The following is a 55,328-nucleotide window of genomic DNA, read 5'->3' as shown; positions in this document are numbered from 1 at the left end:
CCTAGTCAACGGCAAATATGCTGCTGCAACCAGCTGTTTTAGTCTTGCACTGAGCAAAGCACAAAAGGCTTCGGAACTTCGGTTTTGAAGCCTTTTTACTTGGCTATGTCACTGTTAAATGTGGAAATTTTCCCAAGGCCATCGCCAAGACCGCTTGCCCAGAGTCGCCATGGTGGCTGTCCAGGGCGCGAAACCAGCCGAGGTAGTTGTCCAGATAGCCCGTGGCAACGCCGTGAAAGCGGTGCAGCCACTGTTTGAGACGGCCGTGATAGGCGTTGACATTCTGGACATGGATGGCGCCGTTGACGCGCACGCCTGCGTTCAGATTGACCGCCTCGTGCGCCAGGTGCGCGTCGTGCGCAAAGCCGCAGTAGGTCCGGTTGCCATCGCTCACCAGCAGCGCATCCTTGGCCAGCACGGGCTGCAGTGCGCCGGCCAGTGCGGCTTTTGTCATCTGCCCGCGTCCCATCACCCAGTCCAGCGTCTGTCCGGCACGGTCCCGAGCCACCAAAACGCAGACCAGTTCACCGGACAAGCCCGCTTTGCTCGCCTTGCTGCCGCGACGGCGAGGCGGGCGGTCCAGCTTGCGACAGCCCTTGCGCGACTCCAGGATATAGGTCTCGTCGGCCTCGGTAATACCTTGCAGCGTTGTCGCGCGGTCTGCCTTGAGGCCGCTGAGAAAGCGATGGCGCCAGCGCAGCGCCGTGTTTCGGTGAACCTGCAGGGCAGTAGCGGCCCGGCGAAGGGTGAGGGACGCGGCCAAGGCTTCACTAAAACCGAACCACTTGCCCTTCTTGCGCAGCCGCGCCAGCGCGGTGCCCGTCAGGGCATTGAACGTGCGGTGGCATGTCCGGCAGCGGTAACGCTGCAACCCACTGACGTGGCCATGCCGGTAAAGCTCGCTGCCTTGGCAGTGTGGGCAGCAGCGCGGCTCAGTCGCGCTGGACGACTCAATGACGGCCAGCCCTTTTTGCTGCTCATCGAGTTCATCCAGACGCTTTTTGAGCAGTTCACGCTGGCGCAGCGTGAGCCGGGGCACCTGTTGGTTCATCAACGCATTGAAAGTCTCGGCGTTCATGGCTAACCTCCTTCACGGTTCGCTATGAACTCTACGCCTCTGGAAAAAAAATTCCACATCTAACAGTGACAGAGCCATGAAAATTGCTTTTTCAACAACGCCAACGCCGGCAACAGCGACCCAACCTGTCGCGTTCTTGTGAAAGGGCCAAACTCCGGTTTACGCTTTTGCTGTTTGCCTGAAACTGCAACGCAATTTCAGCCGTTTTGCCCTCTTGTGCCTAGCTTCACAGTTTTCATCTAGCAAGCCGGCTTGGCGATATGAATGAAAGGCGGCCCGATTCCGGCCGCTTTTTTTACTCTGTGGCTGCGCTGCTGGACGCTGCAGCGTCATCATTGCGGATGAGGAAATCCTCTCGGGCTTTTCCCTGGGCCAGCAGGTCCTTGAGCCACTTGGGCGCCATTCCATGGCCGGTCCAGCCTTGGCCTTCGGGTCCGCGGTATTTCACAGGCGAAGGCACTACCGGCTTTTTGCTTTTGGCAGCACTCGCCGGCTTGACCAGTGGCGCCCTGGGCTTGGCGGCTTTGGCAGCGGGCCGGCTCAGCTCTTCGGCCGTGATGCCGTAGGCAGCCATCTGCTCGCGTAGTTCGGCAAGGACGGTGGGCCGGTTCTTTTTTTGCAACTCGGCGGCTTGCTTTTCCATCTCGGCGATTTGCTGGCGGAGTTTGACGAGTTCATTCATGCTGTTTTTTTTCGAGAGTTTCACCAACGCGCATCTTACTGCGCCTGGGAATGAGCTTTGCCGAGTTATGTCGATAGGCAATTTGCCTATTGATGGGGTTAGGCATCTGGAGCAGTTTCCATCAGTTTTATCCGCGCGACAGGAATAACGACGAAACCGCTCCTGCTTAACATGACGAGAAAATGGTCCGACGCAGTGAGGATCACACCCACGCGTTGGTCTTCTTGTTGCTCCGTCTTCGCGAAAACAATTCTGTTTCGAAGGGGCACAGAGTCACACTGCTTACGGCTCAGACAGATGGTAGCCAACTCAATCTTCTTGTTCATCTGAGCATAGGAGCCGATCATCACGTGAATACTCACACCAAGATAAACGGCTCCGAGTATCCAAAAGATCCTTTGCGGAGAAGTCCGGAAGAGATAAAAAGAAGTTAGTACGAGAAGGATGCCGACGGAGAAAGTTATCCACGCCAACCAGCCAACTCCTTCCGGCCCGAGCGAAACCACTGGTAGTAGCACAAGAAGTACTAAAAATCCTTCTCCACCGTATGCAACGGTATTCCAAACATCCCTTTGCAAAAGAGACCGAGGAAGGCCTAGCGCAGCTGCTTCACCCTCGGCATTAAGCAGGCCGAGGAAGTAAAAAGCCGCAGATAGGAGAGCGAGCACGAAGGCCGAGTCAAGAACCTTAGAAGCAAGAGTAACCATCTTGGTCTCTCCTGATGATTAACCAATGAAATCAACGGTTGCCGAAGGCTAGCCAGCTGGAATTTTCGGTGGACTCCCCCACTTTATAGCCCCGCATTGGCTCACTGAATTTCATCGGCATGAGAATTAGATTTTCGAAACGTAAGGAGTTCAAGATAGATGCTACTACTGTTGCCGTAAATCTAGCAAATTCTGTTTTCTACTTGTATTGACTGACGGGTTTGACCTGTTCAAAGTGTAGTCATGCCGTCGCCATAAAACGCAAATTGCAATTTACAAATTCTGAGCTGCGCCAACGAATGGGGGAGGTGAGGTATGAGCAACGATTCAGGGCAGCAGGTCATATCGGCCTTCGTCGAGCATGTGCGCACGGTGCACTTTGCGTTGCTCGCCACCTGCTTAGCTCTCTTTGGGGCATCGCTCCCGGAACCGGCTGAAGACCTTCGTATCGCAAAGCGCGACCTTGAACGCATCCAGACTGCCGCAAAGTCCAACGCACTTGAGAAACTAACCAATCGAGGATTTCTTCTCGCTGCGCGTGGACCTGGCCCGTGGAAGGCGAAGCCTGCGGGTACATATGGGCTGCGGATCTCCTACAAAGCGAAGGATGTGCGTTTCAGCGTCGTCGCCACGCCAGCATGGAACACGACGCTCACACTTGAAGAGCAAGCCGTCCCCGGAATCAGCGCAGAACACGGATTGGTTGGCAGCTGCGGGAACGTTGTTGTCGCAAACACGGATATCGGGGAGTTCCGCGTCGGTATTTCGGAGCGCAGTTCGCTGGCGGAATTCACTGCATTCTGGGACTGCCTGCCACAGATTCGAGCGATCAGTTTCGGACAGATCCACTATGACAAATCCGTCCCCGTTAGCCTTGGGAAGGACATGGCCGCGATGTTCCAGAACAACCTAATCGAGGTGGCTCCGTTGATGGCGGACGGTACGAAGTCTTTCAAAACGATTGCACCCGCGCCGTTTTCAGCGCTGTTTCTGACACTTGTGAAGGGCCAGTTGGTTTTAGAGTTCGATCCAAACCAGCACCTCCTTGTAAATCCGACCGAGTTCGGCGCGACTCCGGTCAAGCATGCCGTCGGCCTTGCACCGCAGTCGCCGGCCAGCGGCGCCCCTGAGACCATCTTTACGATGCCCTTCAGTATCGCGGCAGATATGCGCGCAGTGACAACCAAGGCGCAGCAACTGCTCATAGACGAGTACTTCCCGGGAACTGCAACTGGTCCCTTCGAACGGCGGTTCCCACAATTGTCATCATGGGCCCGCGGCAGGGAAGCCCGTACGCCAAAAATTCTCCTAGAGGATCTCCAAACTGCACGCGTGGCTGAACTTGGAGCGCCAACGCGTGCCCGAGGGCGGGGCCACGGCCAAAGCGATTGACTACAGCCTGAACCGCTGGGTGGCGCTGACAACTTACCTGGCTGACGGCAACGTCCAGATTGATAACAACCATCTTGAGAATCTGATTCGGCCATGGGCAATGGGGCGCCGGGCATGGTTGTTCGCGGGCAGCGAGCTGGCCGGCCAGCGGGCCGCCATCATCATGAGCCTGGTGCAGTCGGCCAAGCTGCATGGCCATGACCCGTGGGCTTATCTGCGGGACGTGCTGACAAGACTGCCAACGCATATGAACAGCCGCATCGAGGAACTGCTGCCTCACCGCTGGCATCCGCAATCCTGAATCGGCCGCACGGTCAAGGTGCCGTGCCCAGTTGCTTACGCAAGAAGTTCCGGAGATCCAAAAGCATTTACTGCTGTTTGCGCCCAAGCCACAAGCAATGTAATCTACCAACAACCCCTTACCCCACCCAGACACTCCCCGCGCCCGCCCCGCTTCAGGGGGCTTGAGGGGAGGTTGAGCAGGGCTGGGGTGGGTTTTGCGCGGGTGGCTTGGGTTGTAAATGTACTTTTACTGCACAATACAGGGTTAGAAGGCGCTTTTCATTCATGATTCATGATTCATGATTCCTGTTTCTGCCGCATTGCCCCTTCCCTTGGCTCCAGCACCTAGCGGCTTAGCCTTTTTTGCCGCCTGGAAGGCCGCCCGGCTGGCCGACACGCACCGCAAGCCCATGGGCGCGTCTGGCCTGGCGCAGGCCGAGTTCGTCTGGGGCAAGTGGCTGGCCTTTTGCGCGCTTCGCGGTATTGCCTGGGACGCGGCCGGCCCTGCGGATGTGCAGGCCTTTGCCGGCGCCGTTTCCCCGCGCAAGCTCACCACGTCGGCCCAGGTCTCGCCTATCACGCTCAGGCGCTACTGGCGCATTCTTAATGATCTCTATGCCTATGCGATGCTCAGCCGCACCTTGGCGGACAACCCATGTGTTGAGGTGATGCCAGCCATCAGCGAGAAAACCGCCTCGCTCGCGCTCCCCCCGCATCTGTGGGCGCTGCTCCAAAGTAACCTGCCCGGCGGCCAGTCGTTCCAGGCACGGCGAAACCGCCTGGTGCTGCTCTTGATGATGCGAAGCGCACTGACTGTCACCGAACTCCTCGGCTTGACCCTGGGGTGCGTCCAGGCTCATGAAGGAACGCCCGGGCAGGTGGCCCGGCGCCTGGGGCTGGCGAGCCTTGGCTCGTTCGAGCCCGAGAGTGCTTTTCTGGCCCCAACGGCCGCGCACCCGGCGGGGCTGACCTACACCTTGGCGCTGTCGGGCTCGCGTGCCGTGCAAACGCGCTGCCTGGTGCTCGACGCCCGCACTAGCGCGGCTCTGCATGACTGGCTGGAGGTCAGAGCCATGGGCCACGCGGGTGCGGGTGAGCGGCTGCTAGTCGGCGCGGCGAAGAGCTCGGCGCTGAGCAGCAAGGGCCTGTACAAGATCTGCCGGGCGCACATGGCCAGAAGCTTGCCCGGCATCGAGATCGACCAGATGGGCCCTAACACGCTGCGCAACACCTGCATTGCGATGTGGCTCAACGCCGGCCTGCCGTTGCCAGAAGTCCAGCGGCGCTGCGGCCTGAAGGACGCCAGCGTGATCATCCGATTGGGCGCGCACCTGCAAACGCGCCATACGCTCTGATTGGCCATGATGATGCATTCACCAGGAACTCATCGGGGCGATGCCGCGGCGCTGGAGCAGCTCAAGCAGCTGTGGCGCCAGGTGGGCGCCTCGCGCGGCACGCCCGCGCCCCATCCAGAGCAGCTCGCCGACTTCATTCACCGGCTGGGCACGCCCGAGCGGGACCAGCTCGAAAGCGTGTTGGCTCTGGCCGCGCGGGGGCGGGAGCTGCCAGGCGACCTCAGCGTGGTCAGCTGGGCCGCTGCCTACACGCGCCCGGCACTGCTCGCGCAACTGGCTGCCCACGGCCTGGCGTTCACTGGCGCCCACCTTTTTGCCTGCGGCTTGGGGCTCAAGAACCAGGGCAGGCCGAAATGGGCAAGCACAGCCTCTTTAGCCGGAACTGCTTCATCACCTGAGTCACGTTCGGGAGGGCGGCGGATGATCGGCTCGAGCTGGGTCGGGTAGATATGCATGCTGCCAGAAGGCGGCACCCAGTCAGGTGGAACATAAGCGACCAGTCGGGCAAGGCGCTCACGGGCTTTTTGACCAACGTAATGACTGCACATCGGTCAATAGTGGTGTGACTCATGCCGCTTTAAAACTGTACATTCGGCCTATCCTCATCAGTCGCGCTGAAAGCTGTATGCTTATCCAGTGGTTTGCGATGTCTACGTTTTGTGGGATAGCCTGGGTAATTTTGACCCGGTAGACGTGCTTCGTGCCGGCCCCAGCCGTGCGGAATTACTGATTAAACGTGATTTTTAAACTCGCCCAATAAAACCCTGTCCGCAGAACTCTTCGAGCTGGAAACTGGCAAAGAACTGCTGACGGCCCTGGAAAACGTCTCCCTCGTAGGCACGGACGTAAAGGGCATGGTGATTGAAGTCACGCAGACCGCCTACGCCAGGACCACGTAGAAGGCCAAGAAAGAGCACTTCAAGCAGCACTGGCTCTGCAAGCTTCCGGGGTTACCTGTGGTGCTGGACGCCGAGAAGCTGCTGAAAAGGAGCGCTGCGCGGCTAAATGCTCATCTGGCCAGCAGATTTGATCCGGCTGATGATGACCTAAGAGCTTGACCTTGGGTAGCGTAGAGACGCTAGCTTGAATGCGCTAATTGCATGATTACAGTCACAAAGACGGTATGCTTGAGCTTCGCGCGATCGCAAGCTACGCTGGCAACCGCACAACACACCTGTCCCGTTGTCAAATACTAACAAATGGTCATTTTTCGGCCACATTCGACCCATAGGCCGAAAACTGGCAGCTTGACAAACTTATCACAGTGATAAATAATGCAGTTCCTCTCCCTAGGCTGTGGCTCCGATTTCCACCGGCCTGCCCCTTACTACTGGAAGATGACGACAGGGAAATCGAAGGCGGGATGTTGTTAGATTTAGCAGCTATACAGGAGTGCATCACTAATGATGAGATCACGCCGAACGATTTATGGGTCGCTACTGACAGCGCAGATGATGACCTCTATCAAATGCAGTGGGATGAACAATCCATCTGTGAGTTCATCAAAATACTTGAGCCTCAAGACTATAAAAAGTCAGAGTGGGCAAAATCGGCCTCTAACTCAAGGCATGCGTGCGATGTATATGTTGTTCGCTTTGATGATGAAGCGTGGGAACGAGACCCTAATGCACTGAAATACTACATTAAATTTTCGGCGGATGCTAATGGCGCTCTAAAGATATGCCTCATATCCTGTCACCCAAGTAGGTATCAAAATTAAGATGCAAAACTGCCCAGCTTGTCGCAACGGTGAATTAATCTCGTTCAGCGAAATTCGTACTTTCAATCCTCCACCGGCGCATAAGCCGGTGGAGGTCGCATTAGCTTCATCTATTTGCAATCACTGTCACACAAAAGTCACTACTCGGGACCAACGAGCTTGCAATTTGGTAGCATTAGCCGGGCGGAAAACTCATTACGGCGAATGGCTCATGGGTGAAGAAGTATTAAAACTTCGGAAACGCTACGGTATCACTCAGCAGCAAGCTTCGTTAATTTTTGGAAAAAGCGCGATCGCATTTTCCAGATACGAAACGGAAAACTCATATCCTGACCTAACTATGTCTAGGATGATGGCACTTGCATTGGCCGATGCTAACTTTATGAAGCAACTTTCCGCTAAAGCGGGGATGGTTCTTCCTTTAATTGAGAAACGGCTGACTGCAGGGTTCTTGCAGGCCCTCGCTAAAAAGGACAAGTTTACCAAGAAGGTCGAAACATCTAGCGACACAACCGCCTCAGCACAGTTAGCCCTAGGGAAGTGTTCCGCATTTTTCAATAAGCTTCTCGAATTTACGAAGCACTCAATGACTCCTAGTGGAGTTCATTTTGACGACAGCAATGTCAGCGCGGCGAACGATGAACGATTTGCGCTAGCAGCATGAGTGAAGATAAGCCTCACCCGATAACACTGGACTCGCTCATCTTTACGAAATGTTTAGTTGAGTCTGTTCCGGACTATGAGCCAAATGGACCAATTTCGCCCAGTCACCCAGTCAACGATATAACAGTCAATAAGGTGCCTGGAGAGGTTGGAGGATGGGTCGCATCGATGACGTCCGTTTGCAATGCGAACAGAGGAAGCGATGCTCCCTATCACTTCGACATGCAATGCATGGGAATCTTCCATACAGATGACACTCTTACTGATGAAGAGGCAATTCGAGGAGTAACCATTACCGCCCACAGTGTGATGTATGGAGCAATACGCGAAACTGTTGCTTGGCTAACTGGTCGACAAGTCTATGGGTCTATGGTACTTGGACTATCCGTCCTTCGCGGCAGCAAAGAAGCGAGCAAGAAGAGCGAGCAAGTCGAGTGACGCCACTCGCGAATCTTAAATTTTTAATCGTTATCAGCCCCTAGACCTTTGCGCAAATCAAAGTCAAAACGCGTAACCGCACCCGCATGCCCCGCAAGAGCAAAGAATCCAGCCACATGAACTGCATTCCATGTTAATTGAATTGTCCAGCGGGGATTTGCAGGCGTAGCATTTCGCGACTCGATTGAATCTGCCTTTCCTGACTGGTCGCACTCCCATATATTGTTTTCCGGATTCGACGACCTTCAATCGGTGTCGTTCTTGAATCAGCTCATCGCGGTCGACTGGGGTTGCAGCCTGATGTAACTGATTTGTGCATAGAGATTTTTTTGAGTAAGCCCTCGTAGCCATTAATGCAGCACTGCCAGAGTGAGTGAAGTAATCCCCCCAACCAGTAAAAATATCTTCCCCATATTCAGATTCGCCTCCAGAGTCATACTGGATAACAATGTAATTTTTGGGACTGGCTTCGCGCACTCGGACCACGATTCCGGTGCCCAGCGTGCGATGCGTTACCTTAAATCCAATGAGTTCGATTTCAGCCGGCACCTGTGCTGGTGTAGGTGATAGTGCGGATGGAACTGATACTGGCTTCTCTGTGGGCGCCACCATATCTGGGGAGGGGGACTTTTCGTACTCCTGTGGGGCCGTGGTTTTCTCGATAAACTGCTTCGTCATGGAGCAGCTTGGAAAAGTGCTGCAACCGTAGAACTGACCGAATTCCCCTTTCCGTTTAACAAAAAAGCCATTCCCACAGGAACATCGTTCACTTGAAAAGTTTGAGCCGTCAAGATTTCCAATGGGTATCTGGTAGTCACCCGCCAATTCGTGCACGAATGGTGACTCTTTGTTCGCGAGGGTGACGATGGTGACCGATTGTTTGGCCCTTGTCAGCGCTACATAAAACAGTCTGCGTTCTTCCCCGTATTCATACCCATCACCTTCAGGCATGGCGAGCTGAAGTACAGGGTCATCAGTGACCCGGCTGGGAAAGCCGAGCACGCCAGATGTGAGTCGCGGAAGGATGACATGGTCTGCCTCAAGTCCTTTGCTAGAGTGCACGGTCATGAATTCGATGCTTAGGTCACGCGCACTGGTATTGGGTGGGCTAAAAACAGAATCCTTTTGGTATCGACCGAGTACATAGATGGATGTGAACGTTTTACCGCTTGCCAGGCTTTGAGCTGCAATCTCGGCAATGCGCCCTCGAATTGCTGCTTGAATTGCGCCTTCATCATCCACCCGAACAATCCGGATTGGCTCATCGACATCATGATTTACAGCGGAGACAGTCTTGGTAAGTTGTTTGGGATTCTTCTGGATGAACTCGCTGCTAACGTTGCAAAGTGACTGTGGGCACCTGAAAGTCGATTCCAGTTTCATCACTTTCGATTTACCATAACGACTCTCAAAGTCGGTCATGACATTGATGTCGGCACCCGCGAATCTGTTAATACTCTGCCAATCGTCCCCAACGGCAAACAGGCAACGACCAGGCTTCGCTACCAATGCCGCGGCTATCCGCGCTCGGGCTTGGCTGGAATCTTGGAACTCGTCCACCATGACCACTTTATAGGCCCCAGTCCATGTTCCATTTTCAATATGGTCGGCGGCCTGATTGAGCATGTCTTCAAAGTCGATGCAATCTTCGACGCTGAGACGGGCTTCCCATGCTGCGTAAATTCGCTCAAAAAGCTTAATGAAAAGCATGTGCCGAAATTTGAAGGGGCCAGATACTTGAAGGCTTAACCGCTTGTTGAGCTGCTCGGTCATCAGCCGGTTGCTTTTTACGTGGGTGAGAAATGAACGGAATGTTCTCGCCAATCGATGGTTGTCGATAGGTTTACGGCCTGGAACGGGGCGTTCGGGGTCAGGCTGGAGTTCAATGCCACGTTTTGTGAGCTCTCGCTCTAGGTAATCAAATGCCGCTCCTGACCAGAGCCCTGCGACTGTGGTTTCCAAAAGTGTGGTGCCGTTGGCTTCATGCAACTGCTTTTTCCATTTCATCCCGTCCAAATAGCCATGAAACGATTTGGGTGGATTTCCATGTTCATCAAGTGCCCAGTGCTCTAAATAGGCATCGATGTCCGGAAGATAAAAGTCTGGCTGATATTGGCGGTGAGTTGGGTCAACAGTTTGAACCTTGTATTTCGCTTCGTATTTGTATCGCACACCGTTATAGAACAGCCAGTTCGCGATGAGCTGCTCACCTCGGCTTTTTACAATCTCATTGTTAAGAGTCAGGAAGCCCGAAGACCTTGTTTGGGCATCCCATGAGTCGGGGTTTTCGGCTTCTTTGCCAAACGCTGGCAAGTCCTGCCCCAATACGAATCGGAACAGCCCCCATGTGGCGCGAAAGCCGGGGTCCTCGACTTTCAGCTTCTCAATCGACTCCACCAGTGCTCTCAAATCGTCACCGTTTTCAAGCCAGGGGGCAAGGCTCGGTTTCTTTCCAGTAGCGGCTCCAATGACTTCCAGCCCGAAGGCATGGAAAGTCCTGACGACAATCTTGTCATAAGGTAAGGCCAGCTTCGAGAGGCGTGCTTTGACGCGTTCCCGCAATTCAGCGGCACCAACATTGTTGAAGGTCAGAATCAGCATCTGCTCGGGCTGAACGTAACCCTTCATCAGGGCATATCCGGCTTTGGCCACAATTGTTGAGGTCTTGCCGGAACCCGCTGATGCCACTAGCAGAATCCTGTTGTCAAAACAGATGACAGCGCGAGCTTGCTCTTGCGTCAGCGGAGATTTCTCAACCGCGTCAAAAAAGCTTTTGCTGTCGACCAGTTCTTTGGAGATGAGTCGTTCATTGATGGCACTGGTGAACTCACTGGTTTCACGTGTCCAAATTCGAATTGCTGACTGAAAAATTTCCGGCTGATTGATAAGATATTCAACAACTTCTGGCTCCTGCATCGCCTCCAAATGCTTCGACGGCTTGCTCTTTTCCAGTGCCGAACTGAATTCGGTGGTGAGCCAACCGTGACTTTTTAACTGTGATTTACAAGATGTGGTTGCGTCGTCAGCCCACTGGACCGCAGGCTGCAAGGATGTCGTTAAGTTCTTTAAAAACTTTTGGACTTGTGCCTTTCGTTTGAATTCAACACAAGCATTGGACAGGACGGACAGCATCCACGTGGCTTCTTCATTGGGGATACCGTCAAGATTTATGACTTTTCCTGGGCCATACGGAAACTGCACGCAGGACCAGACTACGCCAGGCTTTATCTCGATTTCCTCACTTCTCAGGAGATTTGCGGTGACGCTCTTGAGTCCGGCGATATTTAGCGTGAAGCTGTCGCCATCGAACGTGAGTGACCACTGCGGGGTTGTTGTGAACAGCTTGCCCGCCCCACTTGGTCCCCAGCTATATGCCATGGTGCTGATGCCCGTCAGGCTTGTTCAGCTACGCGAGTGCCTTTGCATGCAGGGTATTTGGCGCATCCCCAAAATGCCTTGCCGACGTTAGTTCCTCGCTTTGCTCCGCGACGCACCATTTCGTTGGAACAAAGTGGGCAGCTGGGTGAATTGAAACTGCGGAAGTTTGCCGGGGCAGGCTTGGACGTAGTGTTAACTTTTTGGAGGAAAATTGGTTTGCTACGACCAAACCATGAAAGGATTGCCGCCGCTAGAAACAGAATCGGCATGACATATTGGCCTGCAGTTGCCAAGCCCTTTAGGACAGCTGGAATCATGGCGTTTGCAATTTGGCCTGGCACAACAACAATGTTGGTCGGTTGGGTCGCGTATGCATGCAGCAAGAAGTAGCTGATTACGGCCAGAAAAAGTGCCGCCCAATAAGGTAACTTCGATGCAATTTGGATGAAATCCTCTGCTGGACTGGATTTCCCTTTGCGTCCCATTTCAACTCCCTTTGATAATTTTGATTATCGTTAATCATAAGGGTGCAATTGACTTTGAAAAAAGCAGGGTGCGAATCAGGCCAAATGGCTTGGCGTAAAAAGCTACCCGAAGTGTCGCTTGGTCTAAAAGAGTGCTTCAAATGAACGATTGCGCCTTCCCTTCTGGCCCTTAGCTTTGGGATTAAGCACCGGTTTTTCCGTGCGACTGGAGCCAGTGCGTTCAATTGCACGCCTACTTTGGTCCATGAGGTACTTTTTTAAGCCAGGGACAGGCAGTTTTTTAGGCAAATGAACGTTAAAAAACTCCCGTCAACGTTCATTTGCCTAAAAGTGTTATCCGGCCTCTGGCGTAAGGCATTGATTCACTTGATTTTCAAGAAATCCGGTATCAAAATTAGGCCAAATTCCTTGGCCTAAAAACGTACTTGACATGTCACTTGGCCTAAAAGTGTTCTCGAAATGAATGAACGTGCAAAGGGCACGCAGTGAGCGATACCTGCTGCCAGATGGTTTTGGCCGGAAGTCTGCACCAGCGGTTGGTCTGGAACTTTTTTAGGCCAAAGATAGCAACACTTTTAGGCAAACGTTCATTTTCATAAAACTGTACCCAGCCTGTGCACGCAAGGTGTTGATTTCCTTGAAATTCGAAAAATATGGGCTCAAAATCATGAAAAGATATTTTTCACGAAAACGTACCCCACGTGGAATTTTTCATAAAAGCGTACCGTAGCTGAGCGAAATTATGGTGGGATGAAGGCCATCTGACAGCCCTCGTTGTCTATGCAGGCACAGATTCATGAAAAACCTGGGTACAGATTTATGAAAATGAACGGCCCCGAAGCTCATCAATAAGCCCACTACCCTAAGATAAGTGTCATTATCTCAGGGTAAAATAACGCCGCCAAAACCCGGTTTGGCACGACAATGGGACTTACTCCTGTCACCGCCACTGTTACCGCCTGCCCCTCTGCCCACCCGCCTTCCCATGACATCAACCCCCTCCTCCCCGGCGCCTGGCGCGCGCTTTGTGCGCCGCCTGGGCCCGCACCACTTTGCGCACCTGCGCGCTTGTGCCGAAGGCCTCGACCTGGCCGACTGCGCCCGGCGCTATCTCGGCATTGAGCACGGCCATGAAGCGAAAACGGCGCACCAGGAAGCCGTTGACGCGGTGCGTGCGGTGGCCCGGCGCCGGGGCGAGTCCGCCTGGCGCCTGGTGGGCCTCACGATCCGTACTTCAGAAGGCGCGCCCCGTCCGTCGCTGGATTCGTTTGTAGAGCAGCACGGCCTGGACGGTTTCAGCGAAAGCGAGGTGGTCAAGCTCTACGCTGAAGCCTTTCCGCTGGAGCGAAAAACCGCGCGCGGCCAGCGCCTGCGGGAGCGCCAGTTGACGCTGCTGCGCCGCCTTGAGGGCCTGGCCGCCGAAACCCCGCAGCCCTCGGACTTGGTTGCGGGCTGGTTCGACGAGGCCTTGGCGGCAAAATTAGTCACTGCGGGCCTGCTCACGCTGGGGGCGCTGAACGCCCGCATCTCGGCGGGTGGGCGCTGGTTTGCCGCACTGCCTGCGGTCGGCATCGCCAAGGCCCGGCGCCTCGAGCGCCACCTGGCCACGCTCCTGCCGAGGGACGTGCAGCCCGCCAGGGCGCTGTTTGCGCTGTCGGCCACCCCGGCGCTCTGGGGCGCGCCCTCGCGTGCGCACATTTCTCGCGCCTCTGCCGCGCAACCCGAGAGGGTCTCAGGGGACCTGGTCCTGGAGGAAGTCAAGCCAATGGCGTTGGCGCGTCCGCTGCTGGATGTGGATTCGGACCTGCAGGCGGTCCAAAGCTGGATCCAGGCACGGGCCGGCTCGCTGGCCACCGTGCGGGTCTACCAGCGCGAAGCCCACCGCCTGCTGCTGTGGCTGCAGTATGAACGCGCAGGTAGCGCGCTCGCGCAGATGAGCGTGGCCGACTGCGGCGCGTTCATGGTCTTCCTGCAAAACATCCCACCGCGCTGGATCTCCCGGGCCCGCGCCGCGCCCGGCCAGCCCGGCTGGGCGCCGTTTCGCGGTCCCCTGTCGCACGCCAGCTGCCGGCAGGCCATCGCCATCATCGCGTCGCTCTTTGCTTGGCTGCAGTCCGCCCAGTACTTGAATGCCAACCCCTGGGTGCTGGTCAACCAGGCCACGGGCGACGACCCGGGCCAGAAAATGCTCGACACCAAGGCGCTCAGCGAAGCGGCGATGCTGGAAGTCCTTCGCTTTGTGGACGGCCAAGCGCCCTCCCCGTCGCGCGCCCGGATCCGCTTCACGCTGCTGTTTGTCGAGGCCGTGGGCCTGCGCTCGGCCGAGCTGCTGTCAGCTACGCTGGGTGACCTGCGCATGGAGCCCGAGGGTTGGGTCATGCAGGTCCGCGGCAAGGGCTCGAAAAACCGGGTTGCGGCCGTGCCGGGGCAGGCGCTAGCGGCGCTGCAAGACTACTTGGCCGTGCGCGGCCTGGGATCAGTCCAGGAAGCACCACCTACCGCACCCCTGCTGGCGAGCAGCCTGGACCCCATGGCGTCGGTGGGCTACCAGGCGCTCTACGAGCACGTCAAGGGCTGGCTGGCCAAGGCGGTGCGGGCCTCAAACCTGCCGGCCAATGAGCGCGATCGCCTGGCCGGGGCGACGACGCACTGGCTGCGCCACACCTTCGGCACTCGGGCCATTGCGCGGGCCGTGCCGCTCGACGTGATCCAGGCGCAGATGGGGCATGCCTCGATCCAGACCACCACGGCGATCTATGGCCGCGCGCCCATCCGGCGCCGGGTGGACGAGCTGGGCAAGGCGTTCGGGTAACTGATCGCAGTGAAAACTGCCCTTATCTCAGGATGATATTTGGCGGTCAAAACCTTGCACTGGCGGCACAGCGGACCCGGCCGATAGCCTGCACAATCCAACACCTCAAGAGCAATCACCACATAGCTATTCTGTAAAGACTTTACATTCTTTCTTTACTGTAAAGACGGTAAAGAAAGTAAAGTTAAAACATATTGTAAAGCCTGCATGGTACTTGCCTGTTGGTAGCCCACCATTGTCAGGATGCAATTCATTAAAAACCTTTACTGTAATTTCAGTAAAGACGGTAAAGGCTAGATATACTGTAAAGGCTTTACTTGCCGGAAAGCCTGTAAAGAACGGCTTAACTTTACCGATTGGACCGACATGCTTATCTTGATCGCGAACGAGAAGGGCGGGGTGGGCAAGACCACCATTGCCGTGAACCTGGCGGCGATGTGCCGGCTGGCTGGAAAGGATGTGCTGCTGGTGGACACAGACCGGCAGGAGTCGGCCAATACCTGGGCGGCGATGCGCCATGAAAACGAGGTCAAGCCGTCCATCACCTGCGTCAGCAAAACCGGCAAGGTCGGGTATGACCTGGTGAACCTGGCTGGCAAGTATGACGTGGTGATCGTCGATGCTGGCGGGCGTGACTCGCTGGAAATGCGCCAGTCGCTGGCAATATGCGACACCTGCATCATTCCGATCAAGCCGGCCCAGTTCGACGTGTGGAGCTTGTCTCGCATGGCCGGGCTGATCCGCGAGGTGGCTGAGCGCACCGAGCGGCCCGTCAACGCGATGGCATTCATCAACGGTGCCAGCCCAAACCCGAGCGTGCGCGAAACGCAGGAGGTCAAGGAAGCGCTGAAGGATTATGCCGACCTGTTTCCCACCATGGAATCGGTCGTGACAGAGCGGATTGCCTTTCGCAAGGCATCGCGTGATGGCCTGGGCGTGACCGAACTGCATCCTTCGCTGGCCGATGCCAAAGCCAACCTCGAAATGATTTCACTCTACCAGGAGATTTTCCATGAAAAGTGGACCACAAAATAAGATCCGCTCGGCGCCGCCCATGCGCAGCCCAGCCGAGGCGCTTGCCGGCTTGGACAAGGTGCGGGAGTGGACCGAACAGCCCGCCAAGGACGCTGCCAGCGCGATTACGCCTGTGGCTGAGGTCATTGCACCGGTCGAGCCGCCCAAAGCGCCAGAAGCCCGCTTTCCATGGGATGAAGCGGCCATGGGTGCGCCCGAGGCGGTCAAGCTGGTGAACTTCAAGATTCCCATGCGGCTGTACCTCAAGCTGAAGTATTTGGGCGACACCACCTACGATTCGAGCATGACCAAGATCGTCGTATCCACGCTGGAAAAGGAAACGGACCGGCTGCTCAAGGCGCGCCAGGCATGACCACGCCGAGCGAGTCGCGGGCACTGCAGATAGAGCAGGGCGACTTATGGGACGGCCTGAAAGTTAACGGCACATGGTTTCATGTGCTGCGCTCGTTTAGCCACGACAAGGAAATTGCCAAGATCGGCACCATGGCGCTGGCGGTGTACATCGTCATCAAGGGGCACACCGACTTTCACACCGGAAGCGCCTTTCCTTCGATCCCGGTCATTGCCGAGCAGATCGGCGTGACCGACGACACGATCCGCCTGGCGCTCAAGCAGCTGGTCAAGCACGGCTGGCTGACGGTCGGGAAAAAAGGGCGGTCGAATCTCTACTCGGTGGTCGAGAAGGTGCACATCGACGGCCAGGATGGCCAGCGCTGGGCCACGGCCGAGCGCAAGTATGTCGGCAAGGAGTTTCAGGGGTTTGTTGAAGAGCTGCAGCGCCTAGCCAAAACTGGCAATTTACCGACGGATCGAGCCATCACGGTGAACCTGACGGTGAACATCCAGAACAACACTTTTAATGGCGACCACAACACGCCGACGATGAATGTGCAGAACGTTGCTGGTGACTCGGACGATGAGCGCATCAAGGCGCTTCGCAAAGTGTGACTTGCCGATAGACGGTTTTCGCATGCTCAAAAAATAGGCGCAGGCCGTTTGGCGAGTTATCCATTCTTCTCTTTAAATCTCTTCTTATTAGGCCCTTATGGGTAAGTGGGGTTCGCCATCGAACACCCTTATGGGTAAGGGCTATTTATCCACATTACCCTTATCAGTAAGGGCTATTGAAAGTTATTCACAGACCCGGAATTGTGGATAACTTACAGCTATCGAACGATGGCAGGGCTGTCAAAATTGGGCATACTGAACAGCATGACCTATTGGATCACCCTGCAAGACTTCCCTGAGATTCCAGACGATACCCGCGCGAAAGCCGAGGAGCAGTACCGCCGCGCCCTGGAAAAGGCACTGGGCGGGCCGGAGGAGGTCGTGCTCGCCTACCGCGCCTGGCTCAGCGTCAGCGAAAGCGGCAACGACCAGGTTGGCAAGGAGGAGGTGGCCCAGGCCACCCAATGGCAAAAAGCCTCGGACCTGGCCCGGCAGGCCGGCTTTCGCTTGCTGGGCGAATCGGACGAGGCCTACTTCGAGTTCAAGCTGAGCCGCTGACCCGATAGCGCCTGCCACACACCCCGCCTGGCCCCTTTGGGTTTGCCGGCAGGGGCCGGCTTGGACTTCCTTTCCTACTCCAAGTCTTGGTTTGCCGACATCCGGGATTGCACCGTGCATGTCCCTGAAAGCGCCAGGGTTACAATACTGTATATATGTACAGATCTTTGCCGCTAACCGCCACGCGCTTTGAATCGAGCGGTCCTTTGCCGCTGCCGATGGTCGAGGGCACGGTCTGGGCGGGCTTTCCCTCGCCGGCAGCGGACTTTGCGGTTAAGCGCTGCGACCTCAACGACCTGATGGTCACGCACCCGGCGGCCACGTTCTTTTGGCACGTGCGCGGCACCTCGATGGTGGACGCGGGCATCTGCGACGGCGACTTGCTGGTGGTCAACCGGGCGCTTGCGCCCCAGCACATGGACGTGGTGGTCGCCGAGGTCGATGGCGAGTTCACGGTCAAGCATTTTTGCGCCAAGGGCGGCTCGGTCTCGCTGCGTGCAGCCAACCCGACGTTTCCGCCCCTCCTGCTCAAGGAAGGACAGACCCTGACGATTTGCGGCGTGGTCACGTACACGATCCGCAAGATGCGCCCGTAGCAAACTCCCCGAACGTACCGGCACAAGGGGGGTACAAGGGCGGCACGACCGCGTTCCAACCATAAAACCACCCAAGGAGCACTGCCATGGCCCTGTTCGCGCTGGTCGACGGCAACAACTTTTATGTCTCCTGCGAGCGCGTCTTTCGGCCAAGCCTGAAGCACTGGCCGGTGGTAGTGCTCAGCAATAACGATGGCTGCTGCATCGCCCGCAGCAACGAGGCCAAGGCGCTCAACATTGCCATGGGCGCGCCCTGGTTCGAGGTCAAGCACTTGAACGACAGCGACGGGCTGGTGGGCCTGTCGGCCAACTTCACGCTCTATGGCGACATGTCGGAACGCATGATGTCGATTGCCGCGGGCCTGGGGCCTGGACAGGAAATCTACAGCATCGACGAGAGCTTCATTGACCTCACAGGGGTGCGCGGGGACCTCACCGCCCGGGCTAAAACCGTGCGCGAGCGCATCTTGCAGTGGACCGGCATCCCGACCGGGATCGGCATTGGTTCGACGAAGACCCTGGCCAAGCTGGCCAACTATATTGCCAAGACCGCCGAGCGAAAGCCCGGCAGCTACCCGGCCGAGTTCGCCCAGGTGTGCAACTTGGCGTCCCTGCCGGCAAGCGACCTGGACGCGGTGTTTGCCGCGACAAAGGTCGGCGAAGTCTGGGGCGTGGGCCGGCGCATTGCGGGGCAGCTGGAGGAGGGCGGAATTGGCACCGTGCTGGACTTGGTGCGCATGGACCCGGCTACCGTGCGCCGACGCTGGAGCGTGGTGCTTGAGCGCACCGTGCGCGAGCTTCAGGGCCTGTCCTGCATTGCCCTGGACGAGCAGCCCACGCCAAAGAAAGAGATTGCCTGCACCCGCAGCTTTGGCCGGCCGGTGACGGACCTCGGGCCGCTCATTGAGGCGGTGAGCGAGTTTGCGACGCGCGCGGCTGAAAAGCTGCGCCTCCAGGCCAGCGTGGCCAGTGAAGTCTTGGTGTTTGCCCACACCTCGCCGCACCGCCCGGGGCCGCGCTTTTCGCAAAGCGCCAATGTTCCACTGCGCCGGCCGACGGCGGACACCGCTTGCCTCGTGCAGGCCGCCGTGCTGGGTCTGCGCTCGATCTACAAGCCCGGCTTTGAGCTGATCAAGGCGGGCGTCATGCTGCTCGACCTGGTGCCCGGCAGCCTGTACCAAGGCGAATTGGACCTGGAGCCTGAGACCATTGGGGAGCGAGTCAAGCTAATGGCCACGATCGATGCGTTGAACGAAAAATACGGCAAGGGCATGGTGCGCCTGGCCAGCAGCGGGATCGATGACCGAACCCGGCTCTGGGGCATGCGCCAGGAACGCTTGACGCCGGGCTATACGACCGCGTGGGTGGACATGCCGATTGCCAAGGCTGTTTGAGAGACTGCCTTGGCTTACAAGCTGGTAACGGTTTTTATCGTTAGTTGATGAGGTTGTAGGCTAGCGGCTACCAGCGCCTCGGGCGGGCTTGGCAAGGGGCCAGTCTGGAAGTGGCGTGAATCACGCCGGAACAGCGTAACCGGGTATTCGCGACCGGCAGTTTTCTGGCAGTCCAACGCATTGCTCGCCAGAAGCCGCTCGTGAAATTAGGGTCAGTGCCCAAAGCGAACCTTCGCAGACTCTTGACTCAGCCAACTTGACATGGACCGTTTTGGCACCACCAGAATGGTCCGCCAGTCAATCGGCGTTCGGCGGGCATGGTCAGCTTTCATGGTACGGTAATAGCTCATGCTCAATACCATGCCCAACATCGACATCATCGCCGCGTGTCTTTTCGCACTCGCGTTAATTCATACGTTTTCGACAAAGTTCTTCGAGCGACTCGCCCATACCTACCCAAAGCATGAAGGGCTGTTTCACCTGCTGGGGGAAGTGGAGGTGGTTTTCGGCTTTTGAGCGGTTGTGCTCGTCACGGCCATGGCCTTAACGGTGGGTGGTTCCCAAGCCATCGAGTACGCCGAGTCCAGACACTACACCGAGCCTTTGTTCGTGTTCGTCATCATGGTGGTCGCCGCGTCGCGCCCCGTGGTGGAGGCCATCCAGGCCTTGGTTGCCTATCTTGCCCGGCTTGCGCCGGCTCGCTTCATCATCGCCCAGGTCTGGCTGTGCCTGGCGCTGGTGCCCTTGATTGGTTCCTTGATCACCGAGCCTGCTGCTATGACGCTGACCGCGTTGATGCTGGCGCCGCTGGTGTTTCGTCCTGGCATTCCAGAGTGGCTGAAATATGCCGCGCTCGGTGTGCTGTTCGTCAATATTTCAGTCGGCGGCACCTTGACCTCCTTTGCGGCGCCCCCGGTTCTGATGGTGGCCGCCACCTGGAACTGGGACAGCGCCTTCATGGTGGCCAACTTCGGTTGGAAGGCCGTCATCGCGGTCCTTATCAACGCGACGGTCGTCATGCTGGTGCTGCGCCCGCACCTTGCCGATGTGGAGCCTGCCGCCAAAAAAGAAAGCAGCAGCCGCATTCCGGCCCTCGTCAGCGTGATTCACCTGGCCTTTTTGGCCGCTGTCGTGGCGTTCGCGCACCACCCGGTCATTTTCCTGGGCTTGTTCCTGTTCTTCCTGGGCTTCACGCAAGCCTATGCCCGCTACCAAACGCCCCTCATCTTGAAGGAGGCACTGCTGGTGGGCTTTTTCCTAGCCGGTCTGGTCGTGCTCGGAGGCATGCAGCAATGGTGGCTGCAGCCCATCGTTTCAAGTTTGGAGCCGACTGCCTTGTTCTTCGGCGCCCTGGGACTGACTGCCATCACGGACAACGCTGCGCTTACCTATCTGGGCTCTTTGATTGAAGGCATCAGTGATACGGCTAAGTACATGCTGGTTGCCGGCGCTGTGGCGGGCGGGGGTCTGACCGTGATTGCCAATGCGCCAAACCCGGCCGGCGTTGCCTTGCTCAAGCAGGGCTTTAATGACGAGTCCATAGGCGCCGTGGGGCTGCTTCTCGGCGCTGCCTTGCCGACGATGGTCGCTGCAGCGATGTTCCTGCTGTAGCCAATGCTGACGGACGGCGCGTGGTTGGTTGGCGGTGCTGCGGTCATCGAAATCGTCGCACATTGCTGACAGCCTAGTGGCTTATCCCAATGTTGACAATGGAGCAAACAGTTCTGCAGGTCGGCTCGCTCTTGCCAGTCTGTTGCTGACCGAACCAGGTGAAATCTTTTCGTTGAAATCGTGTTCGTGAAACAGTGGTTCATGGCTGCTTCGTAAATACGCGACGATCATTTTTTTATCAATGGTTTAAGCGCTAGAAAAAAATGCAGCTGGCGGCGATGGCCTAGGTCCCCAACAAGCTTTCAGCCATCGAACTGATACTCGTCCCATCATTGCCTCTTGTATAATTTTTTCATGCGTGCTGCAAGCCTGATGCTCTTCCCAGCCGAGGTGTCTTACCCCGGATGCGGCCTGCCGCGCGGCTACTTTTGCTCCGTCACGCCGCCTTGATCAAGTCCTGAGCCGGCGCGCAATGCGCCCTGATGACCGGGCTTGCCAGACGCCTAACTGCGCGCTTGGCTCGACACCTCCATTTTTCTTTGCCTTTGGGCTTTTCAGCAACCTTGCCTGATGCTGCGCGCTTGTCAAAGTGCGTCGTTCCTGGCTGTGCCGATGCCATGAATTTCAAAAATAATCGCAGGGAGCGCCTCCTATGGCCTTGACCCATTACCGCGGTGATATTGACGGGCTGCGCGCCGTCGCCGTGCTCGCTGTCGTGCTCAACCACCTTTCCTCTGGGCTGCTTCCTGGTGGCTTCGTCGGAGTCGATGTCTTTTTCGTGATTTCCGGCTACTTGATTACCCGCATCATCAGCGATGAGATCGAGCAAGGGTGCTTTACCTTTGCCCGGTTCTATGAACGGCGCGCTCGGCGCATCTTTCCCGCCTTGATTGCCATGCTTGCGGTCACGCTCGCGGCAGGGTATGCCGTGCTGCTGCCCAGCGACTACATCGGCACGCTGCGCGCTGCCTTGGCAACACTGCTGTTCGCCTCCAACGTGCTGCTTTGGCACCAGCAGTCTGGCTACTTCGACGCCACCGAAAGCAAGCTCGACCCCATGCTGCACACCTGGTCACTGGCGGTGGAGGAGCAGTTTTACCTGCTGTTCCCGGTTTTCTTGCTGCTGTGTTACCGATACTGGCGCAAGCGCGTGGTCTGGATCGTGCTGGCTTGCGCGCTGGTCTCGCTCGCTGGTGCTGTGATGGTGGTCAAGGGCAACCGGAGTGCTGTATTTTTTCTCTCGCCTTTTCGTGCCTGGGAGCTGCTGGCCGGCTCATTGCTCGCCTATCGCGTGCTGCCTTGCATCGGCTCACGCCTGCTGCGAGAAGCCTTGGCCGCCAGCGGCTTGATGGCGATCATGCTGGCTTGCTTTTTTTACCGAGATGCAACTGTCTTTCCCGGCCTAACGGCCTTGGCGCCGGTGCTCGGCGCTGCAGCTGTCATCCATGCGGGCAGCAGCGGCCCGACGCTTGCCGGGCGGCTGCTGCAATGGCGGCCCGTGGTCTATGTCGGCCTGATTTCGTACTCCCTGTATTTATGGCACTGGCCGCTGATCGTACTGGCGCAGTACGCCAATGGCATGGAGCCGCTGTCGCGCTTTTGGCCGCTTTTGTTGCTGGTCTCCTTGCTGCTGGCCAGCGCGTCTTACCATTTCGTCGAGCAACCGTTTCGGCGCAGCGCCGGTGGCCTGGCGCGCCTGGCCCTGCCGTCCGGGGCGGCGCTGGTGCTCGCGCTTGGCTTGTTTTGCGCAGCCGGGGTGGTGATGAGCGGGTTTCCAGGCCGGTTCACGCCTGCCGTGGTCAGTCTGGACAAGGCCCGCTCGCCGTTAATTCCGTATGAGCACTGCAGCGATTTGGCGCCTCAGGCCGCTTGCCTGCTGGGAGGCGGCCAGGGTGAGCCGCAGATGCTGCTGTGGGGTGACAGCCACCTGGTGTCGCTTGCGCCGGCGCTGCACGAGGTGCTGCGCCAGCAGGGCAAGCGGGCTGTGTTGCTGCCCTATCTGGGCTGCGCGCCCGTGTTCGAGGCAGGCAGCGCGATCCGGGCCGCGTGTCCTGCGCTGCAGGCCAAGGTGAAGGCGTACTTGGTGGCGCACCCGCACATCAAGACGGTGGTCATGACCGCTTTTTGGAGCACTTATTTTCGTGAAGGCGGCCCCATTCAAATGGCGTCCTCCGCTGGTCAGGCTATGGACGGTCAAGCGGCAGCCCAAGCCGGGTTGCGCGCAACGCTGAAGTGGCTCCAGCAGGGCCAGCGCACCGTGATCCTGATCGGACCGGTGCCGGCTTACAACAAGAGCGTTCCGGCCGCCTTGGCGTTGGAAGTTGCCAGCGGCCGCCAGCGCGCGCGTTCGTCCAGCAGCGAAGAAAAGTTGACCAATGCGCCGTTCTTGGCAGTGGTCGGCGAATTCGAGCCAGACGTGCAGTTTCAGTATGTGGATCCGGTGCCCTGGCTCTGCGCACCGGAGTGCAGGCTGATCGAGGGGGGCGTGCCCCTTTACCGGGATGCGCATCACCTCAGTGTGGCCGGGGCCATGGCGCTCAAAGACCAGCTGAGTCAAACGTTTGCATGGGCGGCTGAGCCGCCTCAGACCGTCTCATTGCCATCACTTCCAGCAGCGGCTGACACCATGCTGAACACTGAAAAATGACCGCACTTCATTCATCCGAGCAGAAAAAGATGCTGTGACTTCTTTGGCATTTCGTTAAAGAAAGCAGGCCAAAAGCAAGCCAAATCGACGGTTTTGCTTGTGCGTAAAACCACTGCAGCTAAAATCATTTGATGCAGCATACAGGCCAAAATGTTCCTGGAAGACCGGAGTCCTATCCGGTCAGCATGCTGCCGCGCGGCTACTTCTGCTCCGTCACGCCGCCTTAAGCGCAAATTCAGCCCTGCTCCTTGCGAGCACCACGAGGCGCTTCCCCCGCCACCCGCTTTTTCCTGATCCAGCTCCGCCCTGCGCGGGCGCTGGCCGTCTTCGCTATTGACTCATGCAATTCAAAAACACTTTACGCCAGGATTGGTTGTCCAACGTCCGCGGCGATCTGCTTGCCGGAACCGTTGTCGCGCTGGCCTTGATTCCCGAGGCCATCGCTTTTTCCATCATCGCCGGGGTGGACCCCAAGGTCGGGCTGTACGCATCATTCTGCATCGCGGTCGTCATTGCCTTCACGGGCGGTCGTCCCGGCATGATTTCAGCGGCCACCGGCGCCATGGCGCTGGTGATGGTCACGCTGGTCAAGGACCATGGACTGCAGTACCTGCTGGCGGCGACCCTGCTCACGGGCGTGCTGCAAATCGTGGCGGGCGGGCTGCGGCTTGGCGTGCTGATGCGCTTTGTCTCGCGCTCCGTCGTCACCGGCTTCGTCAATGCGCTGGCCATCCTGATCTTCATGGCGCAACTGCCCGAACTGATGGGCGCGCCCTGGCCTGTTTACGCCATGGTGGCCGCAGGCCTGGGCATCATTTACCTCTTTCCGCTGCTGACGAAAGCGGTGCCCTCGCCCCTGGTGTGCATCGTCGTGCTGACCGGCGTAGCCATGGTGCTCGGACTGAACATTCGCACCGTAGGCGACATGGGTCAACTCCCTGACAGCCTGCCTGTCTTTTTGCTGCCCGATGTGCCACTGAACCTGCACACGCTGCAAATCATCTTTCCCTACGCCCTGACCCTGGCCGTCGTGGGCCTGCTGGAGTCGATGATGACCGCTTCCATCGTCGATGAGCTGACCGACACGCCGAGCAACAAGAACCGCGAGTGCGTCGGCCAGGGTGTGGCCAACATCGCCTCGGGCTTGCTGGGCGGCATGGCCGGCTGCGCCATGATCGGCCAGTCGGTCATTAACGTGAAGTCCGGTGGCCGGGGACGGCTTTCGGCCCTGGCGGCGGGCGTCATTTTGCTCATCATGGTGGTGTTCCTGGGTCCATGGGTCCAGCAGATTCCCATGGCCGCGCTGGTCGCCGTCATGGTGATGGTGTCGATTGGTACCTTCAGCTGGGAGTCGCTCAAGAACCTGCGCAAGCACCCGCCGAGCTCAAGCATTGTCATGGTGGCCACGGTGATGGTCGTCGTTGCCACGCATGACTTGGCCAAGGGGGTGTTCGTCGGCGTGCTGCTGAGCGGCATCTTTTTCGCCCACAAGGTCGGCCGCGTGCTGCGGGTGGACAGCGAAAGCCTCGACGAAGGGCGAGGTCGCGCCTACGCCGTGGTGGGCCAGGTGTTCTTTGCTTCAGCCGATGCCTTCATCGCCAGCTTTGATTTCAAGGAAGCGATCGCGCGGGTGCGCATTGATGTCAGCCGGGCGCATTTCTGGGACATCACGGCGGTGAACGCCCTGGACAAGGTGGTGGTGAAGTTCCGCCGCGAAGGCGCGGCCGTCGAAGTCATTGGCATGAACGAGGCAAGTACGACCCTGGTCGACAAGTTCGCCGTGCATGACAAGGCTGATGCCGTTGAACGAATGATGGGCCATTAAGCGATGAAAACCATGAAAAAAGTAATGGCCTGCGTCGATTCGGTCCCTTCTGCGCGCAATGTGTGCGACTACGCGATCTGGGCTGCGTTGCGGCTGGCGGCTCCCCTGGAACTGCTCCATGTGCTGGACCGGCACCCTGAACAGGCACCAAGCAGCGACCTCAGCGGCAGCATCGGTCTGGGTGCTCAGGAAACCTTGTTGCAGGAGTTGAGTGCGCTGGACGAAAAGCGCAGCACGCTGGCGCAGCACCATGGCCGCGAACTGCTCGATGCGCTTGCAGAAAGAGTCCGGGAGGCGGGCATCCCCACGGTGCAAAGCCGACAGCGCCACGGAAGTTTGGTTGAAACCTTGGTGGATCTGGAGCCCGAATGCAGGCTATTTATTTTCGGACAGAACCACCCTGCCGAGCCAGGCAGAAAATTGCATCTGGACCATCACATCGAGCAAGCCATCCGTGCAGTGCGGCTCCCGGTGCTGGTGGTTCCCAAGCGATACCGCAGGCCCACCAGCTTTGCCGTTGCCTTTGACGGCAGCGCGAAAGGCCGAAAAATGCTCCAAGCCGTGGCAAGCAGCGCGCTGCTGCAAGACCTGCTGTGCCATGTGGTGATGGCCGGTGAGGAGAGCGACGAGGCGTCCAGCCATCTCGCCTGGGCTCGCACCTTTTTGGGCGCAGCCGGACTCAACGGGCGCGTTTCGTTTGCGTTGGGTGAGCCTGAGAGCAGCTTGATGGGGTCGTCACAGAAAAGGGAAAAAATCGTACGCTAAGCTGATGAGCTGGCTGACTTGCTCACGTAATACCTCTTCATACCGGGGCCTTCAAGCAGATGCGAGGCAAAGCAATGCCGCAGCGAATGGATGCCGCCGGCCTTGGTGATGCCTGCGCCCTTGCGAGGCCGGGAGGAATCGCGGCGGCTGGCAAACAGCCAGTCATCGCCTTTGGCGCCGGATCGGCAGGCGCGCCAGTACAAGCGCAATTGGTCCAGAAACTCTGGCGAGAGAAGGCTGTAGGGAGTCCAATTCAATGGAAAGAGCTATCAGACCCGTATTAATGCAATCCTGCGCGAGGCGATGATGCACAAGCATGGATGGGCAGATAGGTTCTTTGAAGCTGTAAAAAAGTTAAACATCAACATGAAAGGTTGAAATGGATACGCGATTATTTGCATTCGTCGGCGGAGACATCGGTCTTTGGCGGATCGTTGGAACCGAAACCATAGTTGGCAAGCCACTGCCTGAAGCCAACAGGCTCAACGTAATATCTGCCTCAGAGTTGCAGCTTGAAGCCAATGCGCCCTGGGTACTTCGTGGAATAACAAGCAATGAACGGTATGTCATGCGCGAAGAAAAGAACGAAATTGTGGCGAAGCAGCAAGGGCTAGCGCGCCCAGAAGCAACTTGCGCTGCGTTGATACCGATCCGGAAAAACGCAGCTTGGTGGGAATTCACGCAAGACGAGCGTCGGCGCGTTTTCGAAAAGTCAAAGCACATCCAAATCGGGCTTAACTACTTGCCTGCAATAGCGCGCAAGCTCCACCACTGCCGTGACCTCTCAGAAAATGAACCGTTCGATTTTCTCAATTGGTTCGAGTTCGCGCCAATCCATGAGGCTGAGTTCAACACGTTGCTTTCCGAGCTGCGTGCAGCAGAGGAATGGAAGTACGTTGACAGAGAAGTTGACATCCGTCTCGTGCGCGAAGCGGCATAGGGGGCCGGAGCGTTAGCGCAGGGTGGGGGACGCAGTCCACCAGGTAGACCAGCTCGAACCCTCACAGGCTTCATGGCGGCGCGTTGGTGGCAAAGCAGTGCCTACACCATCACGCTGGAGAAAACGGCTGTTTCAACGCTTGCGTTGCTGCGCCCATCGTTAATTTTCTGTGACTTTTAGCTCTCCTGAATTTTGGTGAGCTTCAGAAAACGGAAAAATCGTACGCTATGCCGCGTTCGACTCGCCTGAGACGGCCTGAAGCTCTAAAGAAGGATGGTGTCCATCTGAGGCATACCCTAACCGGGCGTCAGACCATTCCACACGAAACCGTCAGAATAGAGTCGTTATCTGGATTTATTGACACGCGCCGTCAAGGGTTATAGATTTCATCCTGACACATTGGCCTCAGGAGGTCACCTTGCACGATCAGCGCATCGGCTATGTACGCGTCAGCAGTTTCGACCAGAACCCGCAACGCCAGCTTGAACATGTTCAGGTAGACAGGCTGTTCACCGACAAGGCATCGGGTAAGGACACCCAGCGCCCCGAGCTGGAAAGGTTGATCGCCTTCGTGCGCGAGGGCGACACGGTGGTGGTGCACAGCATGGATCGCCTGGCACGCAACCTCGACGATCTGCGCCGACTGGTGCACAAGCTCACCCAGCGCGGCGTGCGCATCGAGTTCGTCAAGGAGAGCCTGACCTTCACCGGCGAGGACTCGCCGATGGCGAACCTGATGCTGTCGGTGATGGGCGCATTCGCCGAGTTCGAGCGCGCCCTGATCCGCGAACGGCAACGTGAGGGCATCGCCCTCGCCAAGCAGCGTGGGGCCTACCGGGGCCGCAAGAAGGCACTGTCGCCGCAGCAGGTGGCCGAGCTGCAACGGCGGGTCACCGCTGGCGAGCAGAAAGCAAAGCTTGCTCGCGAGTTTGGCGTCAGCCGCGAAACCTTGTATCAGTACCTGAGAACAGAAAGTTAGCCATGCCACGCCGTTCAATCCTGTCCACCGCTGAGCGGACAAGCCTGCTGGCATTGCCCGATACCGAAGATGAATTGATCCGGCACTACACGTTCAGCGAGGCCGATCTGTCGCTGATTGGCCAGCGGCGCGGCGATGCGAACCGCTTGGGCGTCGCCGTGCAGTTGTGCCTGTTGCGCTTTCCGGGTCAAGGGCTGCTGCCAGATGCCGCCGTGCCGGCGCCCCTCGTGCAGTGGATCGCGCGGCAACTGCGCACCGATCTGGGTTGCTGGCCGCAGTATGCCGAGCGCGAGGAAACCCGGCGCGAGCATCTGCTTGAACTGCGCGCCTACCTGAGTCTGGAGCCGTTCGGCCTGGCGCATTACCGGCAGGCGGTGCGGACTGCGACTGAGCTCGCCTTGCAGACGGACAAGGGCATCGTGCTGGCCGCCAGCATCCTTGATGCGCTGCGCCACCGGCACATCATCCTTCCGGCGCTCGATGTCATCGAGCGCGTCTGCGCCGAGGCCATCACCCGCGCCAACCGGCGCATCTACGAAGCCTTGTCCGAACCGCTTTCGGACGTGCATCACCGTCGCCTCGATGACCTGCTCAAGCGCCGCGACAACGGCAAGACGACTTGGCTGGCTTGGTTGCGCCAGTCGCCCGCCAAACCGAACTCGCGCCACATGCTCGAACACATCGAGCGCCTGAAATCCTGGCAGGCGCTCGACCTGCCTACTGGCATCGAACGGCTGGTTCACCAGAACCGGCTGCTCAAGATCGCCCGCGAGGGTGGCCAGATGACGCCCGCTGATCTGGCCAAGTTCGAGCCGCAACGGCGCTACGCCACCCTCGTCGCGCTGGCCATCGAGGGCATGGCCACCGTCATTGACGAAATCATTGACCTGCACGACCGCATTTTGGGCAAGCTGTTTAACGCGGCCCAGAACAAGCATCAGCAGCAGTTCCAGGCGTCGGGCAAGGCCATCAACGCCAAGGTGCGCCTGTACGGGCGCATCGGCCAGGCGCTGATCGACGCCAAGCAGTCGGGCCGCGACCCGTTCGTCGCCATCGAGGCCGTCATGTCCTGGGATGCCTTTGCCCAGAGCGTCACCGAGGCGCAGAAGCTCGCGCAGCCCGATGACTTCGATTTCCTGCACCGCATCGGCGAGAGCTACGCCACCTTGCGCCGCTACGCGCCGCAATTCCTGGGTGTGCTCAAGCTGCGGGCCGCGCCCGCAGCCAAGGGCGTGCTCGACGCCATTGAGGTGCTGCGCGGCATGAACACCGACAACGCCCGCAAGGTGCCCGCCGATGCGCCGACCGGCTTTATCAAGCCGCGCTGGCACAAGCTGGTCATGACCGACGCCGGTATCGACCGGCGCTACTACGAACTGTGCGCGCTGTCGGAGCTCAAGAACTCGCTGCGCTCGGGCGACATCTGGGTGCAGGGCTCGCGCCAGTTCAAGGACTTCGAGGACTACCTGGTGCCGCCCGAGAAGTTCGCCAGCCTCAAGCAGTCCAGCGAATTGCCGCTGGCCGTGGCCACCGACTGCGACCAGTACCTGCACGACCGGCTAACACAGCTGGAGGCGCAGCTTGCCACGGTCAACCGCCTGGCGGCGGCCAACGAGCTGCCGGACGCCATCATCACCACCGCGTCGGGCCTGAAGGTCACGCCGCTCGATGCGGCGGTACCCGACAACGCGCAGGCGCTGATCGACCAAACGGCGATGATCCTGCCGCACGTCAAGATCACCGAGCTGCTGCTGGAGGTGGATGAGTGGACGGGCTTCACCCGGCACTTCACGCACCTGAAATCGGGCGATCTGGCCAAGGACAAGAACCTGCTGCTGACCGCCATCCTGGCCGATGCGATCAACCTGGGCTTGAGCAAGATGGCCGAGTCCTGCCCCGGCATGACCTACGCCAAGCTCGCCTGGCTGCAGGCCTGGCATACCCGCGACGAAACCTATGGGGCAGCGCTGGCTGAATTGGTGAACACCCAATTGCAGCATCCCTTCGCCGGGCACTGGGGCGACGGCAGCACGTCATCGTCCGACGGTCAGAATTTCAGAACCGGCAGCAAGGCCGAGAGCACGGGGCACATCAACCCGAAGTACGGCAGCAGTCCAGGGCGGACCTTCTACACCCACATCTCCGACCAGTACGCGCCGTTTCACACCAAGGTGGTCAATGTCGGCGTGCGCGATTCGACCTATGTCCTGGACGGCCTGCTGTACCATGAATCCGACCTGCGCATCGAGGAACACTACACCGACACGGCGGGTTTCACCGATCACGTCTTTGCCTTGATGCACCTGCTGGGCTTTCGCTTCGCGCCGCGCATCCGCGACCTGAGCGACACCAAACTATTCATTCCCAAGGGCGATGCCAGCTATGACGCGCTCGCGCCGATGATCAGCAGCGACAGGCTGAACATCAGACACATCCGCGCCCACTGGGATGACATCCTGCGGCTGGCGACCTCCATCAAGCAAGGTACGGTGACGGCCTCGTTGATGCTCAGAAAGCTCGGCAGCTACCCACGCCAGAACGGTCTGGCCGTGGCCCTGCGCGAGCTGGGACGCATTGAGCGCACGCTGTTCATCCTGGACTGGCTGCAAAGCGTGGAACTACGCCGCCGCGTGCATGCCGGGTTGAACAAGGGCGAGGCGCGCAACGCGCTGGCCAGGGCCGTGTTCTTCAACCGGCTGGGTGAAATTCGCGACCGCAGTTTTGAGCAGCAGCGCTACCGGGCCAGCGGCCTCAACCTGGTGACGGCGGCCGTCGTTTTGTGGAATACGGTCTATCTGGAGCGGGCAGCGAACGCACTGCGTGGCAACGGCCATGCGGTCGATGACGCGCTGTTGCAGTACCTGTCGCCGCTCGGCTGGGAGCACATCAACCTGACGGGTGACTACCTCTGGCGCAGCAGCGCCAAAATCGGCCCGGGCAAGTTCAGGCCGCTACGACCGCTGCAACCGGCTTAGCGTACGATTTTTTCCGTTTTCTGAAGCGACCCCTTGATGAATTACCTGAAAGCGCATGCAGTGGACCTGCTGGTGATTGGCGCCTACGGCCACTCCCGCGTCCGCCAGTTGATCATGGGTAGCACGACCACGACCTTGCTGCGCACCAGCCCGGTGCCGGTCCTCGTGCTGCGCTGACCGCCGTCAACAGCAGCCTCACCGAATTTCAAAAAATCATCCGCTGGCCCCACCTTTCGAACAACGCCCTCATGGCCTTACCCTTGCCCAACTGCCGCGGCGACATTCACGGGCAGTTCATCGCGCGCTTGGCGCGATGAACTGCCGTATCCAACCATCGGCATGGACTGATGCTATTGCCAATGTTTCATTTTGATTTCAACTTGGTCGATGCCGCAGCGCTGAACTCCATCGAGCGTTGGCTGCTGGTGGCGCTGTGTGCGCTTGGTTTCATCAGGAAGTCGCGCTCGACATGGTGTCGAGTTGCGCCAGTTGGCAGGACCGACAACGGCGCCAAGGCGACGACCGCGCTGCTGCGCCGGCAAGGGGCACTGTCTCCCGCATCTTTTAATGCTGCACAGGCCATCAGCGAAGGCTGCAAAAGACGGCATTCCCTGCCACTGTGCGCCCTGTTGCATGCCTGTTCTGCTATTAATTATGGAACATTAGGGTAACCCTGGCTACCTTGTAGGCCTGGCTAGAATTTTCACGACAACAAGAAAAACCCAGAGGATCGTATGACCCAGGATGCCCGCATCGCTTCTGGTTTCCGCAGTGACATCAATGGCTTGCGCGCCTGGGCCGTCGTCGCCGTCATCCTGTACCACTTTGGCGTGCCGGGCTTGGGCGGCGGCTTCGTCGGAGTCGATGTGTTTTTCGTGATTTCAGGCTTTTTGATGACCGCCATCGTGGTCGGCAGCCTGGAGCGCGGAAGATTCTCCCTACTTACCTTCTACCTGGCCAGGGCGCGCCGCATCTTGCCAGCGCTCATCGTGCTGTGCGCGGTGCTGCTGGCACTGGGCTGGTGGATATTGTTGCCAATCGACTACCACGCGCTGGGCAACCATGTGGTGTTCAGCCTGGTTTTTCTGTCCAACATCAAGTTCTGGCGCGAGGCGGGTTACTTTGACGCCGCTTCGCACGAAAAATGGCTGCTGCACACTTGGTCGCTGGCGGTGGAATGGCAGTTTTACCTGCTCTTGCCGCTGGTGGTCGTGGCGGTATGGAAATGGCGCCCCGGCCGACGTCCGCTTGCCGGGTTCATGGCGGCAGGGCTGCTGGCATCGCTTGCCTTGTCCGTGGCGGCAACGCCCTTGCAGCCCACGGCGGCGTTTTACCTGCTGCCGACCCGCGCTTGGGAAATGCTCGCTGGCGGCCTGGCGTACCTGCTGGCGCATCGCGTGGTGCTGACAGCGCGCCAGCGCACGGCGCTTGAAGCGGCCGGCTTGGTGCTGGTGATTGCTGCTATTACCGGCTTTGACACCGCCTCGCCATGGCCGGGCTGGCGCGCCCTGGTGCCGGTGCTGGGGACGGTGGGGGTGCTGCTCGCTGCCCGCGCTGATTCGCCCTGGACGGGCCACCGCGCTGCCCAGTGGCTGGGCACACGTTCGTATTCGCTGTACCTGTGGCACTGGCCGGTCGTGGTGGTACTGTTTTATTACCTTGAAGTGCAGCCAGATGCCACGGCGATGGCGGCCGGTCTGGCGCTGACCTTGGTGCTGGGGGATGCCTCTTACCGGCTGGTGGAGTCGCCGGCGCGTGTTCATTTGAGCCGGCCGCAGTGGCGCTGGGGCGCTGCAGCGCTGCTCGCGACGATGGCGGCAGTGGCTGTGCCGGGGGTGGGGATTCGGGTTCAGGAGGGCATTGCCGGGCGGTTTTCGGTGGCCATTGAGGCGGTCTCGGCCGAATCCAAAAACATCAATCCCCGGCGCGACGGCTGCCATGTGGACAAAGGCGGCGTTACTTCACCCTCGTGCATTTATGGCGGTCAGAACCTGGCCGCCATTTTGTTGGGCGACAGCCATGCCGATGCGGCTGTGACCGCGCTGGCAGCGGCCGTGCCAGGAGCCCATGATGGCGTCATGCAATGGACCTACGGTGGCTGCCCGACCTTGTCGGGGATCTCGCCGGCGCCTGGTTTCAAGCAGGCGCAAGCCACGAAAGGCTATGACTGCAAGCTGTTCATCGACGGGATATTTCAGCAGCTCCATGCCATGCCTAGGCACATTCCCGTGGTGGTGCTGAACCGATTGACTTTTTATGCGCTCGGTGAAAACGATCCCTCGGCAGCAAGCATGCCGCTTGTTTTTTTCTCGCAGATGCCGCCTTCCGTCACCTCGGACTTCCTGTTTGAATTCGCGGCCAAGGTCACCGACACCGCCTGCCAACTGGCCCGGGACCGAACCGTCTACCTGGTGCGTCCTCTGCCGGAGATGCGCAGCCACGTACCCAACGCGATGGCACGGGCCATGCTGGTCGGCCAAGCCAACAAAGACATTTCCATTTCGCTGCTGGACTACCACCAGCGCCATGGCCTTGTCTGGCGCGCGCAGGATGCCGCGCGCGAGCGCTGCGGCGTGAAAATCCTCGACCCTTTGCCATACCTGCCAGATGGCCGCTGCCAGGGCGCCAGGGACGGCCGGCCGGCCGCTGTATTTTGACGACGACCATCTGAGCGAATACGGCAACAAGCTCCTCGTCCCGATGTTTGCCGAAGTCTTTCAGGTTCAGGCCGACAGCACGCCGGATCTGGAGCGCGCACAGATGAAAAATCGCGTGGGCTTTTTAAGGTGATATTTCGCTGACGGTGCCAGCTTTCCATGGGATGCCGGCAAGCGTATTTCAGCGCCCAAAGCACTGCTGCAGGCTGCATCAACCACGAGGTAACAAAACCTTAGCCTGCATGGCCAGAGCAATCACATATAGGTTCGCAACATATTGATGTTGTTGAAAATCTGCGAAAAACCCATGAGTTAAATGTTCCATGCAATCACCCCTACCAGCATGGAAAGTGAGCCGTTTCAAGTCAATTGTTATACTTAGCCTGTGAAAATTAGCTGTCATAGGATCTCCACCACTGAGGTTGTCAACCGCGGACGCGAGTTGCCCCGAGGCTATTTTTGCTCTGTGACGCCGCCCTAGGCCATCACTCCGGCGCCACGCGCCGCGATTTTTACCGAACTCGCCAGCCCAGCTTTTCTGCTGCAGCGCTTAGTTCCCTCACCCCCCCCCCCCTTTTTTTTTCCTATTGACTCACGGCCGCCCGGTCATGCCTGACGCCGTCCATACCCATTGAAAACAATCTATTCATCCGTCCGCCAGGACTGGTTCTCCAACATCCGGGGCGACCTGCTTGCCGGCATCGTTGTGGCGCTTGCCCTGATTCCCGAGGCCATTGCCTTTTCCATCATTGCCGGGGTTGACCCCAAAGTCGGCCTGTATGCCTCGTTCTGCGTGGCGGTCGTCATCGCCTTCACTGGCGGAAGACCTGGCATGATCTCTGCGGCCACTGGCGCCATGGCCTTGCTGATGGTGCTGCTGGTCAAGGACCATGGCCTTCAGTACCTGCTCGCTGCCACGGTGCTGACAGGTGTGCTGCAGATCATTGCGGGACTACTCAAACTGGGCGCGCTGATGCGTTTTGTCTCGCGCTCGGTCATCACCGGCTTTGTCAACGCGCTGGCGATCCTGATCTTTCTGGCGCAGTTGCCCGAACTGACCAATGTCAGCTGGGTGGTCTATGCCATGACGGCTGCCGGTCTTGCCATCATTTACGGTTTTCCCTACATCACCAAAGCGGTGCCTTCTCCACTGATCACCATCGTCGTTCTCACGGGCGTGGCAATGGCGCTGAAGCTCGATATTCGAACCGTGGGCGACATGGGCGAGCTACCCGACAGCCTGCCCATATTTTTGCTGCCGGATGTCCCTTTGAACCTGGAGACGCTCACGATCATCTTTCCCTATGCCCTCACGTTGGCAACTGTCGGCTTGCTGGAGTCGATGATGACCGCTTCCATCGTCGATGAACTGACCGACACCCCCAGCAACAAGAACCGCGAGTGCATGGGCCAGGGGGTGGCGAACATCGCCTCCGGCTTCATTGGTGGCATGGCGGCCTGCGCCATGATCGGACAATCGGTGATTAATGTGAAGTCCGGCGGGCGCAGCCGCTTGTCGTCTCTCGCGGCCGGCGTTTTTCTGCTCCTCATGATCGTCTTCCTCGGTCCGTGGGTGAAGCAGATCCCGATGGCAGCGCTGGTGGCCGTCATGATTATGGTTTCCATCGGTACCTTCAGCTGGGACTCGATACGAAACCTGCGCAAGCATCCGCCCAGTTCAACCTTAGTGATGATTGCCACCGTGGTGGTGACGGTGTCCACGCATGACTTGGCCAAGGGAGTGTTTGTCGGCGTGCTGCTGTCGGGCATTTTCTTTGCACACAAGGTCGGCAAAGTGCTGCGCATAGACCGCACGCTGGATGCCAGCGGCAAGATACGCACTTACAACGTCATCGGGCAGGTGTTTTTTGCCTCATCCGAAACGTTCATCAATACGTTTGATTTCAAGGAAGCGGTTCAAAAGGTCCGGATCGATGTCAGTCGCGCCCATTTCTGGGACATCACGGCGGTAAGTGCCGTCGATAAGGTGGTTCTTAAATTCAAGCGCGAAGGCGCCGAGGTGGAGGTGCTTGGTCTGAATGATGCAAGCACCACCATGATGGACCGCTTTGCGATTCACGACAAACCCGGCGCGGTTGAAAATTTCATGCATTAACTGCATCCACCAGACCAAAGGAACACACAATGAATAAAGTCTACGCCTGTATTGACGGCCTCGCCAACACCGCCGCCGTGATCGATTGGGCCGCCTGGTCCGCGCTGCGGCTCGATGCGCCGCTGGAGTTGCTCCATGTCCTCGAACGCAGTCCCAAACCTCCTCAAATCAACGACTTCAGCGGGGCCATTGGGCTGGGCGCGCAGGAAGATCTGCTGGTTCAATTGAGCACGCTCGATGCGCAACGCGGCAAGCTGGCACAGGAAGTGGGCTGGCAACTGCTGGCGAGCGCACGAGCGCGTGCTGCCGCTTGCGGTGTGCTGCGGCTCGATGTCCGGCTGCGCCACGGCGAGTTGATCGACACCGTGCTTGAGATGGAGCCGGACGCACGCCTTTATGTGCTCGGTGAGCATTACCGCGCCACCGATGCGTCGAAAATCCATCTGGACCACCATGTCGAGCGCGTGATCCGTGCCGTGAAGCGTCCGGTGCTGGTTTCGACCGGGCAGGCTTTCGAAGCCCCCAAGCGTTTTGTCATGGCCTTTGATGGCAGCCCGACGGCGCGCAAGACCATTGATACGGTGGCGCGTAGCCCGTTGCTCAAAGGTCTGCCCGTGCTGGTGGCGATGGCCGGCGCCGATACCGCACTGGCGCGCCAGCAGCTCGAAGAGGCTCGGCTGGCCCTAGCTACCGCTGGCTTTGACGCCACAGTCCGTTTGGAGCCGGGTGAGCCTGAAGAAGTGCTTCCTGCGCTGATCAAGGCGCAGGGCGCATCGCTGCTGGTGATGGGGGCTTACGGTACTTCTCGCATCCGTCAGCTGATTGTCGGCAGCACGACGACCACGCTGCTGCGGCTCAGTGAGGTGCCGGTTCTGATTTTGCGCTGATGGCTTGCTGATCAATTGCCTTGCAATTTTGAGCTGGCGGGTTGTGCCATCGATGGCTCGCCGGGAGCGCTTATGTGGAACAACGGTTTTTTTTGCTGTTGAGGCCCTAAGACACTGAAACGGGTTTGGAGCCATAGTCTATGGTTCGCCTGCTAACTTGAGAGCCAATACAACATTGCCTGTTGCCGCTTATTCAGGCAAGACCAGAACATCGAATTTTGCCAGGCTGCTGGCTTTCATCCTGTGCAGCGACATGCTGCACATTGATGCCGTCGACCGACCGGCTCGAACCATCACCGTGCGGACACCATCTGTTGTAGGTCGGGAGGGCTTAAAAAATCCTGCAACACCTGTTTGGCAACAAAGTCGGAGCCGGCCGGCGTCAGGTGCCCATAATCCAGCGCAATCAAGTCGAATCCGTCATAGGACGGCACCTTGGCGCGGCATTCGTTGAGCCGGCACAACCTGTCGATGATTGAGACGAACCTGACATTGCTTGTTGCATAAATGGCATGAAGTTTTCCGTCTGTATCCAATACCTTGGGATCAAGGCCCTCTGCGACATAGTCATGCTTGGCTTTCAGGTCTCTCGCAACAATGACGGGCAGGGAGGGCCTCCACTGCGGTACGGGTCCGACAAGTACGAGTTCGCCGTGGTTCGCTTCAACCAGTCTGGCCATTTCTTTCCAGTCGGTTAATTGATGGTCCTGGCTTTGGACAATAAACACGCGCGCGGGTTTATGCTTTTTAATGAATTCAATCGCAAACTCGTTGCTAGCCTGGCATGCCGACTTGTCAGTCCCGTTCTTTGGGTCAGGATGCAGTTTTGGCTTGCACCCGCTGGTGACCACCTGTGCCAGTTGTACCAAAGGCGAAATGTTCTTGCGAATTCCAAACGACAGGGCCTGGCCATGCGAGTCTCCCCACAGCAGGTAGACCGGGCGGTCGCCGCTGGTGGCGGTGCAGGCCGCGTCAATCGAACCTTTGTTCTTGCCGGTGGTCCACTCTGAAAAATCGCATTGCTCCTGGTAATAATCGGACAAGCCCAGCCGGGTCAATTTTTTATACTGGTCCAGGAAAACCCGGGTTTCGTCCTTGTTGATGTACCTGCCCGGGAAACCATTGAGCAAAACAATGGGCATCGCCAACAGGCCGACCAGGCAAAAAGCGCCGACCAGTTGCGGAGTCGAACCAGTATTGCCAACGCGTATGGGCAACTCGATGAACTTGTAGGTCAGCCATGCCAGCGCGATGGCCAGCAGCACCAGGCCAAGGCGAACCGGGCCGGCCGGCGTTTCTTCGTTATTCCACAGCATGGCCAGGGACAGCAAGGGCCAGTGCCACAGGTACAGGGGGTAGCTGATCTTGCCGAACCAGACGGCGACCGGGTTGGACAGCACTGTTTTGTTAAACCATGCTAAGGGCCCCGCCGAGATCAGCAAGGCAGCGCCCAGTGTTGGCAACAGCGCCCACCAGCCCGGAAATGCGCGTTCGCTGTTGACAAACACCAGTCCCGCAACAATCAAAGCCATGCCCAGGGTGGACTGCGCGTTGGCATACCGGGCCATTGAACCGGCCTTGTGCATCAGGGCATAGGCCAGCAGTCCGCCAATGATCAATTCCCAAAAACGTGAAAGCGGCGAATAGAAAGCGGCTTGCGCATGCTCGGGAAAGCTCAGCACATTAAAGGCGAAAGACACCAGGGCAATGCTGCAGGCAACCCCGACAAAGTTCCCCCGGCGCTTCCAGAGCAGTACCAGCAGCAAGGGCCAGATGATGTAGAACTGCTCCTCGATCGCCAGGCTCCACAGATGCAGGAGCGGCTTTGACTCGCTGGCGGTGTTGAAGTAGTCGTAGCCGGCCTCGCTCCACAGCATCAGGTTGGAGATGAAGCCGATGCCGCCCAGCGTGTGCCTGCCGACCTGCTGGTATTCACCGGCCAGCAAGCCGAACCAGCCCAAGCCCAGGCAAGCCAGCAGAACGACGACCAGCGCAGGAAATATCCGGCGAATGCGCCGCCGGTAAAACTCCAGGTAGCTGAAGGAGTCGCTCCGAAGGTTGCTAAAAATGATGGTGGAAATCAGGAAGCCCGAGATGACAAAGAAGATGTCAACGCCGATAAAGCCGCCCACAAGCCTTGTCGGAAAAGCATGAAAGATGACCACGGACAGCACCGCCAGGGCACGCAGTCCGTCAATGTCAGCGCGGTATTTGGGATGGCTCAGCAAGGGCTGGTGGAGGGGTTGCATCAAACTTCCAGGAAAACGTTATTTGAAGCAGGAGTTTTTTAGCCGAATCAATTGGAAAATTTAAATTAGGTCGAGTGCCTACTCCCCTGCCGGGTCTGTATCCAGTTTCCTCAAGACCGTACTTGCCGCCAATCACGTCGATGGGGTACCAAATGCAAGCGGGTCGCGTTCGTCTTTGTAGCAGCCCCCTGCCTCTCTAGCGGCACTCGTGAACAGGCGGGTTTTCACAAGTTTCAGGGAATTTAAACGCGGCAGTAAGCCGGAGCAAAAAAGGTAAAAATTGAAACAATGAGAATCAAATAATATTTTTTGATAACTGTGTTACCTCCTTGGTATTGAAAGGCGGCCAGCGCCGATACGAGTCCCACCTGGCAACAACTCATCCTGCCAGATTGGGGTTTAGGGCGCAATGGAATGTAAAACATGGTTAAGAAATTTTGCTGTGCTGCAGAAGACGCGATCAAGCCAGGGAGCAATATTCGCCGACGCAGGGGAAATATCGGCGTCTTCTGAAGCCAGACACCTCTGGCGGATTAAGGCTTTAGCGAGTTGAGGAAATCCGATGAAGATCCTGCTGCAGCTAACGCACGCTGCCGCGCAACGATGTGCACCTGCATCGTTGCCAAACGGTCGAGCAGGCGGATGCGTGCGGCGATCGGCCACCAGTCATACAGAAAAATCTCCATCGGCCTCCACATGGCGACCCAGCCACCAATCAGCACGCTTTGATGCAGTATCTGGGCCATGCTTGCCCCGGACAACCAGGTGTTGCTGACCTCGCCCAAGCCAATCGACAGCGATAAAACGGACAAGCCGATCAGCAAGCTGATACGGCCGCGCCCGAACAGCTCCCTCAGCTGCAAGCGCGTCGTGGCCGCCTGGGCTGCGAAATGCGTCTGAATGGCCCGGGCCACCTGGCCTAGTTTTGCCTCGTCGGTCGGTGGTTGGTCCAGGTGGATGATCAGTGCCAGCGGTACGTCCTTGGCCAGGCCCTTGCTGCTGTCCACGATGTACGCATCAGCACCCGGATCCATGTCGCGCGCATGAAAAGGCGAAGGGTCAATGGAATTGAACAGCTGATCGATCAGTTCCACATGCACCTCAATAGATGCGGTGCTTAAGGGCTGCTGGTGGCGACTGTGCGGCGGCATGAACGCCAAGCATAGGCCAAGACAGTTCGCGTCACTTCTTGGTAGCTCAGAACTTGTAAGTTGTGATCCAGGCTGAAAAGGCTTACGAATCCCGGTCAAAACATAGTGCAATTGGTTTTGAGCCTGGCCTATAAGTGGACCCTTGTCTTTTAAGCTCAAAAATGAGCTACTTCCTGATCCGGTCTCACCCCGTCTTGGCATTGAACAGAGCACTCACTGCCGGGTTGTTGCTTATCGGCCCGCCACGCGCTCGGTGCCGGCGCCCGCCTGGCTCGACGGTCGATGCCCCCATATCTCCATGCACCCATATCTCCATGCACCCGCAGCGCACGACAATGCCGGGTTTGAGCCTTGCTTCGCCCCATGACCAAACGCAAACCCACCCGGCGTCCGCGCGCCCGCAGCACGACGGCCCGCCTGGCCGGCATCGCGCTGACCCTGGCCACTGGCGTGTCGCTGCATTCGTGCGCCGAGCTTCCCGCCCGGCGCCTGCAGCTGGCCGCTGGCGCCCAGCTGCAGGCGCTGCTCACCCGCCTGGGGACGGCAGTGCGCCAGCAAGCCGGCCAGGCGAGCGGGCCTGGCGCGGCTTCGGGATCTGCCCGCGTTCCTGCGGCCTCCGGGCCACCGCGTTCGGCCAGCACGGGCGGGGCATTTGCAGCGTGCCTGCAGTTCTTCGCTGGCGGGCAGCCGCCCGTGGTCAAACCCCAGCCGAGCCAGCGCGCGCTGTGCTACGACGCCTTTGCCATCTTGCATTCGGGTGAGAGCAAGACGGCCGTGTATGTCGCGCAAAAGCTCAACCGCGCAGCCATCGCCGACGCTGACGAAAAGCGCACCGACAAGTTCTTTGCCGATGCGCGCCTGCGCGCAGCCGAACGCGCCCAGCTGGAGGACTACCGCGGCAGCGGCTATGACCGGGGCCACCTGGCGCCGGCCGGCCAGATGCCGACACCGGCAGCGATGGCCCAGAGCTTTTCGCTGGCCAACATGGTGCCCCAGGCCCCCCGGCACAACCAAGGCACCTGGCGCGTGTCAGTCGAAGATGCCACAAAGAAATATGCGGCCCGGGCGACAGGCGACGTGTATGTGATCACCGGGCCAATCTACGTTCCGACCATCGCCCAGAGCAAGGGCATCGGGCCGGGCCAGGTGCGCGTGCCCACGCATTTGTTCAAGCTCGTCTACGACGAGGACCAGCACCGCGCCTGGGCGCACTGGCACCAGAACGACAACGCGACCCGTGGCGCCAAGCCCATCAGCTATGCGGAGCTGGTCAAGCGCACCGGCATTGATTTTTTGCCAAGCGTGAATTTGAAGGAATGAGCCTATGCCGCCTGTCCTTGATAATCTGACACGCTATCGTTTTGATAGCGCCGGCTACAAAATTCTGCACAAGCCTGTCCTGAGCGGCCAGGCTGAGATCCTCCTTTTGTGAATTTCAGCACCGGCAGCACGATGCCCTAAACCGGTCCTGGCTGATGCCGGTGCCTAGCAATTTCAGCCAGCCTCATGAGCCGCCCTGCGGAATAAATGCCTCAAGTTACAAAAGCCCTTTTCCTTGTAGCGGCCGGCCAGCTCAATCGCGGCATCGAATCCCTTAGACTTTTTTCGATGCTGGCCTTCGTAGTGTTATGCAGTTAACTCCCTGTTCCAATCCAAACCTTTAGACGCCGCTCGGCGTCAGCATCTACAGGAGCCTGTGTCTCGCGTGACCAGGCCGCAGCAATGACGCGCTCCGCAACGGCAATCAACTCGGTTCCTGAGGTGTATTTGTACGATGTATCCAATCCACCAAAAATCAGTGCTCTTAGCAGGCCTGTGACTCTTTTTGTGCTGGAACGAAAACCGTCGGCGGTAAGGGATTCAAGTATTTTTCTTGTCACAGCGTTAATCTCGAATGGCTGGTTATTGCCCATATGATCCGTAATGTGCAGCAAGACGCGGTTGAACTCGGCTGCTTTGATGGCAGGCATGTCTGCCGCTCGGAGCATTTCAGCAACAAGTGGCTCATTGACCAGTCCGCAAGGGGCATTATGAAGACGTGGGTCGAACAACACAAAGGTTGCGCCATCCTCGAGTTCCGAAGTTTTCAAACCCTCAAGCGACAGTCTCTTAAGGTAGCCTGCCAATGTAGTTGAACCATTCCAGCCGGATTGCAATTGCGGCAAATCCTGTCGTAAGGTAGTTCCCAGCCGTGAAAAATTGACCGGCCCTGCGGATTCAGTCACCATTCTTTTGACAATGTCGGCTGCGGCTTCATCTAGTTGTGAGGGAGTTAAGGTCGTATAAAAAGAACGGTCGCCAGCTGGTTCAGTAGAGGGTATAAATTTAGAAGAGGTGAGGGCAGTTGATTCCAACCGGGTTCTATCAAACGCCATATTGTTATGAGGATTTATCTCGATCTCCTCGATGGCCAGCCTGGAGAAAAAACTGCCAAAAGAACCAGCACCATCCCACTTTCTATCCAGAATACCAGGATATTTGTTTTGAATCAACTGCGCGATCGTAGCCATAGGCACGGGTGCATTTGCATCTAGTACCAGCTTTCGCACGAAATCCCTGGGATTCAATGGGACTTCAGCAATCTGGAAACCGCTTGCCTCAACCTTTGCATGAATCATCTCGCGGTCTTCTTCAAACCCCGCTTCACCTAGCGCATCTTTAAGAAATTCATCTATTTCAATGACATAGTCAGCTGATGCTTTATATGATTTTGACGCAACACCGGCGGCAAACATTACTGTACGCCGGTCGTGACGCCGCAAGCGCCTCAGCAAAGGAGAAAAATCCGCATCGGCGGAAAATACAATAAATTCGTCGAAATGCGTTGGATCAAGTAAGGTGTCAATCGCATCCAAAACAAGATGTATGTCTGTACTCGTTTTACCGGTCGAGGTCATGGGTGGACAGTCAATAATCTCAAAGCCTGCCTCATGAAACGATCGGCGGTATTGTTGATACCACTGGGGATTCAAATAACAACGCCGTACCAGTATTCGTCGTTGATCAGCAGAATTTACGAGGTTATCGCGGTCAAATTCTTGCGTCAACCACTTAAGCCATTTGAGCGGCTTGCTCGCGAAATCATTTGCAGCTTTTAAGCTGATTTGCTTCAACCCGGTATACACATTGTCAAAATCGACAAAAATCGCTGTTTTCATAAGTTCTAAGTTTTCCCTGCCATCGCTTGTGCTGTTCAAGTTATAGACTTCACCGAAATCATGGCCTAGGAATACTAACTGATGCCAGTTTCAAGAAATCATGTGGGAAAGATAACAATCAGTGGAGGTTATTCGGCAAAGTATTTTAACTTACAACTATTTTTTGACACGGTCGCCTGTTGCAAACGTGTGCTGGCTGAAATCAAATTTGGCATCCAGATTTTTGTCGTTTGTGACCGCCAGCAAACGTTGCAAGGCGGTTGACCGGGTAAATATGGTCAGTTGAATGCGCCTTGCGCACAGGCCCGCACGGCGTGGCTCTTGGCTCCTGTGCCAAGGATACGTGCAGCCGCAGCAGCCACACTGGCAGGCATTGGCGAGGGCAGGCGATCCGGCTCTCGCGGCAGCGCGGCCTTGTTGGGCAATGGGGCTATGCCCGACACGTTGAGCCAGCCCTTGTTTCGCAACCAGTTGTGCGGCTTAGGTACGAGCGATCCGGCTTCTTTTTGCCACTGACTCGAACTGCGCCAGTCTATGACTGCCGCCAAAATAGTTGCTTGCAACACAGCATCCGGTGCCAATCGTTCCCATTGATCACGGGCTTTGTGTTCATCAACCTGCTTGGGAAAATTTTTGAAGAATGTTTCAAACCCTGGCTGGCCCCCCGTGGGGGGTAGGGGGGGTATCAGGTTCCTTTGGGATCCTTTGGGTTCCGTGCCCCGTTTTTGGGCCTGTTTCCGAGGAAAAATGGGCCTCTTCGAAGGGAAAATCGGGCTTCTTTGAACTCACCCGTTTTTGGTCCTCTTGAACAGGCCCAAAACCGGGATAGTTCAATCTGTAAACAATCACCTGCTTCGTTCTTCCTTTTCGTTCGCCTGTGTCTGTGATGTATCCCAGCTCGACAAGCCGTTTGACATTTGCCTGGACAGTTTTCCGGTCTTGCGCAGTGGCCTCAGCAACATAAACAGCAGAAGGCCACGCCGTGGATGTTTTATCGTTCGCACAATTGGCAAACACGACCAGCACAAACTTCATGGAAGATTGTTTGATTGGCTCATTCAATGCCCAAGTAAGCGCGGAAATGCTCATTTTGATTCTCGTGCGTCAACTTCATGCGTGCCAAAAAGCCACTTGACTGCCCGCAAAGGCAAGCAAGGAAGGCGGCACTCTGGTTGTCTTAATGAGCACTTAAAACCACAGCAATCTCTGCAGTTCGGAAGTAGACACGTCGACCAATTTTGAGTTTTGCCGCATTTATCGGTTTTGACCAAGCAGAATCGGTGCGCAAGCTGATGCGCAATCCCTCCACTGAACGGTCCAAAACCTTGGCCAGCATGGCCACGCTCATTAGCGGGCCATACTGATTGGTTAAAGCTTCTTCGATTTGCATAGTTATGGTTCCTTTAGGTTGGTTACCAAGGATCGTGCTTTTATCAAAATTCGCAAAATCTGATAGTTAGCTAAAATGGAGACATGGAGAAAAAAAATAAACCTGGACCTAAATTCAAGCCTAAAGCTGAACCTGAAACCATAAACATATGGCCAGGATGCGATGCTTCATTGGCAGTGGCGATAACAGCGTTTTCCAAGAAATGGAAAGCGTACTCGCCAGAATCCCGCTCTCATTCAATTTTTAGGTTGATGCGCGAACTTATTGATCCAGCGTGGAATGATCTCCAGATGCGTTTTCCTTCACTGGACAGCATCGCCATGGACAGAGCGTGGCGCAAATATCAACCTGCAGCCCTGAAAGTTACCAGGGTTGTAAATGACAACCTTAATTTACCTATACAAAACGCATCGCCTTGTGCAGCAAAAATAAATGGGCAGTACGTTTTAAGTGCCTTTACACTTCATTATGGATTTCCAGCGCTTGAAGAGTTTTTCCGCTTGGTAGCGCGGGAAATGTATGGTCCGGATCATAAGAAACCGCCGCATGTGTCGTTTGATTGTCTTCGCGTTCTAGCGCAAGCATGTAGGAATAAAAAATCTAAAAAGAAAATGTGGGATGACGGGAATGAGGGAGGAAGCATCAACATACGCAGAGCGCACCTTCGCCCGGTATGCCGTTTCTGTGGTGAAAAAACAGAGATAATCGCGTATTGCGGTGGCGCCGGGTGGTCGAAAAGTAAGAGTAATAATTTCGGGCTCAGCCGTTTATATTGTTCTGTTCACAGGCCTAAAGCGCCTGGCAGCGAATTGGTACGCGCCAATTACTTCAAAGCCAAAAGAAGTGAGTCAAAATTTGATCTGGAACTAGGTCGCCTAGAACGCCAAGTCATAGGTGCTCGTCAAATGCCCTGGGCTCGATCTGGCAACGAATTGGTCGATAGATACATTCTTCGATTCGTAGAGCATCATCTGTATGGTTTACTTGACAGCGACAGCAAACTCCGTGAAGAAGCTCGCAAGATGGTTGATCAAAAAATAACAGATCGTAAGAAAAAAATCGTGATGCTTTTAGCCTCTGGCCTTAACCAAAGCCAGTCGGCGCAAAGTTTAGGCATAACACGGCAAACCGTCTCTAAGGATCTTCAATCCATCACCGACGCCTATAAAAGTATGTATCGTCTTGACCTTTTACCTGACCTGCCTGCTGACCTTGATCTGGCTGACGAATCTACATATGTGTGGGGGACCGAATTTTCTCTTGAGTAAAACATCTGTTCTTCATTTGATGTCTTGAAAACTTGTATAAGTTATTAATGGAACCTGAAGTGCCGACATTGCAGAATGACGAGCTTTCCAGTTACTGCTGAAATCACGAGGCGCACGCCCCCTGCCTCAATCATGCGTATTTTAATAAAGGTGGACACCCGAAAATACAGGGTGAGTTGAAAGAGTTTGCGCTCCTGACGCAGCTTTAATCTTTTTCGATGCTTGCTTTTACATTCGATCGCGATGTCATCGAGTTAATTGACTCGCTAATTTCTTTCCATGAATTTGTGCCAAGCACGGTAACCCGCCATTAGCGCCCGTGCATCGGAAAGGGCATGGTGCGGAGGCCCATCCTGGGTGTAAGTAAGGTTTAATGCTTGCTCGAAGGCAGGGTGAGTGATAGCAGCGCGATCCAGGTGCAAATTTTCCCCCAACTTGGCAGGTGATTGGCGACAGTCACTGCCAAGGTAGGCATCGGCAAGCAACAGCCAATCGCTCTCGAAGTCGTAAATGACGATGGCGGGCGCTGGCAGTTGGTCGAACCACTCGCGCAAGCGGTTCGACAACTGTGCACGATCACATTCGACATCTGGCATGCCACCTAGCAAGGGCAGCACAGTTGCCCGCACAAAATCGCTACAGTCAGCTTGGCTGATAGTCGGTTCGTTCGGCATGGAACTCGCGGCCATCTTCGGACACCAGTGCAATACTGATCAGGCTTGGGCGCATGAAGGCAGTGAACTCGGTGTCAAGAAAAATCAACATTTTTTCAGCCTTTGACGACGTTTTTCTGATTTTGTAAATTTGCAAAAAACCTCGGCTTCAAAGATGCTGCAGTTCGCGCGCTTCGGCCAGAGCATGCAAGTTTCATCAGCGTTCTTGACCTGAACTTCCAGGCTGTTCTGATTCATCCATTCCAATGCCCTCGCGATACTGAATGCGTGCGGTTTGACCGACCGTGTAACTGCCTTGGAGCTGGTCTACGCGGTGAATCACAGCCGTGTGACGGCCGACCTTGTGGACTACAAATTCATCCGTGACCTGCAAGATCTTGCCCAGGTACTGCCTGCCCTCCACCACCCTCTCAACGTTAAAGCCCTGGTCTTGCGCGAAGGCTATCAGCCGCGCATAACGCTCCTCGTCTTGCGAATCCACTGAGGGTGTTTCTAGGAGGAGCACAGGCGCAACCTGCTGCAGACCGGCCGCATCCACGCCGGTGTCCTGTACTTTCAGCGGTGTTTGCGCGGGAGCTGACGCCTGGCGTTTGTCGTCCACCAGCTGCAAGCGCAATGCTTCGAGCGCAGGATCGACAAATTTGACAGGAATGCCCCGGGCGACAGCGACTGCAACGACGCGCTGCTGGAACTCTAGCGGTCCGGTGAGCGTCAGGTCCTGGCCGAATTTTTCACCCGCGATCAGCAATGCGGCGGCAATGACGTCCTCATCGTTCTGGTCAAGCACGACAATGCGCAGCCCTTCATCGCGGAAAACGGCCCGGCCATCTTTGCTGTAGGTGATGTCGCCGTTGAGTTCCACGTGGTGGGTTAGCGCACGCAGGAGCGCCGCGGACGACTCGCGGGCCCGGCGGCGGCGCTTTTTTTCGGCCTGATCATTCCCGAAAGCGATCGTCCCCGAGATCGCCGCCTGTACCGGCGTCGCACGCGCCGTGTTTTCGAGCTCGCGTAGGGCAGCAAGCGCCTCTTCGCTTCCCGCTTGAGCGCGGCTTTGCGGGAACAACTGCCTGGCCTGCGCCTGGAACGGCGGGATAGATGGGAGAAGCTCAAGGCGCTTCTCCGTGAGCTCGGCTTTGACCTTGGCCACGCCGAGCTTTTCCAGGGATGGCGCGGATTTTCTGGCGGTGCCGGACAGGCCGGCCAGGGTCTTCGCCTGCGCACCAAGCGCGAGATCTGGGTTTTCCGCCACCTGCGCTACCTTGAAGCCCTGCGAAAGCTGGGCCGATGGCGTTTTGTCGCGTGCGCGCGTGACCTGCTTGCCGATCTGCAGCGCATACACCTCGCGCAGGATCGGCGCCGCTTCACGCCAGGGCAATCCCATTTCCTTGGTCAAGAAGTCACTCGGCGTGAGGCAGCGGGTGCCGCACGCAATGCGCGGTGTGCCGTCCGTGGCCATGGCCACCGGGTACAGCGCCGCATCCAGCCCGTGCGAGTGGCGAAGCCGCGCCAGGAGCTGCGTGCAGTCAAGGTGGCGGCGAATCTCGGTATACCGCTCCTTGTCCGCCGCCTGCTCGTATCGCTCGCGCATGTCGTCATGGATGCGTGCGAGCTCGCTCGATGGCTGAATCATCCGGTCACGCTTTCTTTCGTGCCCGGCTGGCGAGGCCTGCTGACCGGCGCCGCCGTTTCGCCCTTGAGCTCCATTTGTTTGTCGCACGCCAGTACCATCTGGTGGGGCTCTTGGTGCGGCTGGTACATCCATGCTTGGGTGATCTCGCAGTAACATTTCGGTCCGCTCCTGAATTCCATCCAGGTTGCGTGTTGGCATGCGCGGCATGCGATTTCTGGCGGTGGCAGTTTTTCGGTTTGGAGCTGCTGCAGGACCTGGGAGTGCATGATGATTTCTTTCTAGTTGATCTAAGAGATGCTGGCGCGTTGCCGCGTCGGCGGGTAGGTAAACGTCTTTGTAGAACTTGCTGCCCGTGTGCAAGTACCGGTTTTCGCGGGCTTTGAAGCTGTGCCACTCGCTGAGCGTTTGTGCAACGTACTGCGGCGCTTTGCGAGGCTGCATCTGCTCCAGATAGGCCGCTTTTGCTTTTTCCGACACAATGGCGACCTTTTCGGCTGTCGGGCGCACTATGAACTGGCGCTGGAAAAAGACGCCCTGCAGACGCATGGCCCGGGTGGCGCCGGGCAGCATGATTCGGTAGCACTCACCGAACTGCCCTGCGCGCATTTTTGACACGGCGCCATGGAGCGCCAGCAGCTGGCCAAAGCGCGCCCACGTGGTGATGCTTTGGGCGATGATGGCCTTTTGCAACGCCACTTCGAGCGCGGCTTTTCTGCTGTTGAACGTGCCAAGTTCATCGGGCCTTTGGCCCGTGTACCTGGCCAAAACATCCACCGCGTTTTGCGGCGTGATCTTCGGGTTGTCCTTGGGACTGCCAAACCCGTGGCGCGCATTGAAAGATTCCTGCCAGGCGTCGATGTATTTGAGGTTGTCCGTTTGCATGCCCAAAAATCCCAGCGGCGCAATCGATTCACCGGTGAGCAAGTCATGCTTGCCCAAGCCAATATGGATGTGCGTCAGCCGCTCAATGGTTTGACCGGTTTCTGCATTGGCGTAGCTCAAGATTTTGGGGCGGTGTGCCTCGGCATAAAACGCGATCCGATGGCGCTCGGCCTCAGGCCATGCCGCCAGGGCATGACTGCGGAACTCGGCCACAGCAATCTGAAGCATGTCGTCGGTGACGTGCCGCTCTGAAAAAGACAACGTCAGGTGGTCGTAACGGTGGCCATCCTCGCCATGCGTGGAGGTCGCCAGCTCGAAAACGTCCAGATCCCCGAACAGCACAACGCGCTGGTCCAGCTGGTCGCGGTGCAGGTCGCGGCCCTTTTTCTTGCCGTGCTCCAAATACTCCTTGAGCCCACCCTTGCCGCCGCCGATCTCGACAATCATTTGTTTGCCCCGCTCGTTTGCTCAAGCATGAAACCATTGAGTTGCAGGAGCTGGCCGATGATGGCCAAAAACGTCGCTTCCGACAGCACGCCGCCCAGGTGCTCGACGTTCGCACGGTGCGCCAGTTGGTTGAGATTGTTCGATGCCTTTTGCAGCAAAAAGACAGCGCGTTTGGCATCGGCCGAAGCGGCCACTTTGGCAACCACCTGCGTGGTGTTGTTCAGGACGTGCGCTCTGAAAAACTCGGATTGGTTTAAACCGGACGCAGAAAACTTCCTTTCGTACACGAGGAAATCCTCATCCTTCAGCCGGAAGGACACCGGGTGCTTGAGCTTTTCATGCTCAGGTTTGGTAGGCCGCGCCATGCTTTCTTTCTTCGTTATTTACAGTGGCATCGCCACGTCCAGCCACAGGCTGGCGCTTAGCTGCCCACCTGCGCAAGGACGGTGGGCAGCGCAAGGGGGTCAAGGGGGAACACCCCTTGGCACAGGCCACGTTTGCAAAATCACGCCGTAGGCGGGTTTTTGTAAACGTGGCTGTCGTGCCTGCGTTTGCCATGCCAGCGCGCCCTCCGTTTCAAAGGGCCTTACGCTTAATTATGGTTATCTACGGTTGTTTACGGGTTGTATTTAATTAATATCGGTTGTATGATACATCGATCGATGGCAACCACAAGTAGCCTAGATTGCATTTGGCTGTATTTAGGTTGGAGACAGGTATGATCTTGTCCAGTTCCAACACAAGGGCCATGCAATGGACATCAGCGAATTTATTAAGCAAGTCAAACCCCGAGCGAAGCGCTCGCAACTGGACCCGTTCAAGTCTCAGATTTTTGAGTTACGGGATCTGGGTTACGCCAATGGGCAGATACGCGATTGGTTGGCCAGCAACGGAATTGAGGTGACACAAGAGTCGGTGCGCAAATTTGTCGTGACGCGGGAAAGTGCAAATGCACAACCAGGCAGTCAAGAAAAGGCAGCTGTTCTCAGAAAAAGTGCCCAAAAAACCAGTCAAGTACTGGCGGTTACTCCACCCCATGGGGGTGGTGACAGCAACGCGGAGGAACCAGTCGCTGCGCCAGCAAAGTTAAGTCAGAAGCAACGGCGCGAAAAACGTGCCGACGAGTTCATCAAGTCAGAGAACCCGGTTCTCAACAAGTTAGTAAAAAAGAAAGATCCATGAAAAACGTAGTCATCAATTTTTCGGGCAACGTTGGAAAGTCGACCGTTGCCCGGCATCTTTTAGGCCCTCGGTTGCGCAACGCGCAATTGATTGCCATCGAGAGCATCAACTCGGATGGCTCCCAGGACGAAGCCATCCGGGGAAGCCAGTTCGGTCAATTGCAAGAGGCCATGGCCCTCATGAGCGATGCGGTCATTGATGTTGGCGCCTCCAATGTTGAGGACTTCATCAATCTGATGACGCAATACAAGGGCAGCCACGAAGATTTTGATTTTTTTGTCGTGCCCACCGTCTCCCGCGCCAAGCAGCAACGCGACACGATCTCCACCATTGAAGCCTTGGCCGACATTGGCATTCCGGCCAAAAAAATACGACTGGTGTTCAACATGGTCGAAATGGATGAACAAGTGGAGCAGGTTTTTTCCGGTCTGTTCGACTACCACGCCAGCGCGAAGCGCTTCACACTCAAACCTGACGCTGTCATTCACGTCAACGATATTTACAGCAAGCTCGGCAGTGCTCAGCAGAGCATTGCGGCTGTTCTGGCCGATCCCACGGATTGGAAGGAAAAAATTAAAACGGCCCAGTCGGATCAGGAAAAACTGCAGTTCGCACAGATGCTCTCCGTCAAGCGCCTGGCACTTGGCGTCACCGAAGAGCTGGACGCTGTATTCAAAACCTTGCTGAAGTGAGGACGGCCATGACTGCGAACAAAACACTCGACATCCTGGTGGCCGAAATGCTCGGTGACATCGGCAAATTGCACGATCAGGTGGCTGACTTGAAGGCTGAATTGCCGCAGATTTTGGGGCAGATGCAGGCGGTGATTGCGGCGCAAACGGCCAAGGCCGACGTGTTGCAAGAACCAATCCAAAAAGCCATGCACAGCTTCATCCGGCAAGAACTGAAAGGGCTTTCGGTGGCTGTCAAGGAGGCGAAAGAAGCTGCCGTCTATTCATTTGACGTGGATGTTTCGAGCGCTATGAGAAATAAGATGGGTTGGGTGCAATTCAAATGCAAGCAATCCTTTGACGGAGCGACCAAAAAATTCGACGCTGCGGTGACCGACAGCGCCAAGCTGGCGGAAATCAAGGTCAGTGAAACACTCAATGGTATTTGCCAAAGTTTGCAGAACAAAATCGATGAAATCCGTGCAGAACGCTGGAAGGGACAGTATGTGTCCATGCTCTGCGCCTGCGTTTTTTGCGGGTTGACTGTTGGCGTTCTTGCCGTCTACATCTTGAAATGAGCGCTGCAATGGAACTGTCAAAACAAGACATGCAGGCGAAGATAGACGACTTGACGCGGGCGATGGTCGGACTGGTTGCCAAAGAGGTCCTTTGGCGACAAGCCTGGGACCGTGAACGCAAGGAAATTCTGGACAAGATCGATGGCATCAATGAAATCGTGGGAACCAAAGACACCTATGGCAACGGGTTGGCCGCCGTCGAGCTGACGCGTCGCTTCGGCTGGGAACTGGTAGTGCCCAATCGCATGGGTGGTCACTACTACGGCACTGTGGTCGCCATGGAGCGTCATCTGGCCTTGGTGAAGTTCGCCAGCACCAAAATGCTGGAGTTGCCGTTCGGGGCGATGGCTGTCACGCAAGAGCAGAGTCCGAAACTGGGCGATTCGGTTCTCATGGTGTTCAAAAATGGTGTTTTGACGGCGACAGTGATGCCGCATACGATCCGCTCATCAACGCCTGAACAAACCAATTGGCGCAACCGATGAAAATGGCTATGTCACTGTTAAATGTGGAAATTTTCCCAAGGCCATCGCCAAGACAGCTTGCCCAGAGTCGCCATGGTGGCTGTCCAGGGCGCGAAACCAGCCGAGGTAGTTGTCCAGATAGCCCGTGGCAACGCCGTGAAAGCGGTGCAGCCACTGTTTGAGACGGCCGTGATAGGCGTTGACATTCTGGACATGGATGGCGCCGTTGACGCGCACGCCTGCGTTCAGATTGACCGCCTCGTGCGCCAGGTGCGCGTCGTGCGCAAAGCCGCAGTAGGTCCGGTTGCCATCGCTCACCAGCAGCGCATCCTTGGCCAGCACGGGCTGCAGTGCGCCGGCCAGTGCGGCTTTTGTCATCTGCCCGCGTCCCATCACCCAGTCCAGCGTCTGTCCGGCACGGTCCCGAGCCACCAAAACGCAGACCAGTTCACCGGACAAGCCCGCTTTGCTCGCCTTGCTGCCGCGACGGCGAGGCGGGCGGTCCAGCTTGCGACAGCCCTTGCGCGACTCCAGGATATAGGTCTCGTCGGCCTCGGTAATACCTTGCAGCGTTGTCGCGCGGTCTGCCTTGAGGCCGCTGAGAAAGCGATGGCGCCAGCGCAGCGCCGTGTTTCGGTGAACCTGCAGGGCAGTAGCGGCCCGGCGAAGGGTGAGGGACGCGGCCAAGGCTTCACTAAAACCGAACCACTTGCCCTTCTTGCGCAGCCGCGCCAGCGCGGTGCCCGTCAGGGCATTGAACGTGCGGTGGCATGTCCGGCAGCGGTAACGCTGCAACCCACTGACGTGGCCATGCCGGTAAAGCTCGCTGCCTTGGCAGTGTGGGCAGCAGCGCGGCTCAGTCGCGCTGGACGACTCAATGACGGCCAGCCCTTTTTGCTGCTCATCGAGTTCATCCAGACGCTTTTTGAGCAGTTCACGCTGGCGCAGCGTGAGCCGGGGCACCTGTTGGTTCATCAACGCATTGAAAGTCTCGGCGTTCATGGCTAACCTCCTTCACGGTTCGCTATGAACTCTACGCCTCTGGAAAAAAAATTCCACATCTAACAGTGACAGAGCCTTTTACTTTGAAGGGCCTGTGCAGGTTAGCGCCAATGCAGAATTGACCCATGCTGTCGGTTTCTGTTGCCTCTTTACATATGCCGCAAGATCCGCTCAGCGCAAGAATTGCAGTCCTTTGAAGTGGGGACAGCCACCATCGTCCGCATGGGGCAAACCGTCCATTGACGGCGATCCGCGTACCATGCGACTCGAACCCCCACCCAACAAGCTTCCATCACGACAAAGTGCCTTCCCCATGGACAACTCTTCCTCTTACACGCCGCCCAAGATATGGTCTCACCTCAAGGAAAGCGGTGGCCGCTTTGCCAGCATCAATCGGCCGACCGCGGGCCCGACCCATGACAAGGACCTGCCGGTCGGACGCCATCCGCTGCAGCTGTATTCGCTGGGCACGCCCAACGGCGTCAAGGTGACGGTGATGCTGGAGGAGCTGCTTGCAGCGGGGCATACGGGCGCCGAGTACGATGCCTGGCTGATCCGCATTCAAGACGGTGACCAGTTCGGCAGCGGCTTCGTCTCAGCCAATCCGAACTCCAAGATCCCGGCGCTGGTGGACCGCAGCGGACCGACGCCGCTCAGGGTGTTTGAGTCCGGCGCGATCCTGTTGTATCTTGCCGAGAAGTTCGGCGCCTTTCTTCCCGCAGACGGCCCCAGGCGCGCCGAATGCCTGTCGTGGCTGTTCTGGCAGATGGGCAGCGCTCCTTTTCTGGGCGGAGGTTTCGGTCATTTCTACGCGTACGCGCCAACAAAAATAGAATACGCGATCGATCGGTATGCGATGGAGGTCAAGCGCCAGCTTGACGTGCTCGACCGTCGCCTTGCTGAGAGTCCCTATCTGGCAGGGGACGAGTACACCATTGCCGACATGGCGGTGTGGCCTTGGTACGGCACGCTGGTCAAGGGTCAGTTGTACGAAGCGGGTGAATTCCTGCAGGTTCAGGCGTACAGCCATGTGCTGCGCTGGACGGATCAGATTGCCCAACGTCTGGCTGTGCAGCGCGGTCGCATGGTGAACCGCACCATGGGCGCGCCATCGAGCCAATTGCACGAGCGCCATGATGCAAGCGACTTCGACACCAAGACCCAGGACAAGCTGACTGCGCCGCTTTGAGGCTCAGCTGCCTGTCCTGTCCTCCAAGCGGAATTCAACCATGATCACACTGTACGACTGCGCTACCGCACCCAGCCCGCGCCGCGCCCGAATTTTTCTCGCCGAAAAGGGCGTTGCCCATGAAACGGTCCAGGTGGACCTGAGGAATTCCGAGCAATTGAGCAGCGCCTACCAAATCATCAATCCGCAGTGCACGGTCCCCGCGCTGCACACGGAGGAGGGGACCCTGCTGACTGACAACGCGGCGATCACGGCCTACCTGGAGGCGCGTTACCCGCAGCCGCCGCTGCTGGGCATCACCCCGAACGACAAGGCGCACATTGCCAGCTGGAACTGGCGCGTCGAGTCCGAAGGCCTGCTGGCCGTCGCCGAAGCGCTGCGCAACAGTGCCCCAAGCATGGCCAACCGGGCACTGCCCGGGCCGGTGGACTACCCGCAGATTGCCGAACTGGCGCAGCGCGGCCTGGC

48 protein-coding genes and 2 pseudogenes are annotated in these 55,328 nt (G+C 57.5%); 35 read left to right on the top strand and 15 right to left on the bottom strand.

The window, feature by feature from the left end; translation table 11 throughout:
• Nucleotides 1–103: 103 nt before the first annotated feature.
• The 3 genes from ACP7AD_RS16205 to ACP7AD_RS16195 all read right to left on the bottom strand — a co-directional run bounded on the left by ACP7AD_RS16205 (nucleotide 104) and on the right by ACP7AD_RS16195 (nucleotide 2,467).
• The gene (locus tag ACP7AD_RS16205) at nucleotides 104–1,078 is read right to left on the bottom strand and encodes an IS1595 family transposase (RefSeq protein ID WP_426148737.1); all 975 of its coding nucleotides are present in this window, start codon (nucleotides 1,076–1,078) and stop codon (nucleotides 104–106) included.
• A 295-nt stretch (nucleotides 1,079–1,373) separates the two neighbouring features.
• Nucleotides 1,374–1,760, bottom strand: coding sequence for an H-NS family nucleoid-associated regulatory protein (locus tag ACP7AD_RS16200; protein WP_426148779.1), 387 nt, complete (start codon nucleotides 1,758–1,760; stop codon nucleotides 1,374–1,376).
• Between the two features lie 98 nt (nucleotides 1,761–1,858).
• The gene (locus ACP7AD_RS16195) at nucleotides 1,859–2,467 is read right to left on the bottom strand and encodes a hypothetical protein (protein ID WP_426148778.1); all 609 of its coding nucleotides are present in this window, start codon (nucleotides 2,465–2,467) and stop codon (nucleotides 1,859–1,861) included.
• A 315-nt stretch (nucleotides 2,468–2,782) separates the two neighbouring features.
• Between ACP7AD_RS16195 and ACP7AD_RS16190 the strand changes: the two genes are divergently transcribed.
• The 7 genes and pseudogenes from ACP7AD_RS16190 to ACP7AD_RS16160 all read left to right on the top strand — a co-directional run bounded on the left by ACP7AD_RS16190 (nucleotide 2,783) and on the right by ACP7AD_RS16160 (nucleotide 8,317).
• Nucleotides 2,783–3,859, top strand: coding sequence for a hypothetical protein (locus tag ACP7AD_RS16190; RefSeq protein ID WP_426148777.1), 1,077 nt, complete (start codon nucleotides 2,783–2,785; stop codon nucleotides 3,857–3,859).
• A pseudogene (locus ACP7AD_RS16185) lies at nucleotides 3,783–4,160 on the top strand (IS66 family transposase); the annotation flags it as partial. The gene ACP7AD_RS16190 and the pseudogene ACP7AD_RS16185, both read left to right, overlap by 77 nt.
• 280 nt (nucleotides 4,161–4,440) lie before the next feature.
• Entirely contained in the window at nucleotides 4,441–5,496 is a 1,056-nt protein-coding gene (locus ACP7AD_RS16180) for a site-specific integrase (protein WP_426148776.1), read from the top strand.
• Between the two features lie 6 nt (nucleotides 5,497–5,502).
• Nucleotides 5,503–5,943: a hypothetical protein gene (locus ACP7AD_RS16175; protein ID WP_426148775.1), complete on the top strand. Its 441-nt coding sequence runs from the start codon at nucleotides 5,503–5,505 to the stop codon at nucleotides 5,941–5,943.
• Nucleotides 5,944–6,859: 916 nt separating this feature from the next.
• Nucleotides 6,860–7,216, top strand: coding sequence for a hypothetical protein (locus ACP7AD_RS16170; RefSeq protein ID WP_426148774.1), 357 nt, complete (start codon nucleotides 6,860–6,862; stop codon nucleotides 7,214–7,216).
• A gap of 1 nt (nucleotide 7,217) precedes the next feature.
• Nucleotides 7,218–7,880 carry a type II TA system antitoxin MqsA family protein gene (locus ACP7AD_RS16165; protein ID WP_426148773.1) on the top strand — a complete coding sequence of 221 codons (663 nt, stop codon included), beginning with the start codon at nucleotides 7,218–7,220 and terminating at the stop codon, nucleotides 7,878–7,880.
• A complete protein-coding gene (locus ACP7AD_RS16160; protein ID WP_426148772.1) occupies nucleotides 7,877–8,317 on the top strand; it encodes a hypothetical protein in 441 nt (146 codons plus the stop codon). Before ACP7AD_RS16165 ends, ACP7AD_RS16160 begins: the two co-directional genes overlap by 4 nt.
• Nucleotides 8,318–8,380: 63 nt before the next feature.
• Here ACP7AD_RS16160 and ACP7AD_RS16155 read toward each other — a convergent pair whose 3' ends face one another.
• Together ACP7AD_RS16155 and ACP7AD_RS16150 are read right to left on the bottom strand one after the other, a co-directional pair.
• Nucleotides 8,381–11,695 carry a UvrD-helicase domain-containing protein gene (locus tag ACP7AD_RS16155; protein WP_426148771.1) on the bottom strand — a complete coding sequence of 1,105 codons (3,315 nt, stop codon included), beginning with the start codon at nucleotides 11,693–11,695 and terminating at the stop codon, nucleotides 8,381–8,383.
• A 14-nt stretch (nucleotides 11,696–11,709) separates the two neighbouring features.
• Nucleotides 11,710–12,180: a topoisomerase DNA-binding C4 zinc finger domain-containing protein gene (locus ACP7AD_RS16150; protein ID WP_426148770.1), complete on the bottom strand. Its 471-nt coding sequence runs from the start codon at nucleotides 12,178–12,180 to the stop codon at nucleotides 11,710–11,712.
• Between the two features lie 985 nt (nucleotides 12,181–13,165).
• On the opposite strand from ACP7AD_RS16150, the gene ACP7AD_RS16145 reads away from it, so the two are divergent.
• From ACP7AD_RS16145 to ACP7AD_RS16050, 20 genes and pseudogenes are all read left to right on the top strand, one after another.
• Nucleotides 13,166–14,992, top strand: a complete 1,827-nt coding sequence (locus ACP7AD_RS16145) for a tyrosine-type recombinase/integrase (protein ID WP_426148769.1) — start codon at nucleotides 13,166–13,168, stop codon at nucleotides 14,990–14,992.
• Between the two features lie 366 nt (nucleotides 14,993–15,358).
• Complete coding sequence (locus ACP7AD_RS16140) at nucleotides 15,359–16,027, top strand: AAA family ATPase (RefSeq protein ID WP_426148768.1); 669 nt, start codon at nucleotides 15,359–15,361, stop codon at nucleotides 16,025–16,027.
• Nucleotides 16,005–16,379 (top strand): hypothetical protein, encoded by a 375-nt coding sequence (locus tag ACP7AD_RS16135; RefSeq protein ID WP_426148767.1) that lies wholly within the window; start codon nucleotides 16,005–16,007, stop codon nucleotides 16,377–16,379. Before ACP7AD_RS16140 ends, ACP7AD_RS16135 begins: the two co-directional genes overlap by 23 nt.
• Nucleotides 16,376–16,975 carry a helix-turn-helix domain-containing protein gene (locus tag ACP7AD_RS16130; RefSeq protein ID WP_426148766.1) on the top strand — a complete coding sequence of 200 codons (600 nt, stop codon included), beginning with the start codon at nucleotides 16,376–16,378 and terminating at the stop codon, nucleotides 16,973–16,975. Before ACP7AD_RS16135 ends, ACP7AD_RS16130 begins: the two co-directional genes overlap by 4 nt.
• Nucleotides 16,976–17,239: 264 nt before the next feature.
• On the top strand, nucleotides 17,240–17,533 hold the full coding sequence (locus ACP7AD_RS16125) for a hypothetical protein (RefSeq protein ID WP_426148765.1): 294 nt from the start codon (nucleotides 17,240–17,242) through the stop codon (nucleotides 17,531–17,533).
• A 155-nt stretch (nucleotides 17,534–17,688) separates the two neighbouring features.
• Nucleotides 17,689–18,129, top strand: coding sequence for a LexA family protein (locus ACP7AD_RS16120; RefSeq protein ID WP_426148764.1), 441 nt, complete (start codon nucleotides 17,689–17,691; stop codon nucleotides 18,127–18,129).
• Between the two features lie 92 nt (nucleotides 18,130–18,221).
• On the top strand, nucleotides 18,222–19,523 hold the full coding sequence (locus tag ACP7AD_RS16115) for a Y-family DNA polymerase (RefSeq protein WP_426148781.1): 1,302 nt from the start codon (nucleotides 18,222–18,224) through the stop codon (nucleotides 19,521–19,523).
• A 360-nt stretch (nucleotides 19,524–19,883) separates the two neighbouring features.
• Nucleotides 19,884–21,134 (top strand): annotated as a pseudogene (locus tag ACP7AD_RS16110) (putative Na+/H+ antiporter).
• 652 nt (nucleotides 21,135–21,786) lie between these two features.
• Entirely contained in the window at nucleotides 21,787–23,781 is a 1,995-nt protein-coding gene (locus ACP7AD_RS16105; RefSeq protein ID WP_426148763.1) for an acyltransferase family protein, read from the top strand.
• Nucleotides 23,782–24,121: 340 nt separating this feature from the next.
• Nucleotides 24,122–25,606 carry a SulP family inorganic anion transporter gene (locus ACP7AD_RS16100; protein WP_426148762.1) on the top strand — a complete coding sequence of 495 codons (1,485 nt, stop codon included), beginning with the start codon at nucleotides 24,122–24,124 and terminating at the stop codon, nucleotides 25,604–25,606.
• Between the two features lie 12 nt (nucleotides 25,607–25,618).
• Entirely contained in the window at nucleotides 25,619–26,371 is a 753-nt protein-coding gene (locus ACP7AD_RS16095; RefSeq protein WP_426148761.1) for a universal stress protein, read from the top strand.
• A 379-nt stretch (nucleotides 26,372–26,750) separates the two neighbouring features.
• Nucleotides 26,751–27,311 (top strand): chlorite dismutase family protein, encoded by a 561-nt coding sequence (locus tag ACP7AD_RS16090; protein ID WP_426148760.1) that lies wholly within the window; start codon nucleotides 26,751–26,753, stop codon nucleotides 27,309–27,311.
• A gap of 418 nt (nucleotides 27,312–27,729) precedes the next feature.
• On the top strand, nucleotides 27,730–28,290 hold the full coding sequence (locus tag ACP7AD_RS16085; RefSeq protein ID WP_426148759.1) for a recombinase family protein: 561 nt from the start codon (nucleotides 27,730–27,732) through the stop codon (nucleotides 28,288–28,290).
• Between the two features lie 2 nt (nucleotides 28,291–28,292).
• The gene (locus ACP7AD_RS16080) at nucleotides 28,293–31,265 is read left to right on the top strand and encodes a Tn3 family transposase (protein WP_426148758.1); all 2,973 of its coding nucleotides are present in this window, start codon (nucleotides 28,293–28,295) and stop codon (nucleotides 31,263–31,265) included.
• Nucleotides 31,266–31,301: 36 nt separating this feature from the next.
• Nucleotides 31,302–31,442 (top strand): universal stress protein, encoded by a 141-nt coding sequence (locus ACP7AD_RS16075; RefSeq protein ID WP_426148757.1) that lies wholly within the window; start codon nucleotides 31,302–31,304, stop codon nucleotides 31,440–31,442.
• A gap of 170 nt (nucleotides 31,443–31,612) precedes the next feature.
• Complete coding sequence (locus ACP7AD_RS16070; RefSeq protein WP_426148756.1) at nucleotides 31,613–31,936, top strand: hypothetical protein; 324 nt, start codon at nucleotides 31,613–31,615, stop codon at nucleotides 31,934–31,936.
• Nucleotides 31,937–31,999: 63 nt separating this feature from the next.
• Nucleotides 32,000–33,922 carry an acyltransferase family protein gene (locus ACP7AD_RS16065; protein ID WP_426148755.1) on the top strand — a complete coding sequence of 641 codons (1,923 nt, stop codon included), beginning with the start codon at nucleotides 32,000–32,002 and terminating at the stop codon, nucleotides 33,920–33,922.
• A complete protein-coding gene (locus ACP7AD_RS16060; protein WP_426148754.1) occupies nucleotides 33,873–34,055 on the top strand; it encodes an SGNH hydrolase domain-containing protein in 183 nt (60 codons plus the stop codon). The genes ACP7AD_RS16065 and ACP7AD_RS16060 overlap by 50 nt, the downstream gene beginning before the upstream one ends.
• 507 nt (nucleotides 34,056–34,562) lie before the next feature.
• The gene (locus tag ACP7AD_RS16055) at nucleotides 34,563–36,038 is read left to right on the top strand and encodes a SulP family inorganic anion transporter (protein ID WP_426148780.1); all 1,476 of its coding nucleotides are present in this window, start codon (nucleotides 34,563–34,565) and stop codon (nucleotides 36,036–36,038) included.
• 29 nt (nucleotides 36,039–36,067) lie between these two features.
• Nucleotides 36,068–36,925, top strand: coding sequence for a universal stress protein (locus ACP7AD_RS16050; RefSeq protein ID WP_426148753.1), 858 nt, complete (start codon nucleotides 36,068–36,070; stop codon nucleotides 36,923–36,925).
• 293 nt (nucleotides 36,926–37,218) lie between these two features.
• On the opposite strand, the gene ACP7AD_RS16045 is transcribed toward ACP7AD_RS16050, so the two are convergent.
• Together ACP7AD_RS16045 and ACP7AD_RS16040 are read right to left on the bottom strand one after the other, a co-directional pair.
• Nucleotides 37,219–39,174, bottom strand: a complete 1,956-nt coding sequence (locus ACP7AD_RS16045; RefSeq protein ID WP_426148752.1) for an acyltransferase family protein — start codon at nucleotides 39,172–39,174, stop codon at nucleotides 37,219–37,221.
• A gap of 533 nt (nucleotides 39,175–39,707) precedes the next feature.
• The gene (locus ACP7AD_RS16040; protein ID WP_426166222.1) at nucleotides 39,708–40,268 is read right to left on the bottom strand and encodes a hypothetical protein; all 561 of its coding nucleotides are present in this window, start codon (nucleotides 40,266–40,268) and stop codon (nucleotides 39,708–39,710) included.
• A gap of 420 nt (nucleotides 40,269–40,688) precedes the next feature.
• On the opposite strand from ACP7AD_RS16040, the gene ACP7AD_RS16035 reads away from it, so the two are divergent.
• A complete protein-coding gene (locus ACP7AD_RS16035) occupies nucleotides 40,689–41,645 on the top strand; it encodes a DNA/RNA non-specific endonuclease (RefSeq protein ID WP_426148750.1) in 957 nt (318 codons plus the stop codon).
• Between the two features lie 314 nt (nucleotides 41,646–41,959).
• Here ACP7AD_RS16035 and ACP7AD_RS16030 read toward each other — a convergent pair whose 3' ends face one another.
• The 3 genes from ACP7AD_RS16030 to ACP7AD_RS16020 form a co-directional block, all read right to left on the bottom strand.
• Nucleotides 41,960–43,483: an NYN domain-containing protein gene (locus ACP7AD_RS16030; RefSeq protein ID WP_426148749.1), complete on the bottom strand. Its 1,524-nt coding sequence runs from the start codon at nucleotides 43,481–43,483 to the stop codon at nucleotides 41,960–41,962.
• 645 nt (nucleotides 43,484–44,128) lie between these two features.
• Complete coding sequence (locus ACP7AD_RS16025) at nucleotides 44,129–44,572, bottom strand: helix-turn-helix domain-containing protein (protein ID WP_426148748.1); 444 nt, start codon at nucleotides 44,570–44,572, stop codon at nucleotides 44,129–44,131.
• Between the two features lie 88 nt (nucleotides 44,573–44,660).
• Nucleotides 44,661–44,873, bottom strand: coding sequence for a DNA-binding protein (locus ACP7AD_RS16020; RefSeq protein WP_426148747.1), 213 nt, complete (start codon nucleotides 44,871–44,873; stop codon nucleotides 44,661–44,663).
• A gap of 83 nt (nucleotides 44,874–44,956) precedes the next feature.
• Between ACP7AD_RS16020 and ACP7AD_RS16015 the strand changes: the two genes are divergently transcribed.
• Nucleotides 44,957–46,141 (top strand): helix-turn-helix transcriptional regulator, encoded by a 1,185-nt coding sequence (locus ACP7AD_RS16015; RefSeq protein ID WP_426148746.1) that lies wholly within the window; start codon nucleotides 44,957–44,959, stop codon nucleotides 46,139–46,141.
• Nucleotides 46,142–46,407: 266 nt separating this feature from the next.
• Here the strand turns inward: ACP7AD_RS16015 and ACP7AD_RS16010 are convergent, their stop codons facing one another.
• The 4 genes from ACP7AD_RS16010 to ACP7AD_RS15995 all read right to left on the bottom strand — a co-directional run bounded on the left by ACP7AD_RS16010 (nucleotide 46,408) and on the right by ACP7AD_RS15995 (nucleotide 50,139).
• Entirely contained in the window at nucleotides 46,408–46,815 is a 408-nt protein-coding gene (locus tag ACP7AD_RS16010) for a hypothetical protein (protein ID WP_426148745.1), read from the bottom strand.
• Nucleotides 46,784–46,906, bottom strand: a complete 123-nt coding sequence (locus ACP7AD_RS16005) for a hypothetical protein (RefSeq protein ID WP_426148744.1) — start codon at nucleotides 46,904–46,906, stop codon at nucleotides 46,784–46,786. The genes ACP7AD_RS16010 and ACP7AD_RS16005 overlap by 32 nt, the downstream gene beginning before the upstream one ends.
• Before the next feature lie 105 nt (nucleotides 46,907–47,011).
• Nucleotides 47,012–49,774 carry an LPD7 domain-containing protein gene (locus ACP7AD_RS16000; RefSeq protein ID WP_426148743.1) on the bottom strand — a complete coding sequence of 921 codons (2,763 nt, stop codon included), beginning with the start codon at nucleotides 49,772–49,774 and terminating at the stop codon, nucleotides 47,012–47,014.
• Entirely contained in the window at nucleotides 49,771–50,139 is a 369-nt protein-coding gene (locus ACP7AD_RS15995; RefSeq protein ID WP_426148742.1) for a plasmid mobilization protein, read from the bottom strand. The genes ACP7AD_RS16000 and ACP7AD_RS15995 overlap by 4 nt, the downstream gene beginning before the upstream one ends.
• Nucleotides 50,140–50,527: 388 nt before the next feature.
• Here ACP7AD_RS15995 and ACP7AD_RS15990 point away from each other — a divergent pair, with 388 nt between their 5' ends.
• Genes ACP7AD_RS15990 through ACP7AD_RS15975 form a run of 4 tightly spaced genes read left to right on the top strand, consistent with a single transcriptional unit; the run spans nucleotide 50,528 to nucleotide 52,690 of the window.
• Nucleotides 50,528–50,956 carry a hypothetical protein gene (locus tag ACP7AD_RS15990; RefSeq protein WP_426148741.1) on the top strand — a complete coding sequence of 143 codons (429 nt, stop codon included), beginning with the start codon at nucleotides 50,528–50,530 and terminating at the stop codon, nucleotides 50,954–50,956.
• Nucleotides 50,953–51,648: a StbB family protein gene (gene stbB, locus ACP7AD_RS15985; RefSeq protein WP_426148740.1), complete on the top strand. Its 696-nt coding sequence runs from the start codon at nucleotides 50,953–50,955 to the stop codon at nucleotides 51,646–51,648. The genes ACP7AD_RS15990 and stbB overlap by 4 nt, the downstream gene beginning before the upstream one ends.
• 8 nt (nucleotides 51,649–51,656) lie before the next feature.
• Nucleotides 51,657–52,205: a hypothetical protein gene (locus ACP7AD_RS15980; protein ID WP_426148739.1), complete on the top strand. Its 549-nt coding sequence runs from the start codon at nucleotides 51,657–51,659 to the stop codon at nucleotides 52,203–52,205.
• An 8-nt stretch (nucleotides 52,206–52,213) separates the two neighbouring features.
• Nucleotides 52,214–52,690 (top strand): hypothetical protein, encoded by a 477-nt coding sequence (locus ACP7AD_RS15975; RefSeq protein WP_426148738.1) that lies wholly within the window; start codon nucleotides 52,214–52,216, stop codon nucleotides 52,688–52,690.
• Nucleotides 52,691–52,696: 6 nt separating this feature from the next.
• On the opposite strand, the gene ACP7AD_RS15970 is transcribed toward ACP7AD_RS15975, so the two are convergent.
• Nucleotides 52,697–53,671 (bottom strand): IS1595 family transposase, encoded by a 975-nt coding sequence (locus tag ACP7AD_RS15970; protein WP_426148737.1) that lies wholly within the window; start codon nucleotides 53,669–53,671, stop codon nucleotides 52,697–52,699.
• 313 nt (nucleotides 53,672–53,984) lie between these two features.
• Here ACP7AD_RS15970 and yghU point away from each other — a divergent pair, with 313 nt between their 5' ends.
• Together yghU and ACP7AD_RS15960 are read left to right on the top strand one after the other, a co-directional pair.
• Nucleotides 53,985–54,860, top strand: coding sequence for a glutathione-dependent disulfide-bond oxidoreductase (gene yghU, locus ACP7AD_RS15965; RefSeq protein WP_426149206.1), 876 nt, complete (start codon nucleotides 53,985–53,987; stop codon nucleotides 54,858–54,860).
• 40 nt (nucleotides 54,861–54,900) lie between these two features.
• Nucleotides 54,901–55,328, top strand: a 428-nt coding sequence (locus ACP7AD_RS15960; RefSeq protein ID WP_426149207.1) for a glutathione S-transferase, incomplete at its 3' end; no start/stop codon positions are given.

It is taken from the genome of Polaromonas sp. DSP2-3-2b2 (assembly GCF_049895905.1).
In the GTDB taxonomy this organism is placed as follows: Bacteria; Pseudomonadota; Gammaproteobacteria; order Burkholderiales; family Burkholderiaceae_C; genus Polaromonas.
The sequence above is the reverse complement of the archived record's forward strand: the minus strand, read 5'-3'. Positions and strand labels throughout refer to the sequence as shown.

Coding starts and splice junctions, on each gene's coding strand:
- ACP7AD_RS16205 (WP_426148737.1), bottom strand. CDS start 1,078: ATGAACGCCGAGACTTTCAATGCGTTGATGAACCAACAGGTGCCCCGG.
- ACP7AD_RS16200 (WP_426148779.1), bottom strand. CDS start 1,760: ATGAATGAACTCGTCAAACTCCGCCAGCAAATCGCCGAGATGGAAAAG.
- ACP7AD_RS16195 (WP_426148778.1), bottom strand. CDS start 2,467: ATGGTTACTCTTGCTTCTAAGGTTCTTGACTCGGCCTTCGTGCTCGCT.
- ACP7AD_RS16190 (WP_426148777.1), top strand. CDS start 2,783: ATGAGCAACGATTCAGGGCAGCAGGTCATATCGGCCTTCGTCGAGCAT.
- ACP7AD_RS16180 (WP_426148776.1), top strand. CDS start 4,441: ATGATTCCTGTTTCTGCCGCATTGCCCCTTCCCTTGGCTCCAGCACCT.
- ACP7AD_RS16175 (WP_426148775.1), top strand. CDS start 5,503: ATGATGATGCATTCACCAGGAACTCATCGGGGCGATGCCGCGGCGCTG.
- ACP7AD_RS16170 (WP_426148774.1), top strand. CDS start 6,860: ATGTTGTTAGATTTAGCAGCTATACAGGAGTGCATCACTAATGATGAG.
- ACP7AD_RS16165 (WP_426148773.1), top strand. CDS start 7,218: ATGCAAAACTGCCCAGCTTGTCGCAACGGTGAATTAATCTCGTTCAGC.
- ACP7AD_RS16160 (WP_426148772.1), top strand. CDS start 7,877: ATGAGTGAAGATAAGCCTCACCCGATAACACTGGACTCGCTCATCTTT.
- ACP7AD_RS16155 (WP_426148771.1), bottom strand. CDS start 11,695: ATGGCATATAGCTGGGGACCAAGTGGGGCGGGCAAGCTGTTCACAACA.
- ACP7AD_RS16150 (WP_426148770.1), bottom strand. CDS start 12,180: ATGGGACGCAAAGGGAAATCCAGTCCAGCAGAGGATTTCATCCAAATT.
- ACP7AD_RS16145 (WP_426148769.1), top strand. CDS start 13,166: ATGACATCAACCCCCTCCTCCCCGGCGCCTGGCGCGCGCTTTGTGCGC.
- ACP7AD_RS16140 (WP_426148768.1), top strand. CDS start 15,359: ATGCTTATCTTGATCGCGAACGAGAAGGGCGGGGTGGGCAAGACCACC.
- ACP7AD_RS16135 (WP_426148767.1), top strand. CDS start 16,005: ATGAAAAGTGGACCACAAAATAAGATCCGCTCGGCGCCGCCCATGCGC.
- ACP7AD_RS16130 (WP_426148766.1), top strand. CDS start 16,376: ATGACCACGCCGAGCGAGTCGCGGGCACTGCAGATAGAGCAGGGCGAC.
- ACP7AD_RS16125 (WP_426148765.1), top strand. CDS start 17,240: ATGACCTATTGGATCACCCTGCAAGACTTCCCTGAGATTCCAGACGAT.
- ACP7AD_RS16120 (WP_426148764.1), top strand. CDS start 17,689: ATGTACAGATCTTTGCCGCTAACCGCCACGCGCTTTGAATCGAGCGGT.
- ACP7AD_RS16105 (WP_426148763.1), top strand. CDS start 21,787: ATGGCCTTGACCCATTACCGCGGTGATATTGACGGGCTGCGCGCCGTC.
- ACP7AD_RS16100 (WP_426148762.1), top strand. CDS start 24,122: ATGCAATTCAAAAACACTTTACGCCAGGATTGGTTGTCCAACGTCCGC.
- ACP7AD_RS16095 (WP_426148761.1), top strand. CDS start 25,619: ATGAAAAAAGTAATGGCCTGCGTCGATTCGGTCCCTTCTGCGCGCAAT.
- ACP7AD_RS16090 (WP_426148760.1), top strand. CDS start 26,751: ATGGATACGCGATTATTTGCATTCGTCGGCGGAGACATCGGTCTTTGG.
- ACP7AD_RS16080 (WP_426148758.1), top strand. CDS start 28,293: ATGCCACGCCGTTCAATCCTGTCCACCGCTGAGCGGACAAGCCTGCTG.
- ACP7AD_RS16075 (WP_426148757.1), top strand. CDS start 31,302: ATGAATTACCTGAAAGCGCATGCAGTGGACCTGCTGGTGATTGGCGCC.
- ACP7AD_RS16070 (WP_426148756.1), top strand. CDS start 31,613: ATGCTATTGCCAATGTTTCATTTTGATTTCAACTTGGTCGATGCCGCA.
- ACP7AD_RS16065 (WP_426148755.1), top strand. CDS start 32,000: ATGACCCAGGATGCCCGCATCGCTTCTGGTTTCCGCAGTGACATCAAT.
- ACP7AD_RS16060 (WP_426148754.1), top strand. CDS start 33,873: ATGGCCGCTGCCAGGGCGCCAGGGACGGCCGGCCGGCCGCTGTATTTT.
- ACP7AD_RS16050 (WP_426148753.1), top strand. CDS start 36,068: ATGAATAAAGTCTACGCCTGTATTGACGGCCTCGCCAACACCGCCGCC.
- ACP7AD_RS16045 (WP_426148752.1), bottom strand. CDS start 39,174: ATGCAACCCCTCCACCAGCCCTTGCTGAGCCATCCCAAATACCGCGCT.
- ACP7AD_RS16035 (WP_426148750.1), top strand. CDS start 40,689: ATGACCAAACGCAAACCCACCCGGCGTCCGCGCGCCCGCAGCACGACG.
- ACP7AD_RS16030 (WP_426148749.1), bottom strand. CDS start 43,483: ATGAAAACAGCGATTTTTGTCGATTTTGACAATGTGTATACCGGGTTG.
- ACP7AD_RS16025 (WP_426148748.1), bottom strand. CDS start 44,572: ATGAGCATTTCCGCGCTTACTTGGGCATTGAATGAGCCAATCAAACAA.
- ACP7AD_RS16020 (WP_426148747.1), bottom strand. CDS start 44,873: ATGCAAATCGAAGAAGCTTTAACCAATCAGTATGGCCCGCTAATGAGC.
- ACP7AD_RS16015 (WP_426148746.1), top strand. CDS start 44,957: ATGGAGAAAAAAAATAAACCTGGACCTAAATTCAAGCCTAAAGCTGAA.
- ACP7AD_RS16010 (WP_426148745.1), bottom strand. CDS start 46,815: ATGCCGAACGAACCGACTATCAGCCAAGCTGACTGTAGCGATTTTGTG.
- ACP7AD_RS16005 (WP_426148744.1), bottom strand. CDS start 46,906: ATGTTGATTTTTCTTGACACCGAGTTCACTGCCTTCATGCGCCCAAGC.
- ACP7AD_RS16000 (WP_426148743.1), bottom strand. CDS start 49,774: ATGATTGTCGAGATCGGCGGCGGCAAGGGTGGGCTCAAGGAGTATTTG.
- ACP7AD_RS15995 (WP_426148742.1), bottom strand. CDS start 50,139: ATGGCGCGGCCTACCAAACCTGAGCATGAAAAGCTCAAGCACCCGGTG.
- ACP7AD_RS15990 (WP_426148741.1), top strand. CDS start 50,528: ATGGACATCAGCGAATTTATTAAGCAAGTCAAACCCCGAGCGAAGCGC.
- stbB (WP_426148740.1), top strand. CDS start 50,953: ATGAAAAACGTAGTCATCAATTTTTCGGGCAACGTTGGAAAGTCGACC.
- ACP7AD_RS15980 (WP_426148739.1), top strand. CDS start 51,657: ATGACTGCGAACAAAACACTCGACATCCTGGTGGCCGAAATGCTCGGT.
- ACP7AD_RS15975 (WP_426148738.1), top strand. CDS start 52,214: ATGGAACTGTCAAAACAAGACATGCAGGCGAAGATAGACGACTTGACG.
- ACP7AD_RS15970 (WP_426148737.1), bottom strand. CDS start 53,671: ATGAACGCCGAGACTTTCAATGCGTTGATGAACCAACAGGTGCCCCGG.
- yghU (WP_426149206.1), top strand. CDS start 53,985: ATGGACAACTCTTCCTCTTACACGCCGCCCAAGATATGGTCTCACCTC.